The following is a 57,671-nucleotide window of genomic DNA, read 5'->3' as shown; positions in this document are numbered from 1 at the left end:
CCGGTGTTCGGCGCGAAGTCGCCGGTCGAAGCGATGATCGAAGGCGGTATCCCCCGGATGCTTGAGACCCGGCAGTATATCGACGCTCTGCGTGGCGGGCTCTGAGCCGCAGTCTGCGCTGCCGCTGGTGCGTGAGGCGTTCCCCCGCACCATCAGGCTTGTGGCGAGCGCGCGGCTGCGCGAAGCCGTACTCGCGCCGCTGGCCGACGACCCCGACGAGTTGGCGCTGCTCGCCGAGATCGAAGGCGCGACCAGCGGGCGGTTAGTTGCCGAGGAACGCGGGCTTGGCGCACTCAGCCCCGAAGAACTGGTTCATGGCGTGCCTCATGCCCGCTTCATCAATGCCAGCTTCGCCTATGCCAAACCGCGCGAGCCGATGCGCTTCAACCCTGCAGACCGCGGCGCTTGGTATGCGGCGCTGGCGGTTGAAACATGTATTGCCGAAGTCGGGCACCACCTGACTAAGGCACTCGCTGACGCAGGCGACTTCAACGCGGTCGTTGAATATGGCGAAATGCTCGCGAGTATGGCCGGCGTGTTCGTCGACCTGCGCGAGGCAGCGGATCATCCCGCGCTCGATGCCGACCCCGCGACCGGTTATGCTGCTGGCAATGTTCTCGCCGCGCAGGCGCGAGTCGAGGGCCACAATGGCATCATCTACCCCTCGGTCCGCCATGCGGGCGGCACCTGCATCGCCGCACTATGGCCGAATGTCGTGCAGTCGGTGGTGCAAGGCGCGATGGTTCGGCTGACCTGGTCGGGCACGCCGGATTATACCTGGGAGCCGATCTAGCAATCTGCGCCAGCCTGTCCGTTTCTACGCCAAGGGCTGCAAGCCCCAACTCCCCCCTTGCCAACTTCTCCAAAGCTCACCGACGTAAGCGTGAACGATGCGGAGTTGCGCCATGTCGGCTGCCAAAATCCTGTGGGGTCAGATCCTCGCGGTGCTGATCATCATTGTTGCGAGCGTCTGGTCCGCAACCCAATGGACAGCCTCGGCGCTTGGGTTCCAGCCAGAACTCGGTGCGCCCTGGTTCCGACTGTTCGGCCATCCGGTCTATCGCCCCTATGACCTGTTCTGGTGGTGGTTCTCCTATGATGCCTACGCTCCGCAGATTTTCGACACGGGGGGAATGATCGCCACCTTGGGCGGGTTCTTGGCAATCGTGGTGGCCATCGCGATGTCCGTCTGGCGCGGCCGCGAGAACCGCAACGCCAACACCTATGGCACTGCCCGGTGGGCAACCCGCGATGACATCCGCAAAGCCGGATTATTGGCCGACAGCGGGGTTGTGCTCGGACAGTTCCAGAACAACTATCTTCGCCACGACGGGGCTGAACATGTTCTGTGCTTTGCGCCGACACGCTCCGGCAAAGGCGTCGGCCTCGTGATCCCGACCCTGCTGACCTGGTCAGGCTCGGCAATCGTGCATGATATCAAGGGCGAGAACTGGGATGTTACTGCCGGTTTTCGCAGCACGTTCAGCCGCACGCTGCGTTTCGATCCAACCAGTCTTGAATCGTCCGCATACAATCCGCTGCTGGAGGTGCGCCGCGGCCTCAATGAGGTGCGCGACGTGCAGAACATCGCAGACATCCTGGTCGATCCCGAAGGCAGTCTCGAGAAGCGCAACCACTGGGAAAAGACCAGCCACGCGTTGCTGGTTGGGGCCGTCCTTCATGTGCTTTACGCCGGCGCTGACAAATCGCTCGCTGGCGTTGCGGCTTTCCTCTCCAACCCCGACGAGACCATTGAGAACACGCTCTATGCCATGATGGACACCCCGCATCTGGGTGAAGCAGGCCCGCACCCGGTCGTTGCCAGCGCTGCGCGCGAGCTGCTCAACAAGTCTGACAACGAGAGATCAGGCGTGCTGTCGACCGCCATGTCGTTTCTAGGCCTCTATCGCGATCCGGTTATAGCAAAGGTCACCAGCCATTCGGATTGGCGGATCGCCGATCTCACAAGCGGCCGACCGACTTCGCTCTATCTGGTCGTGCCGCCGTCCGACATCAGCCGGACCAAGCCACTGATCCGCCTGATCCTCAATCAGATCGGCCGCCGCCTTACAGAAGAATTCGATCCTGCGACCAAGCGCCAGCGTGTTCTGCTCATGCTGGATGAGTTCCCTGCCCTCGGCCGGCTCGATTTCTTCGAAAGCGCCCTCGCCTTCATGGCGGGCTACGGCCTCAAGGCTTTCCTGATTGCACAGTCCCTGAACCAGATTGAGCGCGCCTACGGGCAAAACAATGCCATCCTCGACAATTGCCATGTTCGCGTTGCCTTCGCGACCAACGATGAGCGCACAGCCAAACGGGTCTCTGAAGCTCTCGGCACGACCACCGAGCAGCGGTCGATGAAAAATTATGCCGGGCACAGGCTCTCACCCTGGCTTGGTCACCTGATGATCTCACGATCTGAAACGGCGCGCGCACTCCTTACGCCGGGCGAAATCTTGCAACTGCCGCAGACCGACGAGGTCGTGCTCTCGTCAGGGGCACCGCCGATCAAGGCGAAGAAGGCCCGCTACTACGCTGATCGGCGGCTGCAGTCTCGAGTGTTGCCCGCACCCGAGAACTGCGGCCAACCCGCCGAGGCGCGCGCAACCGATGACTGGAGTGCTCTGCCCCCTATCGAGCCAGACCCCAAGTCATCTGAAGACGGTAGTCGCAGGATCGATCCTGCCAATGGCGGCTTGCGGCGCGAGCCTGACCTGCCCGAACATGTCGAAGTGGTTGCGCGGCCCAAGTCTCCTGCAGCGGAATTCGACTTTGCCGAATCTGACGGCGCAGACACAGACCAATCAGCCGCAAACAACGACCACATCCGGCGCACTATGGAGCGCGGCGCCCGACAGGCCTCGCTCGACCTCGGCGACGGGATCGAACTGTGAAGCTGAAGCGTACGTTTCGGCTGCCGCCTGATGTGATCGACCAACTTGCCGAATTCGCGATGCGGAGGCGTGTCGGCCAGCCCGATGTCGTGGAGGCCGCTCTTCGGTCATTCATGTCGCCTGACAACCCTGAACAGCTCGAAGCGGCGCTCAGCCGCCGCCTTGACCGCATCGACCGGCGCCTCGGACAACTCGATCAGCAAACCGAGATCACCACAGAGGCGTTGGCATTGTTCGTGCGGTTCTGGCTTACCGCCAATCCGCCCCTGCCCGATAGTGGCCTTGCCGCGGCGCAAGCGCAGGGCAAGGAGCGGTATGAGGGGTTTGTTGAAGCACTCGCGCGCCGATTGGAGGGACGGTCCCGGTTGGGCGATTTTCGACTCTAAAACGACCTCTCCTCCCGCTGATAATTGGGTCGCTCTGCCATTCAGCTAAGCGTTGACGCTGCCAAGCCGTCAACCAAGAGGAGGCGGAAGGGGCATACGAGGCGGAGCGGTGCGCCACATCAGCGCGACTTCTTCTTCCGTCAGGCCGTAGGCACGCTCAACCATGGCCGCGAGGGCGCGTTCGTGGGCGAGCAGTTCGCCGCGCGCGGTGCGGGCGGGTTCGGCGGTTTCGGCAAAGGCATCGCGGAGCTGGCGCAGCTGGGTGGGCGTCAGCGACTGGCGGCGGGGCAAAGCGGCACGGACAGCGGCAATGAAGCCATCGCTGTCGAGGAGGCTGGCTTGGCGGAGGGCGGTATTGACCTGCACATTTGAAAACTCGATCTGAAGCCAATCGGCCAATGACGATTCCGCACGATTTATCGCATCCTGCGATTGCTTTGCCAGAGCTACCAATTCCGCGACACGATCTCGCTGATCATCAGCCAGCGGTGGAATTGGGAAGTTCCTCACGTACGGAATGTCGAGTGCCAACGCCTCGTCCTTCTTGTGCGGGAACTTCTTGAACATGAAGTACCAACCGGTTGGGGCATTCATGCAAACCTGTAGCCAAAGGTCCGTGGTCGGCAATATCAGAGCCGAGTCATTCAGGAGGTTGTCGCCATTATCGGCACAGATTTGCGCGTAGAACGCAATGCGCCGGATGAGTATTTTGGGCTCGTTGAACCGCTCATGATAATCGACGGAGTCTTGAATTTCATACCATTTGTAGGTCCCTGCTTTCCTTCCCGGCCATTCCGCCCCCTTTGTCGGAGGCACCCAGTTCTCCGGCTTGGGTTCCAGCTGAGTGCGGTAGCCTTGCAGATGCCTCAGGACGCTGGGGTATTGTTCAATGTCGACTCCACGCCGAGCAAAGATCATCCACAGCCCTGCCCATTCGGGCGACCAGCGGCCAATATCCTGCCCACGCAGGTAGGGCTTGATGATCTCCGATGCCGCCGGATCGTCACGGACCAGTTGGTCACGCGTCGCAGTATCGATCAGGAAGGCTTCGTTGAAGCCGGTCTTGATCCCGTAAAGCGGGCTGACCCCGGCATATTCGGACAGCGGCACGCCGCGCTCGCGGATTTTGCGCAGCAGCGCGGCGACATCCGGCGGCTCCAGCACCCAGGGCTCTGCTGTCAGGTCTGATCGCGCTGCCCGGTAGGTCGCGGCATCCACCGCCAGCGCCAGCCCTTCACGCGGAACCTCGTCACGCGGGATAACGGCCAGATCGAACTCTTCGGGCACGTCCTCGCCGAGCGGCTTGCGCACGCTGATGACGCAGGGGAAAACATCTGCATCAGGAAACAAATGCTTGGCATGGCCGAAATCGGCGAGGAATTCGATCCAGACATCTTCGGCGAACAGTCGCCGCAGTTCCTCTGCATAGCCAGTCTTAAGCCATTTGTTGGTAACGACATAGCCCATCCGCCCGCCGGGCCGCAGCAGCTTGATCCCCTGTTCATAGAAATAGACATAGAGGTCGGCCGTGCCAGCATAGGTCGAAAAGCTCTTGGCGAGCGCGGGTTTGATCGCGCTGATTTCTTCCTGCCGGACATAGGGCGGATTGCCGATGACGGCATCGAAGCCGCCGGTGCGTGCGTTCGATGAAAGCTCTGCCCAGACACCGGGAAAAGCGATTTCCCAGTTGAAGAAATCTTGCTGCGCCACATGGCCCAGCGCATCACCAATGATCCCGCTGGCCATTGTGCGGCGGCGATCATCGGGCCTGACTTCGGGCATCAGGCTGGCCTGTGCCCCGTCATCGCTATCGCCGTCCATGATCGCTAGATCGCCGCTGGCGATACGGCTCGGGTCGCCGAAGCTGCCTTCGAACACCAGCTTCAATGCTTCGGCCCGATCGAACTTGCGCTCGGCCTCTGCGGCGCGGGTGACGGCGCGGTCGATCCGTTCGATTTCCTTGGCCTTGGCAGCCTTTTTCCTTGTCAGTCTTTTCAGGCATGGCGGCGATGCGTTTATCGCCATCGGCGCGGATTGCTGCTGCTGTCTCGCGCGGACGCTTTACGTTGGTTTCCAGCACGCCCATCAGATCGTCCGCTTTGACCAGCGACAGCAGGGCATTCAGCGGGCGGCTCGATTCCGCGACGGTGCCGAAGAGCTGCTTTGATTGGTGCACTTCGGTCAGGTCGGTATCGGTCAGCCCCTCAATGGTTTCCATATGCCGCACGACATTGGCCAGCGGGGCAAGATGATTGTTGGCGATCAGCGATCCGCGCGCCTGTAACCAATCCATTGTTGGGCGCACCCATCCGCCCAGCACAGAATTGCCGCAGCGCAGATGGTGATCGAGGAAAGACAGCGGTGCGCCGACTGTGAAGCTGTGTAGCCAGAGCGAGACCTTGGCCAGCTCAACCGCCATGCGGTTGAGATCCACGCCGTGGATGCAGCGTTTGAGCACCATGCGCCGGACGATGTGGCGGTCCTCGAGCTGGTCCTCGACAATCGGCCAGCCATGGTCGCGCGCGTTGGCTAGGATGGCTTCACGCAGGCCAGCAATGTTTTGAACCAGCGGCGACGCATAGCTATCGCCCGCAATTTCCTCGGCGTCCCCAATCGCGGTCAGCACTTTGTCCGAGAGCCAATCGACCAGGCTGACCAGAAAATGCCCGCTACCCATTGCGGGATCAACAATCCGCAAAGAGAGCAGCGCCATCGCTGGATCATGCTGGGCGAGTTCCGCGCCTTTCAGCCCTTGTCCGTGGGCCGCCTCAAATGCTGCCCGTTTTTCCGCAACTACCGGGCCGACCGTTTTCTCAATAATCAGCGAAACCAGTGGCTCGGGTGTGTAATAGGACCCGGAACGATGGCGGGCCTGATTGTCGGCTCGCGGCTTGACGCTGCGGGCCTCAAGATCTGGCTCCACGCCATATTCGAGGATGGATTCATAGATTGAACCCAGCTGCTGCACCGAAAGATCGCGATAGTTGATGTAACGCAGTCTCCCGTCTTCGCGGCGGTGCGACAGTGCCAATATGACTTCAGCCAACACGGTGTCGGGCAAGCGGATACGCGAGAGCAGCGGAGATTCCGCCGCATCGAATAGGCCACCATTATAGGGCGGGATGCCAAGGCTGTCGTCGCCCTCGGCAATAGCCCCGAAGATCGTTTCGAGCCGCGACCAGTAGGCGTGGCTCCGCTCCAGGGGCTTGCGACCCTCATTATCCAGTTGCTCGATTTCCTGCCGCAGCCGGGTGAGACAATAAGGCGAATAGGGGCCAGTCTCATCGGGCAGAAGATTGCGGTCTTCGGCATAGAGAATGAACAACAGCCGGTAGAGAAGGAACAGCGCGGAGGAGCGCACTTCCTCTGCATAGGCCGCATTGATCTCGGCAGGTCGATTGGGGTCGGCCAAGGGAATCGCTGCGATCAACTTGGGAAACACGTTCGAGAAGACGGTTTCGGCGAGATCCTTTCGGACACGCTCTTCCCAGCGTTTCGTTTCATCAAGCGCGATTAGATGGAAGCTGCGGCCTTGGTCGGTCGGCAGGAACGCCTCACGCCCGAACGCTAGAACGAACAGGCGGAAGGCGTGTTCGGGGGACATGCCGACGTCAAAAAGTTCGGGTGTGCAACCAGGCAAACCGAACAGCTTGCCAAGGTCGATCTCGAAAAAGTCTTCGGCAACCGAAAGCGCGTTTTGGTAATACAGCCGCCAATTTCGCCCGTTGGTCAAAATGCCCCATGGCATCCGGCCTTCGGTAACCACGCTGGCACGCTGCAGGTAGTGCATGATTTGGGTGGACGGGACACCTTGATCGCCCGTGCCTTGCCGATCGAGCGGTCGCCCCCAGCGCTTGGCCTCCACTAGCGCCGAGCCATGGCGGAACCGCTGCCACGGCTCCAGCCCACTAGCGGTGGCATCGGCATCTGCATCGGGAAACAGCAGCGCATCCGGCACATCTTTGCGCCCGCGGACGGTAAGATTTTGCTGAACCGAAATATGATCCCAGCCCAGCAGCCCAAGTAACGGGTAAATCAACTTCTGCTCGGTATCGGCCTCGGTGGGATTTTTGCGCTTTAGAAGTTCATCGAGCAAATGGCGTGATTGCGCCCACAATTGCGTAATTCGAGCATCATCCAGCGCCTGCCACTGCGGCGTCGCCGTGACCCCTTCCGTCAGCCAATCTGTTGTGAATAAAGCACCTTGATGCACCCGCCGCCTCCCGTCAGCCCGAGCTAGCCAGTTTTGACGGAGGAATGAAGCGATTCCTTGGCGGGGAGGTTCAGGCGTAGATTTCATCGCGCTGCGATGCCTAGCGAATTGTTATTGTCAGACGACATCTCGTATGATTGGCGCTATGCAAAATGCGATTGGGGACATCGACGGCAGGCGCCAACTTTCCTGCCGTACAGCTACCCCTTCATGAGTTATGAAAGCGGCCGTCCGTTCATCTCGAAGTTGGCTAGGGGGCATACGATCGGTAGGTTTCCGTCGCGGATCGTGTGCGTCTGGTCGTCATTGGACAGCTGCCGCTCAACCGCGGTGCTACAGAACGTAAATGCTGAGGCGCGATTATGAGCTTTTCGCCAGTAGAAGTTAATCGCCTTGTTGTACAATGAACTTACAACCGGCATCTCAGAAGGCGACCTTACCGGCAGGAGAAAGTTCTTGAAGCGTAGCATGACTGCCCTCGTAATCGGCAATGCCGATTATCCAGACGGCCACGACTTGATGAACCCGGTGCACGACGCCGACGACTTCGGCGCTAAGCTAAAAGGCTATGGGTTCGAAGCGATCGTTGTGACCGACTGCACTGCGAAGGAAATGGAGAAGAGCCTTAAACTGTTCCGCGCGTCACTCGATAAGCATGATGTCGGTCTGTTCTTTTTTGCCGGACACGGCATGCAGATCGAGGGAAGCAACTATCTGCTAGCGCTTGATACGGACATGGACAGCGAGACCGACGCCAAGCACAGCTCGCTTTCATTGGATAAGGTCGTGGACGTGATGTCGAAGTCAACGGCAGCAACGAAGATTATCATTCTTGATGCGTGCCGCAATAACCCCTGGGAGCGCAAGTGGCAGCGCAGCGCCGCGACCCGCGGCCTCGCCTCTGTCTATGCGCCCAAGGGAACAATTATCGGCTTCGCGACGTCGCCTGGCGAGACCGCAGGCGACGGCGATGGTCGAAACGGAACCTACACGGCCGCACTGCTTGACCACATTGACGCGCCCGACTGTTCTATAGAAACGATGTTCAAGCGCGTTAGAAACACGGTCGCCGCTGCAACCAAGAGCAGGCAAACTTCGTGGGAGCATACATCGCTTGCGGGCGAATTCTACTTCAACATGAGTCTCGGCAAACTTATCACCGAATATGATGGAACGGCACTGGCAGACGGGCTCTTCGTCCTCGACGTCGCGAAGAAGTCGCACAAGATCATAGCGGGACTGAAGACGCACGACTGGTACAGGCAAAACCCCGCATTGGCACTCCTTACGCCCGAGGCGGCCAACAAGATGGCCCCAGACAGCCTTTTCGTGCTCGGTCGCAATATCTATCAGGCCGCATGTGGGACGTCGGCCGCAGCAACATCGTATGTTAACGACTTTGTCGCGAGAACCGCGACCTATGAAGAGGCGAAGCGCAAGGCAATTCTGGACGGCATGCTGTTCGAGATTTTCTTCGACGCTTCGGGAAAGCTTCGAACCAAAATCAAGAGCAAGTTCTTCGACACGGTGTTCGATCTGCAGCGCGTCCCCACCTTCAGGACCAGCTTCGATTTCATTGCTGATGCGTTAATCGCTGCCAATGCCGACTACCATGTTGTCCCCGGTAAGGGCCAGGATCTGGCAGTAACGATTTCGACCATTCAGAAGAAGAGTGGCCCGCGCGTTGACGCGATCTACATCGGCGGTGTCGACGTCCTGAAAGTTAGCGATGACGCGTGGGACACCGACGAAGGCGACCCCATTTACTTTGCAATTGCACCAAACGAACTCGCTGAAAGGTTGTCAGAGGACTTAGCGGTGCCCGCGCGCAATCTCAAATTGACTTACTCGCCAAATTCGGCGGCGAAAGAACCGGTGCTGCGGATTGCGCTAGGCTGGACCGTACGCAAGTAAGCTCGGCATCGCCCAGCCCGCCACGTTCTCATGATGCCAGCACACACCTTGGGCTGAACGCGGACGCCTTACACCAGTTTAATGGTATGCGTGAAAGCAAGCATGAGAATAAGTCCTAAAGATCCCGAATGGACGGCGCCGAAGACCGGATGGGATTGGCGCGACGACAATGTGCTGCTCGCCAGCGCATGGCTCGCAGAGCTTGTCCAGCGTCGAACCTGGCACCAGCGGCTTGAAGCGACCCGCGACCGCTTTCTTGCGGCGAAAGAGAGCTGGGCGCGTGGCAATCCCGTCCCATTCTATGATCCGGCGGATACTGCCGCTTGGTACGTTTTCCAGGCTAATGCTTACGCGGCGGATCGCCTGAACTGGGTGCCGGAAGAAGCGGTTCGCATGGTGCCGACCTTTACCCGGATTGGCGAGGAATTGACCACGCTGCTTTCGATTGGCGGCGCCGAAGACCGGGCCGCCCGGCTGATGAACGCCGATCGGAGCCAGCCCGATGGCGGACTGTTCGAGCTGCTGGTCGCGCTTGCATACCGACGGGACGGTTGGAATACAGTCTTTGTCCCTGAGCGACCCGGAGTCGCCAAGACCCACGACCTCAATGTTAGCAAGGGGCGGCAGCGCTGGGCTGTTGAGTGCAAGCGTATGGACCGTTCGAGTTACGATGCGCGGGAACGTACTCGCGGCCAGGTTCTGGCTCAGCCCGTCCATCGGCTTTCGCTAGAAGCCTATCGGTCAATCTACATGCAGGTCGCGTACGATGCCGAGCTAAGTGCGATCCCTGACGATTACCTTGCCCGGCATGCATCGGACTATCTGAACGGCGTTGGGCCGAATTATTGGCGCGATGGCCATGGCATAGGCACTATCCGCGAAATTGACTGGTCGCTGGCGCATCGCGTTCTTGCCAAGGACGAGGTTTACTACGGTTCGAGCAGAATGATAGAATTGCTTATCGGCCAGTATGACCACGACTTCGCGCATTCAATGGCCGGGAAGTGGCGACCGAGCCTCAGCCGTCCATTCTGGGCGGACATGGTCTATCACGCCAGTGTTATTGGGTGGCGTAATCAATCGCGGGAGGCGATCCGCCAGAAGGCGCGGCATTTCCGATCAACAGTGGCGAAAGCGGCCGCACAGCTTCCCAAGGATCGGCCCGGTGTTGTTCATGTCGGCGTTGAATCCTGGGCGGGTGGCACGGCTGACGGCGTCCGACATTTCCGCAACAAGCTTGAGATGCTCGACTTCGATCCGGGCGATACGCGCCTGCGATGGGTCTACGGCGAGTATGTTGCGCCTGAAGTCACAACACGGTCGGATGAGAGCTGGGCGATCGAGGAAACCTCGGCCTCCTATCGCGTAGGACGTCATGGAACACGCGAGCCGCTACCATATCACATGCTGCTGACTCCCGAGATCAAGATCAATCGCGGCGTCCACTGGGATCCGGCCAGCCAGTATCCGCTCGACCGATCATAGTCGGGAGCCCCGCCTCAGTCTCGCCGCTGACCGAACTGGGCACAGCGGACTACGCCGAGGGATCAGTCGGCAAGCGGCCTACTTGCTTAAGGACGTCCGAGACCTGGCGGCAATACTCGGGGTTGGCGGTCAGGAAATCTTGGATCGAATGCCGAAAGGGTGGCGGGCTGCCGTGGAGCGATCCGTTTTCGTGCAGCCAGTCAACGACCGGCAAGAAGCCGTGGAGTTCGTTGGCCGACTCGTATCGGCCGTTATCGACCGCACTTTCCATACTCAGCCTCGCCCAGACGACGTCACCATAGACCTGGTTTATCGTTGCTCGTGCATCGGCCGGGCAGGTCTTGCCGTCCCAGGTATAGTATCCATGCAGCCCCTTGAGCACGGTGTCGCCTACGCGTACGATGATCTCGAAATAGCCTAGCATTGTTTGCTTATGCGACTGAGCTTGGTGGATTGCATACGCCAGATGCTTTTTGTCGAAGGCGTGCAAATCGACGCTAACGTCGCTACCCGAAAGCCGCTCCAGATACGCGCGCGCCGCCTCATGCCAGACCGGCTCGAACGCGATGAACCCGAGGAAAGCGTCCGTTGCCATCTTCCACGACGTTGCAACGGCAGGCGTGACAGTCGCGCGGTAGCTGTGCCGGTTCGGTCGCTCGCTCCCCCCGAGCGGTGACACGGCCAAGGCCGCGCTCAGGATCCTGGCGTCATCGTTGATGAATTCGAGTTTCGGCCAGTCGCCGACCCGTTCAACGCGATGCAGCGCGTAGCGCTCCTGCAGCGCATGGAGCATTTCCGGGTTTCCGTGGGTCCAGCCGTTGGCAAATTCTGGAAGCTGATCGTGCGGGACGTCGCCAATCCAGCCCTTCGCATCTGCTTCGGGCTCCCAGCCGCGGGCCGCATAGGGGAAGTCCTCCCCGATCCGTTTGCCAATTATCGCCTCGATGCGATCGTGGACTCCGTCCGGCACGCGCCATACACAAATTATCATGGGATAGGGCGATCGTCCCGCTCCCAGCGGCTCCTTGGGTTCGAACAGCAGCAGGGCGAGCCGCACGAACTGCAATCGAGATGCGCGTGACCTGATAAAGGCGACGTAGCGCTCCCGCGGCTCGCTTGTGTCGAACCAAATCAAGTCCATGTCGGGACTGAGCTGCGGGAGGAATCGCAGCGTCTTGAGCGCAATCGGCCGCAGAACTACAGCACCGGCTTCTGACTTGGCCTGCAGCGCCGTGACATCGACGCTGGCCGAATACGCAAAATATGACAGCAGCAGGAGCAGTTCACTCCAATGGGTCGAGACGACGACGCAACGGATCATCTCTCTCGGGACCCTGTCTCGCTCCACGAGAAGGGTAACGTATTTGCTCAGCTCATTCAGTGTGCCGCGAGCGCTGTTGTCGCTGCGCTTAATCTCGACGCAAACGATGTGATCGAACGCATCGCGAGCAAGGATATCGATGCGTCCCCCAGATCCGTTGGCGTTGTCGAGCACGTACTCGGTTTTGAGATGCACAAGCCTAGGCTCAATGAGTTCCATCCGCTCGGCTAGATGGTCTCGAAACTCGTCTTCATTGGAAAAGAGGTTCAATACCGGCTTCGGTGCATTTTTATCCGGCGAGCTGTTCATGACTCGGTTGATAGCCGAGATCGATGTATCGAGGGAGAATGATCGACGTAAACGAGATGAGAGATTCCATTCTGGCGGCTTACGACCTGCCAAACGTCGATGAGCGCTATACCTTCTATTACGATGAGACAAACAACGTCCGAAAGCTGCATCTCACATCGGCCGGGATGAATATCCGCCGACCGGACTGTTTCGTGCTGGGCGGGATCGTTCATCGAGGTTCGCCGCGGCCGATCGCCCTCGCCGAGCTTCATGCAGCGCTGCGCCTCCAGCCATCGGTGAAAGAGATCAAGCTGAAGCATTTAGGCGCCGGCGGTTTCCTCGATCTGCTCGCCTCATCGAAGGTCGAGACGTTACTCGACTGGCTGACGGCGAAAAAGTTTCTGCTGCACTATCAAGTGATCGATCTGCTTTATTGGTCGATCGTCGACATCGTGGATTCGATCGTCACAGAAGTCGGCGAGCCGGTGCTGATGGCGGCGCATTTGCTCCTTAAGGATAGCCTCTATACCGTGCTGTGCGACGATGTAGACGGCACCGCCGAGCTGCTCGGCCGCTACAACTACCCAGATGTCGGACGCGAGCGCCGGTCGGCCTTCATTGCCGAGCTGCGGGACCTGGTCGAGCATCGCGAGCCGCTGCTCGAGCATTTCCCCTTCTATATGTTGAAGGGCTTGTTGCAGGCGTCCAGGGGACTGGAGTCCCTGCCCTATCTGGAAGACGAGACGCCCAACGTCCTTATCGACGGCTTTGGCTCGTTCTTTTTGAATCGGCTTTGTCTCTTCACGAAGGCGCAGCACATCCTCGACGACGAAAAGCAGATCGAGGCATATCTCGAATCGCTCCCCTTGAACGACAACGGCGTTCCGCTCCGCCACTTCCGGTTTGCCAATTCCCAGTCCGAGCCAGGCGTGCAGTTGTCTGACCCTGTAGCAGGACTACTTGGCAAGCTGTTCAGCCATCTCAATCGCACGCCGCTCGACGAACTCGAGGAGGAGATGGCCAACTTAACGAATCAACAGCGGCGCAGTCTCAGGCTTCTGGCTCGATTGCTCGACGCATCAGCCGACGAATGCCCGGCGTTCGCGCAATACGTTATCTCCGCTAAGGATCGCCATCGCGCCAGCTTCGTACTTGAGGGTGAAGCTCTCACTTTTGAGAGATGAAATTGAATCGTTCGCCCACGGGTTTAATCGATTTCGCTGAGTATAGCCTTCCAAGGAGGAACCTCGGCTTCAATGACTTCGATGCAAGGACGGAAATTCCAAAATTAAGTGATAGCACCAAAATTCGGGAGGATATGGCTTTCCAGCCGGTACGGTCCGCACATGCTTCGACCACCTATTCGTTTCCGTGGGCAAATCGGTCACCTCCTCAAGCGCAACTCCCAGCTTCCCGGCGATCGCTTTGAGCGCGTCATTAGGCGTCCCGGCCAGAAGATAGCCCAGCATTGCCCCCGATTCCGAAAACGGCGCGTATCGGCATGTCAGGTATTCGTCAGTCACGTCACGCACGTAAGCGGCCACGCTGCCCGGCGTCTCAAGCACCTTGGCTTCAAGCGGCCACATGATCCGTTCGTCGGCCCGAAGTACGAAGGCCAAGTCGTATTCGGGCGGTTGAGCGGGCGGGGCTCTCATCGTTTCACGCTCGAAGGGGCCGTGCTGGACGTAGAAGGGTTCATCCCCAGTCATCGCGTCTCTCACACGCGGTTCCAAGAGCTGGGTGATGCTTCTCTCCAAGTCCCGCCCGTCAATGGTCGGTTCGGACGTGACAAGATTTTCGTACGCTAGCCAAATGAATGCGAGAAATTGCCGTGCAGGATCTTTAACCCATGATCGTGCCAATTGGACGAAGGCAGGATCGACTGAGCGTGGCAAAGTCCCTGCTGCGGCGACAGACATCATTGAACCGCCTCGGGCCTCTCATCCGCTTCCCGCCCCCATGTAAACAGATCGAGAGCAACCTCGTCTGCGTCTTGCAGCCCGGTGCTACGGGTCCAGAACCGCTTCTGATCGGGCTTGATGATAAACACCGTAGGTATGCCGCTGCTCGCGTCGTAGATGCGAACGAAACGCTGATTGTAGATACCGCCGTCTTTGCCCTTTGAACCAAGATTCAGTTGGTGAAACTCGTTCAGCAGTTCTGCCGAACCAATCCTCTTCACATCGATTGACTCGGCGGATTCACCACCCAGCGTGAAGGCAATCAATCGATACGGCATGCGTTCTTTATCAGATTGAAAAATCGTCGCAGCGATCGGCTTGTCTGCACCGAAGCCCGCCTTCAGCGCCCTTATAAAGAAGCTGCAATAGGATCGGAGGTGCAATTCATCGCCATTGTGATCCGCGTTGGTGCTTTGTCTCCCGATCGACCGCTCACCTTCAAGAAAGTCGCTAAGCGTAAAGCCCATCATGTCCTCGATAAGCACGCGTTCAGCGTCCTTGAGGTTGAACAATTCAAACACGATTGGATCGATCTCCGCATGAGAGCGGACTTCACCGAGTTGGTCGGGAGCGCGCGGCGGCAGGGGCAGGCCGAGAAGCTCCGACTTCGACGGCTTGGGGATGAACACAAACCTGCCGCTCGTAAGTAGAAGAAAATATACAGCCAGATAGCTGTTGAAAACCAAGCAGGCCGCTTCAAGATCACTGCGGCAGGCTGAATGCAGGGAATAGTAGCTTTCGTTGCAGAGAAGTCCGGTTTGACGCGCAGAACGAGTCAACCGGGCATGAAAGCGACCACTCGGCTTATTCCAGCTCTGTTTTACGATAAGCTGCGGCCATGCAAAGGCCGCAACATCCGTAGAAGCACGGGAATCCACTGCTACATTGCCAAACCGAGGAAATCCCTCGACGTCTAAGAACGGAAACGTACTATCAAAGGGAAACATCCTATCGTTAAATATCTGCATATCTTTATACGCAGCGATGGTTTTTTTCCTATCGCCAAACTTCACGCCCTGCCGACTTACCAAGCCATCAATTTTTTCCACGGTCGGAAAAGTATTCAACTTATCGACGAGTTGAAGGTCGCGCCTCGTTCCCCACATCAGCTTTGACCATATCGCGGGATCTTCGATCGCCTCGGCGACTGTCAGCGTTTTGCGGTCTTGCGGCTCGATGACGATTGTGAACTCGTCCAGTAGAGGCACGGTGTGCTTGGGGCTGACGTAGCTTATGACGTCTTCCCGCGATGGCGCGGTTCGCTCAAGGATAGCGACGCAACAAGGCGATACCGATGTCTCTTTGGTATGCGTCTTTCGCTTGAAGACGCTAAACCGCAGCGCGGACAGGTTATAGATCTTCCGCACTCTGTGCTGGGAGAACAGCGCCTTCCGAAATTCTACTGCCGGACCGCTAATGTTGAATAGGAGCGAGTTTGCCGATTGTATCAAGGCAATCCTGCCTTCAGGCTTCGAAAGTACTGCGGCCTTCGCCAGAAACAGGCCGCCAATGTCATTGTTGGCAACCGGCCATTTGTGCGAGGGATCGCTCGCCCAGACCTTGGCGATATCGGTGATAACGCCGTCGCCCCAAGGGGCGTTGCCGATGACCAGATGATAGGACTGTTCATCGTCCTTTGACCGAAAGCCTTCATGGCTCTCATCAAAAAAGTCCGCGCAAATCAGCCTGCGCTGGCGCATCGTCGGAAATATCACTTGGGTCCAATAATGCCTCGGCTCTATCTCATCACACATCGCCAGGTATAGACTGAAACATGCCACGCGAACGGCGTGCGGATCGATATCAACACCGAATATGTTTCGCTCCAGCAAGCGCCGAAGAGTCTCCGCTCGAATTAGCTTGTCCGGATTCGCATTCCTCCACCGATGAACAAGCCGCTGGAAGGCTTTGACCAAAAAGACACCCGATCCGCATGAGGGATCGATGATCTTGAGATCCCATTCAGCACCATCCCACGGAAGAACTTCGTCAAGGACGAAATCGACAAGGTATGGTGGGGTGTAAAAAATGCCGTCGCGCGCAGCACGCTCCGTAACGAACGTCTCATAAATACTACTGATGAATTCGAGCGGGATGACGTCGAAAGCATATTGTGGCCAGAGACACATCTGCCGGGCAGGCATGTCCAGATCGCCCCGGATAAAATCCGCCAAGAGCGAAAGGTGTTTCGGTTTGACGACCTGCTTTTCGGTTGCCCAGCCAACTGCGCGCTCCTCCGCTGTTGCACCCTTACCGGGAAACAAGTCCCCATTGAATTTGGCATTGAGCCAGTCAAACAGGTGATAGGTGTCGGCATAATCGGAAAGCAGCCCGTGGAAAGAGTCATGCACCTTTGCAAGTACACCCTCCCGTTGCAGCCGGTGCAGGCTTGCAACGGTCAGCGCCGGGTTTCCATCCTGATCCTTCCGATCGAACAGGAACTGCACGAAAATAATCCGTGCGAGAAGGTCATGGCAAATATCGTCATTCGTTAGCCCCAGCTGTGAGAGCTGCCCACGAATGTGCCGTAGGTTACCAAGCAGCATCTGGTCGGCGCGACCATCGCGATCAAAGCGAGTCGAGTGTTCGGAAAAGAATGCGCCGGACACCAAGTTAATCCAATGCAGCGCCCGTGCAGCCTGCAACTCAAGGGCATGCGCGCTATCGGCGTGGAGTTCGTCCGCTCGCAGGTCGCGCACCAGGTAATCTTCGAGCGCGCGGTTCGGGTCGGGTGCCTCGCAGCAACTCCATACCCGCAACAGCGATGGCTCGATCGTGACCAGTATGGGGACATGAGAAAAGTTCCAACACAGCCGCTGTAGCTCCCTAAGACTGGCCTCGCTGGGACCGTTCCGGAACTCGGCAACGACAGCCAAAGGTGGTTCGGATGAACGTGCATCAGGATTGGCCATGAGGACCCCGACTCGGGTTTCATCGCCGTCGCACACCCTATGAAGCGCACGACCGATCTTGTTTCGAACTAGCGAAGCGAACACCGACGCGCCCGCTCCGGACGGATGCATAATGGCATCCGGCTCGGGCCAGCCAAGTACTTCATGCGTGCGATCAAGCGACAGAGCAGGACGGTCAGTCACGACAACTCCATCTGCGTTTGCGGATCACCACCGAATTTACCCTTTGTCGCGCTTCCGCGAGACTTTTTCTTGTTCACATCGACGCGATTGAAAACGGGATTGTAGGGGATACCATTGAGGCGAAGCTCAGCAAGGAGCGCCGCGATTATTCCGAGATGCGAGGACACCTCGCCGCGCTTCGAATAATTTGAAACGGAATTTGCCCTCATGCCCAACAGTGCGGCGAAGTCCCGGACGCTCAGACCCGCCTTTCCCAACTCTGATATGAAATCGTCATACGACATTTCGAACTTGGCAATCCTCATGTTTTTATGAGAATGGCACATAAAAAGATGAGTGTCTACCCGGTTCGCCACTCTGAACGAATGGCGAGTTACCGCGTTTGCGCTCCTAAAACCGGACAGTCAGCACAGTCCAACCTAGCGGTCATTTGAGGCTCTAACTACGCTAGCCTTTCTGCCTTTCCGCTACGATACGCCGCCCGCAACTCGCTGTTGCATTCACCCGCTTTGATGTCTCTTTGATCCGTCTCACGAGCGCAGCCGATGATCGGTTGCCTCGCCGACACGAGGCAATTTATGAGCGTGATCCCCATCCCGTCGCAAGCATCGTCGCGCGGAGCGCGTATGCTGCGCACTGCGCTCGGGCCGGAGATCGCCGTCTGGCTTGAAGATGCCTCGGTCATCGAGGTCATGCTCAATCCCGACGGGCGGCTCTGGATCGACCGGCTCGGAGCCGGGATCGCCGATACGGGAAGCGCGATGTGCGCTGCCGATGGCGAACGGATCATCCGCTTGGTGGCGCATCATGTCGGAGCCGAGGTTCATGCCAAGGCACCGCGCGTTTCGGCCGAGCTTCCCGATACGGGCGAGCGCTTCGAAGGTCTGCTGCCGCCGGTGGTGGCTGCGCCGAGCTTCGCGATCCGCAAGCCCGCTGTCGCGGTATTCACGCTCGCTGATTATGTCGCAGCGAAGATCATTTCTCCATGGCAGGCCGACGCGCTGGTTCGCGCCGTTGCGGCCCGAAAGAACATTCTGGTCGCTGGCGGCACGTCGACCGGCAAGACCACCCTCACCAACGCGCTCTTGGCCGAAGTTGCCAAGACCGACGACCGCGTGGTCCTGATCGAAGACACCCGCGAGCTGCAATGCGCCGCGCCCAATCTCGTCTCGCTGCGCACCAAAGACGGCGTGGTCACGCTCTCCGACCTGGTCCGCTCGGCCCTGCGGCTGCGGCCCGACCGAATCCCGATCGGCGAGGTGCGCGGTGCCGAAGCGCTCGACCTGCTCAAGGCCTGGGGCACCGGCCATCCCGGCGGCGTCGGCACGATCCACGCAGGATCCGCGCTTGGGGTCCTGCGGCGCATGGAGCAGCTGATCCAGGAAAGCGTCGTCACTGTGCCGCGCGCCCTGATCGCCGAGACCATCGACGTCATCGCTGTCCTTGTCCGCGACGGGACCGGACGGCGCCTTGCCGAACTCGCCGAGGTCACCGGCCTCGATGCCCACAGCGACTACACCATCCGCCCCATCACACCCCCAGCCACAGGAGTTTCATCGTGATCCAGACCCTATCGCGCGCCCGTGCCCGCCTCTCCGCTGCCATGCTCGGCAGCTTTGTTGCTCTTTCCATCGCGGGCCCTGCTCACGCGGCGGGTTCGTCGATGCCGTGGGAAGCGCCGCTCCAGTCGATCCTTGAATCCATCCAGGGGCCTGTCGCCAAGATCGTTGCGGTCATGATCATCATTGCGACTGGCCTGGCACTCGCTTTCGGCGACACCTCGGGCGGGGCGCGACGGATGATCCAGATTGTGTTCGGCCTGTCGATCGCCTTTGCCGCCTCCTCCTTCTTCCTGTCGTTCTTCTCGTTCGGCGGCGGGGCTCTCGTCTGATGGAGACCATGCCGCCGGAAGCCGTGCCGGGCTTTGTCGTACCGGTTCACCGCGCGCTGACCGAGCATATCCTGCTCGGCGGCGCACCGCGCGGGCTGGCGATCGCCAATGCGACGCTGGCCGCTGCGATTGGGCTGGGCCTGCGCCTGTGGATCGCCGGCGTGGTGATCTTTGCGCTCGGGCACATGGTCTCGGTCTGGGCGGCGCGGCGCGATCCGCAATTCGTCGATGTCGCGCGGCGGCATCTGCGCTTTCCCACTTTCCTGAGGGTCTGAGCCCATGCTCTCGCTTCGCGAATACCGGAACAAGGCCGACCGGCTTGCCGACTTCCTGCCCTGGGCCGCGCTGGTCGCACCCGGCGTGGTGCTCAACAAGGACGGCAGCTTCCAGCGCTCGGCCCGCTTTCGCGGTCCCGATCTCGACAGCGCGACGCCCGCAGAGCTGATCGCTACGACCGCGCGCCTGAACAGCGCGCTGCGGCGACTGGGTTCAGGCTGGGCCATTTTCGTTGAGGCGGTGCGCCGCCCGGCGCTGGATTACCCCGATAGCGACTTTCCCGATCCGGCCTCGGCGCTGGTCGAGCGCGAGCGCGCAGCGCAATTTGCCGAGGAAGGCGCCCATTTCGAGAGCCGCTATTTCCTGACCCTGTTGTGGATGCCGCCCGCCGAAGATGCGGCCCGCACCGAAAGCTGGCTCTACGAGGGCAAGGCCGAAAAGGGCATCAATCCCAAAGAACTGCTCGACCTCTTCGTCGACCGCACCGAGCGCCTGCTGCGTCTGATCGATGGCTTTGTGCCCGAGGTGGCATGGCTCGACGACGGTGAGACGCTGACCTACCTGCACAGCTGCGTCTCCACCCGCAGTCACCGCGTCCGCGTTCCCGAGATCCCGATGCATCTGGACGCGCTGCTGGCCGATGAGCCGCTGACCGGCGGGCTCGAGCCGCGCCTCGGTCGCGCGCATCTGCGCACGCTGACCGTGGTCGGCTTTCCCAGCAGCACCTTCCCGGGTCTGCTCGACGAGCTCAACCGGCTCGCCTTCGCCTATCGCTGGTCGACCCGCGCAGTGATGCTCGACAAGACCGATGCCACCAAACTGACCGCCAAGATCCGGCGGCAATGGTTCGCCAAGCGCAAGTCGGTCGCAAGCATCCTCAAGGAGGTGATGACCAACGAGGCTTCGACGCTGCTCGACAGCGATGCCTCGAACAAGGCCGCCGATGCCGATGCTGCGCTGCAGGAGCTCGGATCGGATTTTGTCGGCCAAGCCTATGTCACCGCCACCGTCACCGTCTGGGACGAGGATCCGGCGCTGGCAGCGGAGAAGCTGCGTCTGGTCGAGAAGGTCATCCAGGGCCGCGACTTCACCGTGATCGTCGAAGGCATGAACGCGGTAGAGGCCTGGCTCGGATCGCTTCCCGGCCATGTCTACGCCAATGTCCGGACACCGCCGATCTCCACGCTCAACCTCGCCCACATGATCCCCCTGTCGGCTGTGTGGGCCGGGCCGGAACGGGACGAACACTTCAACGCCGCCCCATTATTCTATGCGCGGACCGAAGGCTCGACCCCGTTCCGGTTTTCGCTTCATGTCGGCGATGTCGGGCATACGCTGATCGTCGGGCCGACCGGGGCAGGCAAGTCGGTGCTACTCGCGCTGATGGCGCTGCAGCTTCAGCGTTATGATCGCGCCCAGGTCTTTGCCTTCGACTTCGGCGGATCGATCCGTGCAGCGGCGCTGGCCTGCGGTGGGGACTGGCAGGACCTCGGCAACTCGTTGACGGGTTCCGGCCTGGCTGAGGACAGCAATGGCACGGTGCTCTTGCAACCGCTGGCGCGGATCGACGAACCGGCAGAGCGCAACTGGGCGGCCGAATGGCTTCAGGCGATCCTCACTGCCGAAGGCGTGACTATCGATCCCGCGACCAAGGAGCATCTCTGGTCGGCGCTGACTTCCCTCGCCACCGCTCCGATTGCCGAGCGCACGCTTACCGGGCTCGCTGTGCTCCTGCAGTCACAAGCATTGAAACAGGCCCTGACACCCTATTGCATTGGCGGGCCGTTCGGACGGCTGCTTGATGCCGAGAGCGAACATCTGGGGGAAGCCAGCTTTCAGGCCTTCGAGACCGAAGGGCTGACCGGCTCGGCCGCAGCCCCTGCCGTGCTCTCCTACCTGTTCCACCGCATCGAAGGCCGGCTCGACGGCTCGCCGACAATGATCATCATCGACGAGGGCTGGCTTGTCCTCGACAGCCCCGCCTTTGCCGCACAACTGCGCGAATGGCTCAAAACGCTGCGCAAGAAGAATGCGAGCGTGGTGTTTGCAACCCAGAGCCTCGCCGACATCGAAAGCTCGGCGATCGCTCCTGCCATCATCGAGAGCTGCCCTACCCGCATCTTCCTCCCCAACGAACGCGCGATTGAGCCGCAGATATTGGCAATCTATCGCCGCTTTGGCCTCAACGACCGGCAGATTGAGATCATCGCGCGGGCGGCGCCCAAGCGCGATTATTACTGCCAGTCGGCGCGCGGCAACCGATTGTTCGAACTTGGCCTTGGCGAGGTCGCGCTCGCCTTCACCGCCACCTCATCAAAGGCCGACCAGCTCGCGATCGATGCGATCACGGGCGTGCACGGCTGCGCTGACTTTGCTGCGCGCTGGCTGCGCCATCGCGGCCTCGCCTGGGCAGCCGAGCTGCTGCCCGCCCCCTCGCCCCTTCTCAAGCCCGGTCCGCGGTCGGACCAATCCCAGGAGTAGTGCCCATGAAAGCCCGTAAATTCGTCTCGATGCTTGCTGCCAGTGCCGCGGTTCTCTCGGTCAGCGTCGGCGCCATGCTGCCGACCGCTGCCAGGGCACAGATTGGCGGCGTGGTGTTCGACCCGCGCAACTATGCCCAGAACATCCTGACCGCCGCGCGCACGCTCGAGCAGATCAACAACCAGATCCGGCAGCTCCAGAACCAGGCGACCTCGCTCGTCAACGAAGCGCGCAACCTGCAATCGCTGCCACTGACCGTGCTCGAACCGCTGCAAGCGCAGATCCGGCAGACCCAGGCCTTGCTCGGACAGGCGCAGCGCGTGGCTTATGATGTTCGTCAGATCGAACGCGAGTTCCAGAACAACTATCGCGCGGGCGCGATGACGGGGCCGCAGCGCATGCTGGTCCAGGGCGCCGAAGCCCGGTGGCAGAACAGCCTCGGCGCCTTCGAGGATGCCCTACGGGTTCAGGCCGGCGTGGTCGGCAATATCGACGGCACGCGCGGCGCCATCGACAGCCTCGTTGGCTCAAGCCAGTCGGCAACCGGCGCGCTTCAGGCCGCGCAGGCTGGCAATCAGCTGCTGGCGGTGCAGGCGCAGCAGCTCGCGGACCTGACCGCTACGGTCGCCTCGCTCGCGCGGGCACAATCGCTCGACGCCGCTGCACAAGCGGCCGCCAAGGCGCAGGCCCGCGAACAGCTTCGCCGCTTCCTCGGCGATCGCCGGCCCTATGTCCCGGGCAATGCCCGGCTGTTCGGGAACTGAGGCGATGGACAGCAAGCTCTTTGCGCGGATTGGGGCCGGCGCCTTCGTCGCCATTGCCATCACCATGGCCGTGCTCGAACTGCGCGAAGAGCCTGCGCCGCCGCCACGCGATGTCATCGCTGCGGCACATGAAGCCGGAGACGATGCAAAGGCCACCCTCGCCTATTGCGCAGCGCTCGGCCTTGAGGCGGCATCGGTCGATATCTGCACCGCAGCCTGGGCAGCCGAACGCCGCCGGTTCCTGGGGCAGGCCGAGCGTGATGCGGCGGTCGTGCCCCCTGTGACTGACAACAGCGGGGATGCCGCCCTCGATATGACGGGGGATCGCTAACATGGGTGGCACCGCCGTCGTCGACCGCTTCCTCGACATCTTCTCGCGCTACATCGACAGCGGGTTCGGCCTTTTGGGCGGCGAGGTCGCCTTCATCGCAACCACGCTCATCGTCATTGATGTCACACTGGCAGCGCTGTTCTGGTCATGGGGCGAGCAGGGCGACATTCTTGCCCGCCTGGTCAAGAAGACGCTCTTTGTCGGCATCTTTGCCTACATCATCGGCAACTGGAACAGCCTCGCGCGCATCGTGTTCGAAAGTTTCGCCGGGCTTGGCCTCAAGGCCAGTGGCACCGGGTTTACAGCGGCCGAACTGCTGCAGCCGGGCCGGGTCGCGCAAGTGGGGCTCGATGCCGCCTATCCTTTGCTGGAGTCGATCTCCGAACTGCTCGGCTTTGTCAGCTTCTTCGAGAATTTCCTGCAGATCGTGATCCTGCTGGTCGCTTGGGCGATCGTCATCATCGCCTTCTTCATCCTGTCGATCCAGCTGTTCATCACCCTCATCGAGTTCAAGCTGGCAACGCTCTGCGGCTTCGTGCTGATCCCGTTCGGGCTGTTCGGCAAGACCGCCTTCATGGCCGAGCGCGTGCTTGGCCATGTCGTCTCGTCGGGCATCAAGGTGCTGGTGCTTGCGGTGATCGTTGGCATCGGCTCGACCATCTTTTCCGAGTTCACTACCGCTATCGCGGGCGAACCCACGATTGAAGACGCGCTGTCGATCGTGCTGGCAAGCTTGGCGCTGCTCGGCCTCGGCATTTTTGGCCCCGGGATCGCTAATGGCATCGTCTCGGGCGGGCCGCAGCTTGGCGCAGGCGCCGCAGCCGGCACCGCGCTGCTCGCGGGCGGCGCTGCCGCCGGTGCCGTTGCCGGAGCAAAACTGGCGGGCGGCGCGGTGGCCAGTGCTGCCTCCAATGTCGCGCAAGGCACGTCGCGCGCTGCAGGCGGCGCGACCATGGCCTACGCTCTCGGCTCTGCAGGCAAGTCGGGCGGCGCAGCGGTCGCAGGCGGCGCGCGTGCCGTCGGCGAATATGCTGCCAGCGCTGCAACATCGCCGCTGCGCAAGGCCGGTGACGGCGTGAAGCAATCCTTCCGCGAAGGCAGCCGCGACGCCATCACCAAGACCGGCGGCAGCATCACACCCGGACCTAACACGCCGCCGCCCCCGTCGCCCGCAGCTGCCGATCAGGGCCAGCCTGCCTGGGCCAAGGCGATGAAGGACCGGCAGACGATCTCCCATGGCGCGAGCATCGCCGCGCACACGCTCAAATCGGGCGACAGCCACGGCGGCGGCGCCTCGGTCGACACCTCAGAAAAGGACTGACACACATGTTCCGACGACCCTCGATCCGCTATGGCAAGACCCCCGAACCAGAAACGCCCTACCACCGCGCAGCGCAGGTATGGGACGAGCGCATCGGCTCGGCGCGGGTGCAGGCGCGAAGCTGGCGCTATGCCTTTTTCGGCGCGCTCGGCCTGTCCGCTTGTCTCACTGCGGGGATCGTCTGGCAAGGCTCTCAGGGTTCGATCATTCCCTGGGTGGTGCAGGTCGACAAGCTTGGCGAAGCACAGGCTGTCGCCCCTGCGGTCAGCGACTTTGACCCAAGCGACCCGCAGATCGCATTCCACCTGGCACGCTTCATCGAGCAGGTGCGCAGCATTCCCGACGATCCGATCATTGTCCGCCAGAACTGGCTGCGCGCCTATGACTTTGTCACCGATCGCGGCGCATTGGTGCTCAACGATTATGCCCGGACCAACGATCCCTTCGCGGCTGTAGGCCGCGAACAGGTCGGGATAGATGTCACCAGCGTCATCCGCGCCTCGCCGATCAGCTTCCGCGTTGCCTGGGTCGAACGCCGCTACCGCGATGGCAGCCTCGCCGAGACCAGTCGCTGGACCGCGATCCTGACGATCACCGTTCAGACCCCGCGCACCCCCGATGCCCTGCGCAAGAATCCGCTCGGCATCTTCGTCAATGCCATCAACTGGTCAAAGGAACTTGGCTCATGATCTCGCCCATTCCCGGTCGCCTTGCAGTGACCCTCTTTTCCGTCCTGCTTGGAACAACTGCCTGTCCGGCTTCAGCACAGATGGTGTCAGCAGAGTTGGCGCCAGTGGTCGTCGAGGCGGCGACCACCGCAACAATGCAGACGCAATCCGAACCGCGGCGAGTCCCCTCCCGCGCCGCGCGCCGCTCCCAGCCATCTGCCCCCAGGGACCGGGTGGGAGCGGCAAACGCCGCCGCGCGCGTGCAGCCCGAGGGCGAGCAGTTCATCAACGCGATCCAGAACTATGCCTGGGCTCCCGGCGCGCTCTATCAGGTCTATGCCGCGCCGGGACAGGTGACCGACATTGCGCTGCAGGAAGGCGAGCAGCTGGTTGGCGCCGGACCTGTCGCTGCGGGCGATACCGTGCGCTGGCTGATCGGCGACACCGTAAGCGGGCGCGGGGCCAATGCGCGGGTCCACATTCTGGTCAAGCCGGTCCGCTCCGACATCACCACCAACCTTGTCATCAACACCGACCGCCGCACCTATCACATCGAGCTGCGTGCCAATCCGTCGGTCTACATGGCGTCGGTCTCCTGGACCTATCCGCAGGACGAGTTGATCGCCTTGCAACAGGCGCAGGAAGCCGAGGCGCGCGCGGCACCAATTGCTGCCAGTATTCCGGTCGAGGCGCTCAATTTTGGCTATCGCCTGTTGGGCGATCGGCCCTCCTGGCGACCGGTGCGCGTGTTCGATGACGGGCGGCAGACCTTTATCGAGTTTCCCGAAAGCGTGGAGCAAGGTCAGATGCCGCCGCTGTTCGGGCTTGGCGAGGGCAATCAGGCCGAGCTCCTCAACTACCGCGTGTCCGGCCGCTTTATGATCGTCGACCGGCTGCTCGAGCGCGCCGAACTGCGCCTTGGCGACCGCCGTTCGCAGCAGCGCGTCGAGATCCGCAAGGAACGCCGGAGGTCGCCGTCATGAGCGACGAAGCTGCTCCAACGCCAGAAGAGGCGGTCAAGCTGCGCGGCGATCCGCCGCGCGTCATGCGGCTGTCGCGCAAGGCCATCGGCATCGCGTCGGCTTGCGGCTTTGCCCTTGTCGGCGGTGCGCTGATCTATGCCCTGCAGCCCGCGAGCCAGGCCGAGCGCGAGGAGCTGCTCAACACCGAAGGCGCGGCGCAGCCCGACGCATTGGCCGATGCCCCTCGCGACTATGGTGATGTCCCCAAGCTGGGCCCGCCCCTGCCCGGCGATCTCGGCGCGCCGATCCTGGCGGCACAACAGCGCGGGGATGTCGCCGAGCTTCCGCCGATCGGCGCTGCGCCGCCCACTGGCCCTGCGCCAACGCCTGCGCAAACGGCAGCCGAGACGGAACGCCAGCGGCTGCTGCAGGAACGCAGCGCCGCTCGCGAAAGCCGCCTGTTCTTTGGTGGCGGTGCGGGAGCAGCTGCTGTCGGTGACGGATCGGAAGTTGCCGATGCCGGCGGTGGGCCGCCGGTGCCCCAGCTCGCTGCCGAGGCGCCGCGCCCTGCTTTTGCCGACCGCCCCGCCGAGCGCCGGACGGTATCAGCCAGTCGGATCGAGCCGCCAGCGGGCACCCATGTCTTGCAGGCGGGCAGCATCATTCCTGCAGCACTCATCACCGGGATCCGCTCTGATCTTCCAGGTCAGGTCACCGCGCAGGTGACCGAACCTGTCCATGACAGCGTCACCGGCCGCATCCTGCTCATCCCCCAAGGGTCTCGGCTGATCGGCGACTATAATGCCGACGTGTCCTTCGGACAGCGCCGGGTGCAGCTCGCATGGAACCGGCTGATCCTGCCCGATGGCCGGTCGATCGTGCTCGAACGCCAACCCGGCGGCGACCCATCCGGCTTTGCCGGGCTGCAGGACGGCGTGGACTTTCATTGGGGCGGCGTTCTGCGGGCCGCGCTGGTCTCGACCCTGCTGGGTGTTGGCGGCGAGCTTGGCGCGGGCAATGACGACAATCTCACCCGCGCGCTGCGCCGAGGCTCGCAGGACAGCATCGGCCGCGCGGGCGAACAGGTCGTCAGCCGCGAGCTCGATGTGCGGCCAACATTGACGATCCGTCCGGGTTTTCCCGTGCGCGTACTCGTGACCCGTGATCTGATATTGGGAGACGAGTCATGACCCGATTGAAATTGGCCGACCTGGCCGACGAAAAGCCGGTCAAGGTAACCATCGAGCTCTCGTCCCGACTTCACCGCGAACTGCTCTCCTATGGCTTGGCGATCAACGGCGGCGATACCAAAGATGCTCCCACACCCGAGCGGCTGATCCCGCCGATGATCGAGCGCTTCATCGCGACCGACCGGTCCTTCGCCAGATTGCGGCGCTCGGGTCAGGCCGGGTAGCGTTCGCTGAGCAGTTCAAAGAACCGCTTCAGCGTTGGGTTGTCGTTATCCTCGCGCCAGTAGAACGCATAGTCGAGCCGCGCAGGGCCGCCCTGATCCATGATCTCGAGGAACGTCAGTTCCGGCCATTGCACCCCGATCGAGGCTTCGGTGGCAAGCGTGACGTACCGCCCGAACGGGACCGTGCTCAGAACACTTTCGAGGCTTGTGTCTTGCACGATCAGGTGGGCACGATAGCCCTGATCTGACAATCGACGCTTCAGATTGCGGGCCATGGCGGGCCCCACGCCTTGGCTGGGCAGCACGAGAACCTGTCGGCGCAAATCACTCCAGTGAATCCGGTCTGATGTGGCCAATTGATGGTCTTTCGGCAACGCAACAAGCAATCGCTCCGACCATGCCGAGCGCCGCGAGATGCCGGCGTCGTGCGCGTCCGATGGCATCAGCGCGACGTCGATGATCCGGGCCTTCAGATCGCTGAGCATCCGCTCGGGATCGGCTTCGATCCCGTCAAACTGAATATCGGGGTGACGCCGCATATATTCGCCAATGGTCGCGCGCATATTGCCGGCCATCAGGGACGCAGAAAAGCCGACCGCGATCCTGCCTTCCTCGCCATAGCTGACCGCGCGGGCTGTCGTCTGAAGATTGTCGATATCGGTGAGAATGCGCCGGGCAACACTGAGGAACGCCTTGCCTTGTTCGGTCGGTATTGCGCCGCGCGTGCTGCGTTCGAAGAGCTTGATCCCGAGGCGCGCTTCCAGGGCGGCTATTCGTCTGCTCAAGGTCGATTGCTTGATGCGCATTGCTTCGGCGGCGCGTGAGAAATTCTGGGCATCGGCGGTGGCTACCGCAAATCTGAGCTGACGCACTTCGATCATAAGGCTTTGCGACCCTTATCTTTATCCCCGTGCTTCGCGCTATCACCAAAAGCCCGAAGCCCCTAGGTTCCTTTATCCAAGCTACATCGAGCGACGAACAACCGCTGCGCGATGCTATGGCGCGGCCCGATTGAATTATGGGAGCACAACGCAACCGCTTATGTTACATCAGGCCATTACTTCACAATTTCATACGGATCTTCATTTGTTGAGACGAGCGACTAGGCGAACACCTATGTTCGCGTTTCGCCACAATTTTTTTTCAACATTTACATTATATGCCTCCGCCAAAATGAATAAAACAACACGTTAGCCGCAAGAGATTTATCTGTGCGGAGATCAAGCGCCTCATTCTTCGGCGCTCGCCTGATATGCCGCCGGGTTAACGCCGAAACGCGTGGTAAAGGCACGCGAAAAACTGCTTGGGCTCGCATAGCCCACGCCGCGCGCGACTTGCTCGACGGATGCGCGGCTACGCAGCAACCGGTCTGCCGCAGCGAGCAAGCGCAGTTCGCGCAGCACTGTGGCGGGAGGGTGTCCGAACGACGCCTGGAACCGCTTAATGAAGGCCGACCGACTTAAGCATGCCAGCTGCGCCAGGGACATCACACTGTGTGCCGCACCGGGCTCATGCACCATGGCGCTGAAGGCACGCATCACCTGCTCATCGCTAACCAGATCAAGCGCACCAAGCCAACTCTGCTGTTCGGCGAGCCCGCGGCGCAACAGTATCACCAAAACCTGGCGCAGCATCGCTGCGGCCATAGTCCGGCCGCCCGTGTTGTTCCCACTGAGTTCGGTGCGGATCAATGGCATCAGACTGCCGACACTATCTTTGCCGGAATGCTCCACCACCGGTGCATCAAGCGCACCGAATAAGTCGCGATCGCCAGCCTGTATTGCACGGAAATGGCCGCAGACGATCTTCAGCGCTGGCTCGTCACTTCCTGCCTGCCAGCGCTTCAGTGTGGGTTGTCCAAGGTCGATGGTTACCGCGACCACACCTCCACAACCTGTCCGTGCCTCTGGAGTAGACCGCGCCTGGATGCGGTAAGGGGTGTCCCGCGGGGTAACAAGCAGCGTTTCCGGGCCGAAGGGAACAGGCGCGCCCGACCCTAACACCAGTTCACCTTCGCCATGCAACACATAGTGAAGACCTGATGCCGGGGTGGCTGAAAAGGCCAACGCCCAAGCGGGGGCAATGAAGCATTCGGAAAAAGCGATCGGCTCGACACGCAGTTGATCGAACAGCGCATCAAGGTCGATTCGCGACAAGAGACGTTTGGACAAGAGAAAGAGCCCTTCTGCACAAATATTTGATCTACATGGCTTTCATCATGAAGAGACAAGCATTGCGTTAGCGAATGCCTACGTCAACAGGGAGATATCTCATGCACATTCCGAAGGGTTCGCTGCTGTTTGCAGCCTCGGCGCTTTTGTTGGCCGGGTGTAGCGAGGCGACCGAAACGAGAGCGGAAAATAGCGGCGCTGACGCCGCAGGCACCTTGCGCGTACCTGCCGATTATCGTGATACCTATCAATATCTCGGCACTTGGGCTGTGGCGGCCGATGGCACACCCGGATCAAAGGAGATGCATATCGTCTATGCCTCGCCCGGTGCTGCAGCCGGGCATCGCGCTACCGGCACGTTCGCGGACGGCACGACGCTAGTAAAAGAGGTGTTCGAGGCGACGACGGGACCAATGACAACGGGCACTGTCAGCCATACGAAAGCCTTGAAAGGCTGGTTCGTTATGGTGAAGGACAGCAAGAACAGCCATCCCGACAACAAGTTGTGGGGCGACGGCTGGGGCTGGGCATGGTTTGATCAGGGCGCCCCGACCAAGACGAAATCGACCGATTACAAGACCGATTGTCTGACTTGCCACTTGCCAGCCAATGCGACTGACTCGATTTATGTCGATGGCTATCCGGTGCTCAAGAAATAAGCGGAGCGGTGCCTCTGTTGGGATCCGCACACCGCCTCGCCTTGCGACAAGCGGGCCCGCTTTCACGGGCTCAACGCTGTTGGCTGATTCTGCAAAGGTCAGAATAGTGAGGAATTGAGTTCCGTACCCGTAATTTTTCTGCCGACTAAATCATGGCGCTGAGGGCGTTGGGCTATGGCTCAGGTCGTGGAGCGCCAAACTCCAGACGTGGCAAACCCTGCATGCCGTGATCGGGGCATGCAGGGTGGCATTGTTGATAACAACTCTTGTGTCCTTGATAGACGTGCTCAGGCAGCGGCGTTCTTTCGGCCTGATTGGTTGGCTCGCGAGGTACAGGTAACCACCGCGATCACGCCAGCTGCCATAACCGGGTAGTAGATCGAAGCCAGAGCGGTGAAGCCAAGCAAGAATGGCGCGGCAATGAAGGCTACTCCTGCGGCAAGATCGAGCAACAAGTGTGCATCGAACGACACCAGCTTGACCGCACCGAATGCATAGTCAGTGAGCAGGCTGTAGGCAATCAAGCCCGCCCCACCGGCAACAGAGAGCCAAAGCTCAATACCCTCAAAGCCGAGCAGGAATGGCAGCGCAATAAGGGCGGCAGCGGCGACATAGTCAAGCACGCCATGCAGCGCAGGGGTAAGGAATTGCAGTTTCATGGCAAGGGTTCCCTATGGAAGTGGTTGAGGAGCGGGCCGATGTCCTGCACCGGCCCGCACGCATTATGATCAGGCCGCAACCGCCACATCGACGACCGGGAAATCGATCTTGGTCTGGGCGACGTTGTTCATGAAGTTGGTCAGAACATTGTGCGCGACGTTACCGACGATTTCGACGATGCGGGCGTCGTCGAGGCCAGCAAGGCGGGCTGCTGACAGATCGCTGTCGGTCACGTGACCGCGTGTTTCAACGATGCGCAAGGCAAGCGTCGCGATCGCATCGTCGAGGGGATCTTGGCCCTTGCCCAGACGGGCGGCGCGGATAGCCTCTGGCGAAAGGCCGGCACCTTTCCCGAGCAGCGTGTGCGCCGACAGACAATAGTGGCAGCTGTTGTACTGGGCGACGGCAAGCGCAACGATTTCGCGCTGTGCAGCGGTCAGCACACCACTTCCCAGTGCATCTGCGAAGGCGAGGTTGCCATTCAACACGGCAGGAGCATGAGCGAAGGTCGCAAAAAGGTTCGGGACCATGCCAATCTTCGCCTTAACAGCGCCGAGGGTGGCCTGGACGCCGGTGTCGGCAGTGGCGAGTTCTACGGGGTTGATGCGGGGCATTTGCGTTTCCTCTGTTGGTCAGTGCGGGCTTGCACAACGCCTCTATCGGCTGTTATCGGTGCAGATTGGTGCCAACTTCATTGCAGATCGTTCACATGGACATCTTTGCCGCTCTCTTTGCCCACACTGCCCCGAGCGCCCGGACATTCTTTACCGGCAACTTGTGTACGACCGCGCAATTTGCCGATTGCGGCTACCTCCACCTTCTCAAGAGCGGCGCGTTGACGCTGAGCCGATCTGGCGAGGCCGATCTCATTCTGAACGAACCAACGCTGCTCTTCTTCCCGCGCGGACAGGCGCATCGGTTCACTGGCGCTGCGGAAGGCGGGGCTGATCTGGTCTGCGCGAAGGTCGATCTGGGCGGCGATAATGGCAACCCGATTGGCGAAGGACTGCCCGACCTTGTCATCCTGCCGCTGGCCGAGAACCCGACGCTGGGGCCCGCCTGCGATCTTCTGCTTGTCGAAGGATTTGGCGACAATAATGGGCGTCAGGCCGCCATCGACCATTTGTTCGACTATCTCTTGATCCTGGTAGTGCGTCATGTTGTCGCCAGTGGCCTGGTGAATGATGGTGTGCTGGGCGGCCTTGCCGATCCGCGATTGGCCAAGGCGCTGACGGCGATGCACGAACAGCCAAGGCATTCGTGGACTCTTGATGATCTGGCAGAGGTGGCCGGCATGTCGCGCACCCGTTTTGCCACGCATTTTCGCGCCTGCGTTGGGCGGACGCCGATCGACTATCTGACCCGGTGGCGAATGACGATTGCGCGTGACCTTCTTGCCGCAGGCAAGCCGGTCAAGACCGTGGCCGACAGCGTCGGATATGATAGTGCCGCAGCCTTCTCACGGGTGTTCGCTCGCGTCACGGGCGAAGCACCGCGCCAAGTGAAGCAGAGATTAAGGTAACATGATCAGTTGGTAGACATGGATGCGGCAGTGAACGCGTGACCGCCTGGACATGGATCGCGCGGCGGCATGGCTGAATGCTGGGCTAGGATGCAAGCTGCGGTACCCAACACCAGCATTGCGCGCGCGTTCGATTGAGCGAGCACCTTCCGCCTTGGCCGATCAGTATCGCTGATAGGACCGCATGCCGGAAAGACGGATCGAACTAGGACATAAATGGGGATCATTGGATATGGCGCTCAGACGGGACGGAGGCGCGTTATGACCCCGAATGGTGCATCGCTGGGCTCGAAAACATTGCTGTGCGTCCCAATCAGGGCACATTGCACTGTGCGTTGACGCCGTGAACCTAGCCAACCGGCTTTGCCAAATCCAACTCAACAGCCGGTACCTGCTCCATCGTCGCCTTCCTGTCTGACTTATTCGCAGAAGATCCCGTAAAGTGGAGACCCCTCCACCACATTAAATGGGCCCTTTTCCGACCGCTTGTCACTTGCCCATTGGCGGTCGCCTCACTTTGAAAGCCACGGCAACTATGGACGGTAGACACGACTGCATTGGTATGACCTGTTCGATAGCCTCGCGGACGCGGCACCCTGCTGGAAATGAACCCGTCGCCCGACAGCAAACCTGTTTGATCGCCTGCTATCACCGCCGACACACCGGAATGATGCAGCCGTCTTGGTCAACCCAGCGCCAATAACACCGATCCCAGTCATCGCCACTAATTGGAACGACCCGCCAGCCCAGCCCTTCCGCATGGGTAGCCCGCCACCGAACCGAGAAGCCCTCGTTCGCCAAATTGCCCCACGAGGGGATCCAAGCGCCTACCAATGGCCTGGCGGTCGCCTAAAACACTGACAAGCCTACTCGTGTGGGACAGTGCCTATTCGCATTCCAATTGCATCGCGCAACATTGGCAGGACGTTGTGCTCGAACCATGGGTTACGTTTCATCCAGCCCATACTGCGCCATGATGGATGCGGAAGCGGAAAGTAGTGCGGCAGGTACTGGTGAAATTTACCAACACGTTCAGTCAGCGAATGTTTTTTGGCCTCGACCAAGTAACGCTGCTGTGCATAGCTGCCAACGAGCAGCGTCAATCGCGCGGGTGGAAGCACGGCCATGACGCGATCATGCCACATTGGTGCACATTCGAGGTGCGGCGGCAAATCGCCACTGTTGCCGGTGCCGGGATAGCAAAAGCCCATCGGCACAAGTGCGACCTGCACGGGATCGTAAAAAATATCGGGCGTAAGCCCCGTCCACTCGCGCAGCCGCTCGCCGCTTGCGTCATCCCAGGCAATGCCGCTCTCATGGACGCGCGCGCCGGGCGCCTGACCGATGATGACAATTGTGGAGGTTACGCTGAACTGAACGATCGGGCGCGGTCCGGCTGGCAGATGCTCAGCGCACAGGGTGCACGCTTGAATGTCTTCCAGCAAGCAATCGGATGATCTCATAACAGGCGTCCCGCTACCTCCGATCCACGGACGAGTTTGCGGCAAGATAAGCAATAATGTCGCGCCGTTGCGCGGCGTCGGAGACAGTCGAAAACATTTTCGAGCCTGGCGCCATTTTTTGAGGTCCCTGCAGCCATAAATCGATCCGCGCCGGCGTCCAAACGCCAGTCAATTTCTTGAGTGCCGGAGAATAAGCATAGCCTGGTACCGTTGCGATCCGACGTCCAATGAGACCACGGTGCGCCGGGCCGATACGGTTTGCCTCGATGGAATGGCATCCGCCACATTTTGCTTGATAAAGCGCCTGGCCATTTGCGAGATTGGCCACCGCTTGCGCCGGCGCGGCGGTGGGGACAAACACCAGTCCGGCCCCGGCCAGGATCGCGCAAACCGCGACCCCGGCCTCGATGCGTTTGCGATTTGCCATATCAGCCAAACAGATACGCAGATTTGGGCATCGCGCCGCCCGCCGCGTTGTTGAGAATGGCCCAGTGAACCGCTTCGTCTGTGCTGAGTTGCGCGAAGAGATGTGCCAGCTTGTGGTCCTGCAACGCAGCGATCTGGCCGACATAGGCGTTCGTCGCGCCCTGTTCGAGGCCGGCAGCAAACTTAATGACATCGCCTTCGGACTTGAGCGCGCCGATGTTAAGTGCCGAAATATACTCGGCATCGGTCTTGGGTTCGACAGGCTTTGCACCAGCCGTCGCGATCAGCTTGGCAAGTGAATCGCGGTGCCCCTCGTGATGGCCGAGGAAAACCAGTGCAACGTCGAGCACGCCCTTGCTGAGCAGCCCGCTTCCACCGGCAATGCGATAGGCAGCGATACCTTCATGTTCAAGTGCAAGAGCACCCTGCATCACGCCAACATCTGAGCTGTCGGTATCGCCGCGGCGCGCAATCTTGCGTGGCGCGGCCAGCAACGGTGCGTCAAGGGTGGCGAGCCCAAGCCCAGCAGCGGCAATTCCAGCTGAACGGAACAGGGCACGGCGGGACTGGATGGCAACTTCATTTTCATTGGACATGAGATTTCCCTCTGTTGGAGTAGTAAATTACCCTCGCGCTGTGCGCCGGGATTCAAGTCGAAACGGAGCCAATCGGGTCGCCCGAGATCAGGCCTGGGTGTAGTATTTTTCTGAGACGATCTTGCCGTCCTGCCAGGTGCGCACGAGCGTTTCGTGCCAGATGATCGGGCTGCCATCACCGGCCGTCATCTTGAACGTCCATTCGCTCGCCGAGAAATTGTCCCCGACGGCCTGGCCGTGCAACGTCGCGCTTTCGAAGCTCTTCAGGCTCGCGAAAAAGCCTTCAAGATGTGCGCGCTCTGCGTCCTTCGACGTGCGGCTTGCGCCATCGGGTTCGATGAATACGCAATTGTCGGCATAGTACTGGTCGATCGACTCAAGGATTCTGCCCTGAGCGGTGAGCGCGTTTGATGCGCTTTCGGCAGCTTCTATTGGATTGGTCATTGGCTTTTCCTTCGGATTGAATGTGATTGAAGACTGAGTTGGGCCGGTTCGCTGGGGGCGGCGAACCGGCCCGTTCGGGTCGCCTAAACAAACAAGGCGCTCCGCGAACGCATCAGCGGGAGATCATTTTCGGTCCCCGCGATATGGTTGAAGTAGTTCGTGAAAATGCTGAGTGTGATGTTCGCGACAGTCTCGACACCGGCCTCATGATCGAAACCGGCGTGGTGAGCGTTGCGAGTTGAGCTGCCGTTGTCTGGCCACGTAGGCGAACGACTTCGCATGTGACGCCCGACAGAGCGGCGGTCTTGGGATATGACGATCTGCCAATCAAATTCCTGGCCATTTCGTCGGACGAAAGACCTGCTCCCTTGCCGCGTCCCGTATGCACCGAAGCGCAATAATCGCACACATTGGCACCGGCGACAGCGAGCGCAATCTGCTTGCGGTTCACATTTGACAGGCTTCGTGCGGCGAGTGCTCCGGCAACTCCAAGATAACTACTGCGCCCGGCCGGTGATTGCGCCATGGTGGCAAGAATATTGGGCAAGCCGCCGGTCTGTTTCTTGACCGCATTTAGCAGGTCTTGGGTTTTCGACGGCGCAGACGCGGCATCAGTCTGGGGAATGGTCTCCACGACGAATCTCCGTGCAGTTCCTGGCGAAGGGTTAGCAAGTCCGTCGACGCTTGATTGCGCGTCGGTGGGAGGTAACGCAATGCGGTGGTGTCATTTTGCGACTTCTGGTCAATTCGTTGGGATGACCTGCAACGTTTCGCGAATAGTCTTGTGGACTTAACGAGCGCCGGTGCTAAGCAACCAGCATGACCGATGTACTCAGCGACGTGCTCGACACAGTAGCACTGAAAGCCACAATTTTCTTTCGCACCGATTTTTACCCGGCGTTTAATATCGCCGTCCCTAGCTACAGGCGTGCAGCGCGCTTTCACCTAGTGGTACAAGGGACGTGCTACGTCACCCTCGCCGATGGGACGCGCACAAAGTTGCGAGCTGGCGATCTTGCCCTTGTTCCCGGCGGCGCTGGCCATTTGCTGTCGAGCAGCGAAACCGTTGAAGGGCAACCGCTTGGCGATGTCATACAGCAAGCAGGCTTCACCGGCTCGGGGCCGTTCATCGTCGGGAGCGGCGAAGCCGGCGAATCCTGCCAAATGGTATGCGGCCATTTCTCCTTTGCCGATGGTGCAGACCACCCGTTGCTACGTTCGATACCGGACTTGTTGCATGTTACCGCAGCGGACCGTGCATCACGGCCAATGCTTGACGACGTTCTGCGCCTGCTTGTGCGCCGCATGTTTGAGGGCGAACCGGGAGCCACAGCTAGCGTCAGCCGCCTGTCCGAGGTGCTGTTCATCGAGGCGATACACGCCGGCATCGCGCAGGCGCCCGAAATCAGCCGTTTGATTTCCGCTGTCTACGACCCTCAGATCGGCAAGGCACTCAGCCTCATTCACGGTGATGTCGCCCATGGATGGACTGTCGAAAGCCTAGCGGCGGCCGTGGGGATGTCGCGCAGCCGCTTTGCCGAGCGCTTTCGCGAGCTGGTTGGCAGTGGCCCGATGGCCTATATAGTGGACTGGAGGCTTCAGCGTGCGCTCAACCTACTCGCGGAAAGCAATGTCCCGATAAAGACGGTTGCCAATCGCGTTGGCTATCGCTCGGCTGCCGCTTTCACGCGCGCGTTTTCAGAGCGCTTCGGCTGTTCGCCCAAAGAGCGAAGGATGAGCAGCAACGCAGCGTAGAAGTGGCGAAGCCATCGCGGTCGACCGCATAAACTAATGCTTGCTCTTGCTTAATCAACTCGTCGAGCCTGTTCATGACTTTTAGAATATTGATGTATTTTCCCGAATTCAAACTATTGATAGGCGATCTAATCAGCCGGTGACGAAAGATACGGCAAATGCTGCATCTGAGCAATAGGGTGGTGCATGGGCGTCAGACCTGAATACGCCTAGGGTCCCGCATCCTCGAGCAATTCCAGTCGCCGCGTGAAGTTATCAGGCTCCCCGTCATGCAACTCGAGAAAGCGATTGGCCTCTTTGACAATCCGCGCCTCAACCACCGCTTCGCGCTCGATTTTTGCCTGGGCGTGGAGCCACTCGGTGACTTCCAGCCAATCCCAGAGAGGACTGTTGGAGGTGACGCGCGCAACCGGATTGGGGAAGCCCGAGCCACGTTCCGCCTTGGTGTAAAGCGAGATCGCCTGACGGGTGAGGCCAGAACGCTCGGCAATGTCACTGAGGTTCACCAGATAATCCGGCTCGACCCGTTCGATCTTGGCACCCGTTTTGAGCATATCCTTATAAGCGGTTGCGAAAGCTTTGGAAAATGACACAGCTTTACGGGCGAACTCGGCGATGATCACGCCCTTCTGGAACGAAAGCGTCGCGTCGTCGCAACCGGCCTCGAAGAAGCGGTCTTCGTAGCCGTCCGCCTCGGGATCGAGGCCGGAGGCGACAATGGTAAACTCATGCGTCTTCATCTCACTCACTCCGCTTGCCCGTGCGGGCACCGCGCCACATCCCGTCGTATAGCCTTGGCATGGTTCTCCGCATTGCGCGGCGTGCTCCACACCGAGACCATGCAACCGTCCCGGTCAGCCCAAGCGCAGTAGAGCCGCCCCCAGGCGTGGCCACTGATCGGAACGACCCGCCAGCCCAGCGTTTCCGCATGGGCAACAGCCGCTTCAATCTCCTTGTTCGGATGGCGTGGCCTAGCCATTCAACCGACTTCCTTATCGTCTATCTGTTGACAAATGTCAACGGTATTTGCGGTACCGCTTTTGTTGCACTGCCGTGCTGCTCCGCTACGTTCGTCACGGGCCGAGAGGCGAAGCAAGCCATGCTCTGGAATCAGACCCTGCGTCTCATTGGCCTATGTCGACAGGAGGGACCGCAACTTCGCGTCCCAAGCATCGAGAGCGGTGCGCTTCTCATCGTCATATCTGTAGCGGTTGTAGATCCCCGCGACCCCTGCCCTTGTTCCGCTGATATGGTTGAGCACGCTTTCTGTAACTTCGACGGGAACCCGCAGCGACTGAAGATGGGTTGCGCCGGTCCTGCGAATATCGTGCAACCGCCAGTTCGGAACCTCCACCTGGTCGGGGTCTCCACCTTCTTCGATCTGCTTCGCTTTCAGATAGGCGACCATGTCCTTGTGGAGCGCTGCTCGCCCCTTGAAGAAGCCCGATACGGGGGTCGTGCCTGTGGTGGTGAACACGAGGCCCTTCCGCTTCGGACCCAGCAGCTGCAGCTCTGCGAGCGCGAGGCTCGTCAGCGGTATGACGTGCTCCTGATCATTCTTTGCGCGATCGGCCGGCAAGGTCCAACGACGTGCATCGAGGTCGATTTCGGACCAGTCCATCTCGGCAACTTCCTGGCGCCGTTGCATGGTCAGGATCAGCATCCGCACAAAAGGCCCCCACGGCCATCCGGAATTCTCGGTCGCCCTCCACAAGGCGACGATCTCCTCGTCACTCAGCACCCGGCGGCGCGACGGGACGGCCTTTGGCGCTTTCATCCCGGCCAACGGCGAGACATCGATATCCTGCCGGTCGGTCGCCCAATTGAACAACTTGCGCAGGAGCGAGTGGATCTCCTTGCGCCGCGCCGGGCGATCGGAATACTCGTCCAACACCTTCACGATATCGGCGCGGGTGATCTCATGGACGGGTCGGTTGCCCCAGCGTGGAATAAAAACGTTGTTGATCGTGCATTGCGCCGAACCCCACGTCCCCCGCCAGTTCGGCTTGAGATAGAGCTCCACGAACCTCTCGCTGTAGGTCCGAAAGTTCAACGTCTCTTTTTTCCGCTTTGCTTCACGCTTGGCTTCGACCGGATCGATCCCCTGATAGACCTGGACCAGCAGCCGCTCGGCTTCCTTGCGCGCAGTGGCAGGCGTCCATGGACTGCCGACAGGCCCGATGGTCTTGCGGCGGGCTGGCCCGCCATCGACCCGATACTGGAACACAAAGGACTGTGCTCCTCTTGGCGTGATGCGAAGTCCGAAGCCCTTCAGCCGGGGGTCCCACACGTAAATGTCGCGGTGCGGGTCCGGTTTGACTGACTGGATTGTTCGCAGTGTGATTGACTGATTCGGCATGATCTGGCGCTCGTCCACGTAATCGCCACGTAATCAGATGTCGGGATTACGCTGGCGTAGCGAAGGGTAATCCACGGCGGATTTATTCCAACCGTTTCAAGCCTTTGAGCGTAGTCTGGCGTAGTATTGGAAAGGAACGAAAAGGGCACAAAGCTCCGCTCTTAATCAGCGGGTCCTAGGTTCGAGCCCTAGTGCGTCCACCACCTTTTAAGCATCGGTATGTCGACGGTTCTTCCGGCCGCGGAGGCCCACATATTTGTGTCCGGGTGAGAATTGTTCCGGGCCATGCGCGGCAAACCAGCCGCTCGATGCCGCGCCGAAGAGTGGGCCGGCAGCGCGTCGTTTCGGGGCGCAAAGCCCGTAATCGGGCTTGGCGGACGGACCCGAGCCGGGCGTCTCCGGCTGCCCGAAGATCGCGCGTTATTCGCGCACTTCGTCGGCCATCTTGAACCACACCATTTCGGCCTGCCAGCCATTTGCGGCGGCCGCCTTCGCGAACTGCGCCTGCCATTGCGGGCCGTGATTGCCATCCATCAACCCTTCGGAAAACCCGCCCTTGCCGGTCAGCAACAGAATGCCCGACCAGCCGCTATGATCGGCATCGATCTGCAAGCGGTAACGATCGCCACCCAGGTCGGCGATCGGCGTTCCGGTCTTTTCCAGACCCGTAAAGGTCGCGCGATTGGGGATGATCGTCGAAATCGCGCCGCTTGGCTCGATGCCGTAGAGCGCGAAGTCGAGGCCCGGGTTGGCGAGATCGAGACTGACGACCGCGCGCCCGCCAACTTTACCGGCATAGGCGCTGTCCGGGGGCAGCACGCTCATCTCGAACTTGCGCTGCGGGACCGACAGCCGCGCGCCGTCGGTCGAACGGATCGCGCGGAACGCATCGATGGCGGTGCATTCGGAGCCGCTGATCGGCGCGACCTCCGAAAAATCGGTGGCCGCCACGCGCCCGCCGCTCGCCTCGACCGCGCGGAACACCCGGGACTCGGCCTCGGCCGGCAGCCCGGCGACGCCGGCCAGCGCCAGCGACACGCCGCCCGTGCCCGCCGTCACCCGGGTCACGTCGAGCCAGGTGCAGCCGATCGACGGCAGCGCCGCCGCCACCGCGCGCCGGGCGGCCTCTTCAGGTGCCGCCGCAACCGGGGTGCCGGAGGCATCCGGTGCCTTCACCGGCGGATCAACGGGCCCGCCGCCGCTCAGCGCCAGCCACGCTGCCAGCGCGACGACGCCCACCCCCGCTGCCGCCGCGCCGATGATCAGCGGACGCCGCGACGCGGTGCCGGAGCCCGCAGGCCCCGGCGGGGCTGATCGTGCGGGCTTGGGCGTCGCCGCCGGCTTGGGCTTGCGACCGGCGGGCGGCGTCGCAACGGGCTGGCCGAGCGCGGCAATGACGGCGTCCATCGAGCGCAGGCGATCCGCCGGGTCGGCGACCAGCATCTGGTCGAGCACCGGGCGGATCGTATCGGGCGCCCCGCTCGTGTCGACGCCCTTGCGCCGGCGATCGATCGCCTCGACGAAATTGCTTCCCATGTCGACGTTGCGACCGAGCGCCACCGCGAGGATCACGAGACCCAGGCTGTAGACATCGCTCCACGGCCCGACCTGGCGGTCGAAATCGCCAAGCTGTTCGGGCGCCACATAGCCGAGCTTGCCGGCAAAGCCGTCGCCGATGATCGTCTTCGATCCCGGGTCGAGATCCTTGGCGATGCCGAAGTCGATGATCCGCGCACGGTCGAGCCGGCCATCCTCAAGCAGCACATTGTCGGGCGAGATGTCACGGTGAATCGCCCCCAGCGCATGCGCCGCCTCTAGCCCCGAGGCGAGCCGGCGGGTCAGGTCGATCAGCCCCTCGGGCGTCGGCGACAATTTGCCCAGCACATCGGACAGGTTGCTGCCGTCGATGAATTCGGTGACGATGTAGAAGACGTTGAGCTGCGGTTCCTGGGCAAGCACGCGGTACTGGACCAGGGCGGGGTGCGACAGCCGGGTCAGCGTGCGCGCTTCCTTGCGGAACATCGCCTGGACATTGGGGTCGTTGGCGAGCGCGGGCAGGATCACCTTGATCGCAACCCGCTCGTCGCTGTTTACGTTCACGCCCTCGAACACCTCGCCCATGCCGCCGCGTGCGATGAAGCGGCGCACCTCGAAGATATGGTTGAGCACGTCGCCGATCTGGATGCCGACGCCGTCGGCGCGCGCCGCCATGGTCGGTGGCGCGGGTGACGCGGCCGCCTGCGGCGCGATCACGGTCCGGTCGGGGGCCGGGGCGGGCGGCTCGGATGTTGCGCCCGTCGAAGGCCGGATGATCGTCCGGTCGCTTTCGGGCGATTCCCGATCGTCGTTCGGCGTGGTCATGGCACGGCCCGCGACAATTCGGAGCCGAAGCGGATCAGCGTCGATTCGCTCGCGGTGACCAGCACGAGCGTGACATTGTCGGGTGCACCCAGCGCGTGACAGCGATCGACCAGCGCCCGCGTCGCATCGCGGGCCTCGTGGCGGGCGAGGATGGCGTCGATTTCCGCATCCGCGACGACGCCGTGCAGGCCGTCGCTGCACAACAGGAACTGGTCGTCGGGCAGCAGCGTGTCGGTGATCGCATCGATGGTCAGCGGTTCGCCGATGCCGACCGCGCGGGTGATCACGTTGCGCAGCGGATGCGTGGCCGCCGCCGCCGCGTCGAGCACCCCGCGATCGATCAGTTCCTGCACCTGGCTATGGTCGCGGGTCAGCTGATGCAGCTGACCATCGCGGCGGAGATAGGCGCGGCTGTCGCCGACCCAGAGCACGGTGAAGCGTCGTTCGCGAATGATCAGCGCGACGACCGTCGTGCCCATCTGGGCGCCGCGCGCGGCCGATTCGATCACGATCGCCCGGTTCGCCTGCTGAACCGCCTCTGCGGTCGCCGATACCATCGCGTCCGCATCCTCATGCCGGGGCAGCGCGTCGAGCGCGTCGATCAACGTCGCCGCCGCCCAGTCGCCGCGGGCCATCCCACCCATCCCGTCGGCGACCGCCCACAGGCCGATCGTATCCGACGCGCAGTAGCGATCCTCATTGACCTCGCGGACCAGCCCCGTGTCGGTCAGTGCCTGCCATTCGGTCTTGAGCGGTATCATCCGCACGTCCCCTGCCGCGCCCCGCCCTGCTTTAGCCCGCCTTTGCCGCTCGCCGCAATCGCAAGGCACATTGCGCAACGCCGGGCGCAGCGACATAGATGCGACGGCGGGCGGCGACCGGGGGGACGAGATGGCCGATGCGATCAGCGATTCCTATGATCCGCGGACATGGATCAGCGACTGGTGCGCCTATACCGGCGTCGCCGGTAGCCCGGACAGGAAGGCACCGGCCGACCGGCGCGCGGGCGATTGGCACCAGCGCATCGCCGGCCTGCCCGCCGGCATCGCCGCCGCCGCGCTGATCCTGACCGCCGGCGCGATCACGGCCTGGCAATCGCGGCCCGGCGATGGTGACGCCAGCTTGGCATCGCCATCGCAAGCGCGGGGGCCGGCACAGACGCGGCGCACGCTGGTGCTGTCGGGCGCGGGCGACCTCATGGCTGCGCTGCGTGCCTCGGGCATCGCGCCCGCCAGCGCCGCGGCAGCCGCCCTCGCCGCCCGCCCCGGCCTGAAGCCCGATGGCGAGATCCGCGCCGTGATCACGCTGACCGAAACCCCCGACGGCTTTCGCCTCGACCGGCTGGAAGCGTCGAACGACGACAGCTCGGGCGTCGTGGTGACGCCTGGCGATGCGGGACGATTCATCGCCTCCCGCGTCGCGGCGCAGTTCAGCAGCCGGATCGTCGCGCGACGCGGCACGATGGATGCCGACAGCTTCTATTCCTCTGCGGTCGCCGCCGGAGTGATCGACAGCGTCATTCCCGAATTCGCCCGCGCGCTCGCCTTTGATTTCGACTTTCAGCGCGAGGTGCGTGCCGGCGACGCCTTCGAGGCCGCCTTCGCGCAGCAGGTGAACGCAGCCGGCGAAGCGGTCGGGCCGCCGACGCTCCTCTACGCGTCGATCACGACCGAGACCAAGTCGAGCGCGGTCTATCGCTTCGCGCCCGACGGTGGCGCCGCCGAATGGTTCGACGGCAGCGGGCGCAGCATCGTGCGCGCACTGATGCGCACGCCCGTCGACGGCGCGCGGGTATCGTCCAATTTCGGGTTTCGCACGCACCCCATCCTGGGTTTCCGCAAGCTTCACCGCGGCACCGATTTCGCCGCGCCGACGGGCACGCCGATCTTCGCTTCGGGCGACGGCGTGATCGAATTCGCCGCGCCGAAGGGACCGAACGGCAATTTCGTGCGCATCCGCCACACGAACGGCTGGGAAACGCTGTACCTGCACATGAACCGCTTTGCGCCGGGCATCAGCGCGGGGGTGCATGTGTCGCAAGGCCAGCAGATCGGCGAAGTCGGCACGACCGGCCGTTCGACCGGACCGCATCTGCATTACGAAGTGCATATCGACGGCGAACCGGTCGATCCGCTGAGCATCGAGACCGAGGCCGGGCGGACGCTGGAGGGCCAGGCGCTGATCGCATTCGCGCGCGAACGCGACCGCATCGACGTCAGCCGGGCCGCCCAGTCCAACTGAGCGGCGTCATAGTCAGTGTGCCGTCACCGCATCGGTGGCGCGCCGGCCGGGCCGCCGCCAGCCCAGCGTCGCCACGAGCAGCGCCACGAGCACAAACGTCATGCCGATACTGGCGTTCAGGCCCTCGTCTGACCCGCCCCAGCGCGCCACCCCGATCAGGTCGAGGTCGACCAGCGCGCCGAAGCTGCCGACGCCGGGATTGGGGCTCAACCCGGCGATGATCGCCTCGCCCCAGTTCCAGCCGAAATGGGCAAGCGCGGGCAGGATGATGCCGCCCGATCGATCCGCGAGCACGCCGAACCACAATCCGCCGATCAGCAGGTTGACGATTCCCGTCGCACTCACCCCGCCGCCGGCAAGATGGAGCAGCGCAAAGGCGATACTCGTCGCGACAAGCCCCGCCGCGTCGCCCCAGCCGCGCTGGAGCACGGGCTGCAGCCAGCCGCGGAAATAAAACTCCTCCGCACTCGCCTGGATCAGGATCACGCCCGTGCCCGCCAGCAACGCAGCCCCACCCGCATCGCTGCCGCCAGCCATGACCGCGCCCGCCAGCCATGACAGGCCGATGGCCAGCATGACCCCACCAACGCCCAAGATTACGCCGCTTGCCGCCATCCGCCCCGGCTGGGTGCCGATCAATTGGCGTCCAGGATCGGGCCTGAGCGCCATCGCACCCCAGGCGATGGCCGCCAACACGCCGAACAGCAGCAGCGTGAACACGCCCTCCTGAACCGCCGGGCTGATCCCTTCCAGCCCCGCGGCAAGCCCGGCATAGGCCGCCTGGGCGCCGATCACGACACCGGCCGCAGCCACAATCGCGACGACCAGCGTGACCGCCGCCTCGATCCCCGGCGACGCGCTATCCGCCGGCATCAGCGCCGCGCGGCCGTCGTGACCGGAGCGGCCGCCGGGGTCAGCATCGTCTTGCTGCCGTCGCCGACGAGGAAATAGGCGCCCCAGAAATAGGGATGCGACGTTGCCGCATCCGCGATCAGCCGGCGCTGCGCCGCCTGCAACGCCGCACCGATCGTCGCCGTCCGGCCGGTGCCATAGAAGGTCGCGATGAACCGATCGGTATCCGTCGACGCCGGGACCTGCCAATAGGTTGCGAGCACCGCGCGCGCATTGGCCGTGATGAAGGCGCGCACCAGCCCGTCCAGCGTCGCACCCGATTCGTCCTGCCCGGCCAGCCGCCCGCCAATCCCCGAAACCCCGCTCGCGGTTTCGCACGCGGACAGCACGACCAGGTTCGCGTCAAGCCGCAGCAACGCGACTTCGGGCAGGCTCAGCAGCCCGTCGGAGGGAAAGCCGCCGTCGGGCTGCGGGGGGGCCAGCGTCGTGACCAGCGACGGCGGGACGCGGGTGCAGTCCCCAACCTTGGTTTCGGGAAGCCCGTGCGTTGCGAAATGCAACACCTGATAGGACTGAAAATCGCCTCGCTCGCCCTGTTCGACGAGCGCGCGATCGGTGAAGGCGGCGCGCGTGATTTCCGGGGCGCCCGCCACCCCGAGCGCGGCGGCGGCGATGCCGATCTCGTCCGCGCTGACCGGACGGTTTCCGTTCATCAGTTCGGCCAGCTCGCCATAGGCAATGTCGCAGCCGCTGCCGAAGGGCACGCGAGTCTGTGCGACGGCCGCCAGCAGCGACGCGGGCGCATTCTCGCCAAAGCCGATAAAGGGGTTTCGCGCGGCCGACGGTGCAAGGCGCCGCGTGATCAGGAACGATCGCGGCGACAGCGCGCTCGACAGCTCCGCCTGCGCACCCAGAAACGCGACGTCGCTATAGTCGTTGGCGTCGGTCGCGCGGCGTTCGGCATAACGCTGCACGCTGTCCAGCCGCGTCACCAGCACCCCCACCGGCAGGTTGGCGAGCGGACCCGACGGATCGACGACGATCGCGCTGGCGTTCACCAGCGCGGCTTCGGCCGGCCCTGCGATCAGCTTGAACAGTGCATAGGAGGCCCCGACATCGAAGAACGGAAGCGTGCGCGACCCGTCGCGGATCGACGTCCGCACGCGCTGGGCGATCGCATCGACGGTCGCCGCGGGGGCCGGCAGGGCGTGCAGGAACGCGTCGTCCTGTCCGATGATCAGCGCATAGGCGCGGCTGCGCAGCCGGGTCACCTTCAGATAATATTCGCCCGGACGAAGCTCCGCGCGCAGCTCGGCGAGCGTGACCGGCTGGTCGTCGACCGCCTGGAAGCGCGAGTCCGCCGCCAGCGCGATATTGGCGGCTAGCAACGCGGCCTCCGCGCGCTGGCGTTCGGCCTCCAGCGCGGCGCGGCGTGCGGTATCGGCGGGGTCGACCGCCGAAATCTCGTAGCGCAGACGAATGATGTCGCGTTCCGCGGCGGAACGGTCGCGCGCCCGGGCCCCGATCGGTCCGTCGGCGGTCACGATCGCCTGGAGCTGCGCGACCTGGCGCGCGATCGCGGGCTCGCCGACCGATTGGACGGCAGCGAAAAACCGTTGCGCCAATGCCGGCGACGGTTCCTTCATGTTCAGCCGCACGAGCAGGTCGAGATAGGTTTCCATACCCGGCCGCGCCACGCCGCCCCCGCCCGTGCGCCCCAGCGCATCGACCGCGGTATCGAATTCGGCGAGCAGCGCCGCATCGCTCACCCCGGGAAGACGGGTCATCAGCGCCGCGCGCTCCAGCAACGTGTCCGCGACCAGCGATCCGCCGGCCGCGAGGTCGAAGGTCTCGTCCGCCACCGGGTCACCCGCGTCGAGCAGACAGGTCCGGCCGGCCGGCCGCTCGCCACCGCGCAGGATCGCGAGCGCGCAGTCGAAATGGCCGATCGCGCCCGCCAGGTCGTTCTCGCGCGCGGCGACCCGGCCATATTGCCGCTCGAGCCGCGACTTGAGCGCCGCCACCCCTTCGGGGCTCACATTGCGCTGGAGTTCGGTGACATAAGGCACGCTGTCGTCGAGCGCGGCGCGGGCACGCATCGTGTCGCCGGTCGCCAGATAGGCGACGCTTTGCGCCCAGTTGCGCTGGGCCTCGACGAGCAGCCGCGACAATTGCGCCGCATCGGTCGACGTTACCGACGCCGCGGCACCCGCGACGGGTCGGTTCAGGTTGCTCAGCACCGCCGGGTCCTTGAGCGGCGCGTCGCTGTCGTCGCGGCTCGCCAGCGTCTCGATCGCTTGTGACCATGCGCGGCGGTTGATGTCGTCGAGCCCACGATAGGTCGCGTATTTCGAGTTCAGGAACGCGAGGCGATCGAAATCCTCTGCACCCGACAGTAACTGGCTGGCACGCGAAAAATGGTCTGTCGCGGCATCGAACTGACTGATGTTGGAATCCGCCAATCCGGCCTCGAGCAGCATTTCCGCGCGGGTCAGCGGCGGCGTGGTCGCCGGCAGCCGGCTGAGCGCGTCGTTGAGCAGGCGCGAGGCCTCGATGAACAGCCCGCGATGGTTGAGGCGAATGCCGGCCTGCAGCACGCCGCCGGTATCGAGCGATGCGGCGGCCAGCGCCCGTTGTTGCTCGATCGCGGGCAGCGGCGGCAGATCGTCGATCGCGATCGTCGCGGGGGCGGGCGCGTCGGCCGGCGTTTGCGGGATCGCGCGGTCGATTACGGCCCGGAGCGTCGCCTCCATCGGGCCGAGCGTGGTGGGCAGGGCCTCACCAACGAAAAAGCGCCCCCGGCTCGCGAAGGCCACGCGGATCATCTCGCCGCCGGTCGCGGGGTCGAGACACCGGCGCGCCTCGACCTCGCCGACATGCCGCAGGCCCGACGCCGGGCGGCGCATTGCCGCGCCGCACTGCGCCAGCTCCGCCGCCTCGGGCGGGTCGAGATGGATGCGGATGCTGGCCTGGCGGCGGCTCGCGGCGACGCCGCGACAGGTGATCCCGTAAGTCGTGTCGAACAGCGTCCGCGCGGCGGGATCATTCCAGCTGCGCGTCGCCGTGCACGGCTCACCGTTCGAATCGCGCCCCGCCGGAAAGCTGTCGGGCAGCCCGGCCTGCGCGGATGCGGGCGTGGGCATCATCAGGGCGGACGGCGCGATGGCAAGGATCGCGAGACGGCGGATCATGGCTGGGGCTCCGCGGGACAGGCCTGGCTTCCGGGCGGACATTCGGGCGGTGGCGCGGGCTCCGCGGTTGCCCCGCCGGGCGCGATGTCGAGCCCGACGATGTCGGCGAAAAGCGATTCGTTGTTCGATCCGACCAGCGGGTCGAACAGCAGGGTCAGCGCCGCGCTGCTCCCGAAAATTTCGGTATTGTTCTCGACGCGCAGCAGCTGCGGCTGCGCCAGCGAGGCAGACAGGCACCCGCCCCCGGCCGAGCCGATCAGACAGCCATTGGCGCGCGCGCCGCCGCGATCGACCAGCGAATCGAGGCTGATGCTTTCCGCCCCCAGCAGCGAGGTCGCCCGTCCGGAAACGCCGTTGATTGCGCCGAAAAAGGCGAAGCTGTTGGGCGTCACGCCCGCGGTCGCGCCGATCTGGAGCGTGGTGACACCGCTCAATCCGGTCAGGTCGATGCCCGATGTCAGCCCCGGCAGCCCCGTATTCTGGAACAGCGCGAAGTCGGCATAGCGGACCGCCAGCGTCCCGGCGCGGACCAGCACGGTGTCGACATAAGGCGCTTCGCCGGCCAGCGTCGCGATGTAGAGCGACGAGTTGGATCGCGCGACGAGCTGGTCATTGACCTCCTGCGTCGTCGGCGTGGCGGTGCTCCCGGGTGCCAGGCCCAGCAGCATCTGGAAATCGCGGTCATAGCCGACGCCGATGCGGCCGCCGGCCAGCAGCACGCGCCCGCCCTCCGCCACGATCCGTCCGCCCCCGCTGGGGCGCGGCGCGACGCGGATCACCGACGCGATGCCGGTATCGGTGCCGTCGCCACCCAGCTGCAACGTCCGCGCCGATGCGCCGCCGGTCACCTCGAGCCGCCCGAGCACGTCGATCCGCCCGCGGTTCCACAACGACACCGCTGCACTGCCCGCCGTCGCGCCAAAAGTCGCGTCGCCGACGATCAGGTCACGCCCGCCCGCGTCCACGCGGAGCGTCGCGGCATCGATCCGTGCGATCTCCTCGTTGGTCAGCGCATAGAGCGGCGCGGCGGCCGCGTTGAACTCCGCGGCATTGCCCTCCGGCACGCCGCCGATGCGGACGCGGTTCGCCGTGCCGCGATTGATCAGCCGCACCTCGCTGGCGGTGATCGCCTGGCCGATCGCGATGTCGCTCGAACCGATCGAAACCAGCCGCCCGGGTGCGCGGATCGCGTCGAAGCGCAGTTCGCCCGCGGTTTCGATCGTCACGTCGCCCGCCGCCGTCACGCTGCCCACGCGCAGTTGCGGCGACGACAGCGAAACGCCGCCAGCGCTGCTGGTCAGCGTGCCGATGGTCAGCGCGGCCGGCTGCTGCGTGCGGCCGACGGCAAAGCCATCGACGAGGCTGAGCGTGTCGATAGTCACCGTCCCGGTCGTGTCCAGCCCGGCCGCGCCGCCACTGGCGTTGAGCGAGGTCAGGCTGCGCGCCGCGACCGTGCCCAGCGTCAGCGGCGCACCCGGGCCAAGCGCGAGCCGGATGTTCGACTGGCGGGCCGGTCCACCCAGCAGGGTCGTGCCGCCCAGCGCGATCGCCGCCGCCGATCGCAGCGTCATGTCGCCCCCGCCCGCGCCGTCGCTGTCCGCGATCAGCCGAGCACCCGCATCCGCGCTGATCCCGCCCGACAACGCGGTGATGTCGATCGCCCCGGCCGCCGACTTCGTGCCGCCGCCCAGGGCAACGGTCGCGCCGCTCAGCGTCAGGCTGCCGCCCAGGGTCACGTCGCCGGTAACCGAAAGCGCCTGAGTGGTGGTCAGCGCGACATCGCGACCCGCGTCGAACCCGGCCAAGGTCAGCGCACCGCCCGCCGTCACGCGAAGGCTGCCGGTCGCGGCGTTGGCCCGAAGCGTTGCGCCGCGCCCGGCCGCAGCACCGGTGACGGCGCCGCCTGCCGTGACCTCGACATTCCCGCCGACGCTTCGCAGCGTGTCGATCCGGGCGTCGGTGGTCGAAGTGACGATCGCATCGGCCGTCGAGCCCGGCGCCGCCGCCGCCTGCAGCGCGCCGGCAATCGTCAGGCTTCCGGTCGTTCCCGCCTTGGCAAGGCGCAGCTGGTTGCCGACCCGCCCGCCCGCGAGCAGCAAGGCACCGTTGGACGCCGCGATATCGGCATCGTTCGCAATATCCAGGGTACCGCCATTGACCGAAGCCCCGCGCAGGAACAGGTCGCGCGCGGCGATACCGCCGATCCCGATCGCGTCGGCAGCATTGATCGTCAGTCCGGCCGGGCCGGTGATCGTCACATTGCCCAGCCTGACCGCGCCGGCGGTCGAGGTCAGCGTCAGGCCGTCAGTTAGGACCACCGGGCCACCGAAGACGATATCGCCGCCATTGACCAGCGTGCCGTCCCCGATCCGGCGCACCGACACGGCACCCAGCGCCAGCGCCGCACCCGCGTCGCCGCGCTGCAGGAGAAGGTCGCCGGCGCGCCCGCCGCTCTCGATCGCGGTGGTGGCGGCGAAATCGATGCGCGTCGCAGCGTTCAGGCGAACCGGCTCGCCAACGACCCCGTCCGCATTCGAACGCAGGGTCAGGCTGCCGACGCCGCGGATCGCGCCAGCCGTCGTGTCGACGCGGACCTGCCCGCCGGCCTGCTGAATCGCCACGCCCTCATTGCCCAGCGTCACGTCGCTCCCGCGCAGCGTCAGGTCGCCGCCCGCCGTCGCATTTCCGCGCAGAGTCACGCCGGCCGCCGCTTCGAGGGCCAGGTTGCCCCCCGCCACGGCCGACCCGATCGCCAAGCCGCCACCGAGCGCGGTCGCGCGCACGGTGCCGTTGGTCGACTCGAGCACGTCTGCGACGACGGCGTCGCCGGTGATCGTCACCGCACTTGCCCCCGCAAGTTCGTCTGCATCGATCCGCCCGCCGGCCGCGATGTCCAGCGTCGTCCCGCTGCGGACGCCGCCGCCGTCGATCGCGCCCGCGGCCACCAGCCGCGCATCGGCGTCGACGATGATCGTATTGCCGATGATCAGGTCCGCCGCCGAGTCGAGCGACAGGCGCGCGAACTGGCCGGATCCGATCGCCAGTGCGCCGTCGGTCGTGACCAGCGACCCGCTGCCCGCCGTCGCCGATGCCCGATCGAGCGTCAGGCTGGCCGAATTGGTCGACAGTCCCGCCGCACCCGACAATTCGGTCGCGTCGATCGTGGTCGCGAATGCGCTCAGCGATCCGGTGCCGACGACCGACCCGCCGACGATCGCGTCGCCCGCGATCAGCGTGGTCGTCCCGTTCGAGGTCAGCGTGCCGGTAATGCGAAGGTCGTTCGCGGCGCTCAGCACGGCATCGGTCACCGTCCCGCCGGCGATGACCAGGTCGCCGACCTGCGCGGTGAGCAACGCGTCGCTGCCACCGATCGTACCGAGATCGAGCGTGCGCGCCACCGCCTCGATCGTTCCCGCGGACTGCAGGCGCGTCGTCCGCACGTCGCCACCCGGTGCCGTGATGATCACGGTCGTCGTCCCGTCGACCGCCCCGAGCGTCGCGGAACCCGCCAGGTCCAGATCGACGGCGCCGCGACCGGTGATGTCGGTCCCCGGACCACCGCCCGCCCCCGCAATGCTGCCCGCGACGATCGCAACGTCGTTGCCGGCCACTGTCGCGATCTCCAGCGCGCCGGGCACGACGATCGACACGTCACCGCCCGCGGCGATCGAGCCCAATTGCGTCGTACCCCGCGACGGCCGCACGGTCACATTCCCACCCGCGTCGATCGCCACCGCGTTGCCGGGTGCGCCGATTGCGCCATTGGTCAGCAGGGTGACGTCGCCCGCCGCCCCCGACGCGTTCAGGCTGCCGCCCAGGGTCACGTCGACCACGCCGCCCGTCGCCGGACCCGCGGCAAAGGCAACGCGGCCGCCGGGCACGCTGGTCGGCCCCGCCGCCAGGATCACGCCGCGATCGCTGGCGGTCGCGGTCGTCGCGGTCACCAGCGACTGGATGTCGAGGATCGATTCGGTCACCGTCGCCTGCGTCGCGGCGGCGAAAAGCACGTTGCGGCCCGCGATCGTGCCGCGCGCGACCATGGGCGCGTTCAGCGCCGTGCCGCGCTGGATCGTCAGCGACAGCGGGCTGCCGGGCTGGAACACCAGATTGACGTCGCTCGCGCTGACGATCGCAACATCGCCGCTGGCCGACAGCGTCCCGCGCGTATCGATCGCCGCCGCGATCAGCGCGACCGCCCCCGTGGTCAGCGTCGACGCGGCCGTGATGCGTGCCCCGGCATCGACCTGAATCGAGCCGCTTCCACCAGTGAAGTCGAACCCGTCGGTGCCGAAGAATTCCGTATCGCTGAGCGCCAGGGTGCTCGCCACGAGCGCACCAACCGAAACGTTCGCGTTCGGACCGAACAGGATGCCGGTCGGGTTGATCAGGAAGACCGAGACGTTCGGATCGGAATTGAGCGCGCCCAGGATCTGGCTGATCGCGGGCGCGCTGCCCGGCGCGGCCGCGGCTGCGGCTGGCGCGGCAAAGGTGGAAAAGGATTCGCTGAAGTTGGGAGACGGTGTCGGCGTGGGGGCGGGTGTCGCCACCACCCGGTTGAGCACCGCGATCGGATTGGTGCCGGCGATGCCGTCGGCGCGCCCGTCGCGGAAGGTGGCGGTGCTCCCCTCGGGCACGCTGAAGCCCGCCCATTCGATGACCGTGTTGCGCGCGCGCAGGTCGACCTGCAGCGTCGCCGGCGTCGGGTTCGCAATGATGGCGATGTCGCCGCCGCTCGCGGTGTTCCGGATCGCGTCGCCGGGCGTGGGCAGCGCCTGCGCGAATGCCGGTACGCTCGCCGACAGCAGCCACCCGGCCAGTGCCGTCGTGCGCAGCCATGCCGCGCGATCGGTACGCATCGCGAACTCAACGGACATAGGGACTGAACCTTGCGGTGAGAGAGACGAGCAAGCGCGCCGGCGGCGGTTCGGGATCAAACGAAAGCGCCCGGTCGCGCGGCACGGCGTACAATATGTCGAGCGACAGCAGCCCGGGCAGCTGGACGTTCACGCCGCCCCCGAACGAGGTGAGCGTCCGTTCCGCCTCCGTCGTGCCGCTGTCGAGGTTCCACAGCCACACGGCGTCGGCAAAGGCGAGCAGGCGGATCGCGACCGGGAGGTCGAGCGGCAGGCGCGCCTGGATTTCACCGCGCACCGCGGCGGCGCGGTCGCCCGCATTCGATCCGGGATCGTAACCGCGCCCGATCGCCAGATTGCCGATCGTGAACTCTTCCAGATTGAGAAGCGGGTGGTTCGCCCACTGCCCGCGCGCGCTGCCCAGCACCGAGAAGATCGGGCCGGCCGCGATCTCCGCATTCGCCGCGCCGCGCACCACGGTCGCCTGCGGGTCGCCCTCGAACCGCGACAGGCTCGCGCCGTCGGCCCGGATTTCCCCGGGACGCGACGCGCCGAGAATCGCGACGCCCTTGCGCACCTCGACGCTGGTCGCGAGGTTGAACAGCGTGCCGCCGAGGGGGTCGGGCACGCGGTAGCTGCTGTCCAGGCGTGCGTAGATGATGCGCAGCTTGTCGGTATTGAGTGGCGACACGGTCGGTCCGCCGAACACGCGCGTGCGCTGGTCGAGCCATTCCGCCCCCAGCCCGATCGCCGCGTTCGCGCGCACCGAACGCAGCAGCGGCCGGGTCACGTCGACGCCGACGATCAGCGATTCGGATCGCAGGTCGAGCGTATCGAGGTCGGGGCGCGACCAGGCATAGGTTCCCCGCAGCCCGATGGTCGTCCCTGCCCCATCGATTCCAGTCGTGTAGCCGAGCTGGACCAGCTGCTGCGAATCGAAATCGAGCGAGCTCGACGCGACCGCGTAGAGCACGTCGCTGCCGGTGAGCACGCCGTAAAGCTCGCCGCGCAGGTACCCGGTTTCCCGCCCCAGCTGGCGCGCGCCGTAATTCTGGACGTTGCCATAGACAGCAAAGGCGCTGCTCTGGATCAGCAGATCGCCGATCACCTCGCCCGGCCCGGTGCCCGCCGGCCGCAGCGAGAGCTGGATGTCGAGCCCCGGCGCGTCGCCGGTCAGTAGCAGCAGCCGCTCGATATCGGCTTCACGCAGCGGATCGAGCGCCCGGATTCGGGCGATCTGGCGCTCCAGCAACGCCCGGTGCGGACCCGGTTCGCCGCGCACCCGAACTTCGCTGATCCGGGCGAGCACGACCGCCAGCTGCAGCTCGCCAGTCGCCACCTCCTGCGGCGGGATCTGGACCGACGCGATATAGCCGCCGCGCCGCAGCTGGGCATTGGCACGATCGCGGATGATACAGACATTGCTGATCGGCTGGTTGCCAGTGGCGGGCAGATCGACCTGATCGAGCAGCTGCTGGATTTCGGCCGGTATCGCGGGTCGACCGACGGGCATGAAGCGCACGCGGTTGATATCGACGCGCAGCGGCGAATCGAGCAACGGACAGGCCGGGCTGTCGATGCTCTCGCGCGCATCCACCCGCGCACGCGACGGCGCACGTTCGGGCACCGGCACCTGGAGCTGGTCGCGCGTCGGCACCGACGATTGCGGAACGGGAACCGTCGTCTGGGCCAGCGCCGGGGACGCAAGCCACAAGCTGAACAGCGCCGCCATTCGACACGCGTTCATCATTCCCCCTGTTCAGCGTGGGTGACACCCGATTTCGACCATGGCGCGCGAGCCCCATCTGCTCATGGTCGATTGCTGGGCCGGACAGTGATCCTGTCCGCTCCCCGGGTCAACCCGAAACGCGCGCGTTTTGCGGCGTAACGCGTGCCGCGCCTCACCGTGTCGGTGCCGGTCTTCCGCCTTTGCGGGCGCGATCGACCGGTCCGCCCTTGCGCCTGGCGGGGGTCAACATCACTTTCCCATTCCGGAAGCCGCGATTGATCGTTAAGCGACCCCATCCGCCCGCGCCTTGTGCATTCAACCGATACCTGCCCACGACCTGGAACCCGACAATGACCGAACTCGCCACCATGGAAGCCCTGGCCGAAGCCAAGGGGCTGTTCCTCCAGAAGGTCACCTGGGTGCACCATTGGACGCCCGGACTGTTCAGCTTCCGGGTCGAGCGGCCGCAAAGCTTTCGCTTCACGTCGGGCGAGTTCGTGATGATCGGTCTGGCGGGCACCGACGGGCGGCCGCTGCTGCGCGCCTATTCGATCGTCAGCCCGGCGTGGGAGGATCACCTCGAATTCTTTTCGGTCAAGGTCGCCGACGGCGCACTGACCTCGCGCCTCCAGCACCTTCAGGTCGGTGACCATATCCTGATGGGGCGCAAGACCACCGGCACGCTCGTCGCCGACGCGCTGGAACCCGGCAAGCACCTGATGATGATCGGCACGGGCACCGGCCTTGCACCGTTCATGTCGATCCTGCGCGATCCCGAAACGCATGAACGTTTCGGCCACATCGTCGTCGCGCACACCGTGCGCCAGAAGGAGGAACTCGCCTACAGCGAATTCCTGGGCGAGGAGATCAAGAATGACGAGATCTTCGGCGAGATGCTGCGCGACCGCTTCACCTATTACCCGACCGTCACGCGCGGCGCGTTCCACACCCAGGGCCGCATCACCGACCGCATCCGCGACGGCCGGTTCGGCGCGGACATGGGCTTGAGCGAGGCCGAACATGCCGAGGCGCGCTGGATGATCTGCGGGTCGATCGCCTTCAATGCGGAGATGATCGGACTGCTGGAGGGCATGGGACTGCGCGAAGGGACGCGCAGCAACCCCGGCCAGTTCGTGGTCGAGCGCGCGTTCGTCGGCTGATCCGCGAACGCGCGCGCCGGTCCCGGCGCCGCCGGGTCAGAAGTTGACCCGGCCGATCAAGCCGAAATAGCGATCCGCCTCGCGCGGGATGATGTAGCGGAAGCTGCCGCCCGGCCCGCCCGAGGTGATTGCGCTCGCGAAGCTCTGGTCGAACAGGTTCTTGACCTGGAACGTGACGCGAAAGCGGTCCTTGGCATCGATGATCGACGCGGCGAGGTCGACCAGCGCATATTCCTCGATCGTCGTAACCGCGCGCACGGCGGCGCTGGCGTCGAATTGCGACAGCTGCTCGGTCTGCCACGCCGCCTGGCCATTGACGCCGATATCGATCGCGCCGCCGGTGCGGATGCGCCAGTCGCCCGCCACCGATGCCTTCCAGTCGGGCGCATAGGCGAGGCTGGTGCCGTCGGGGACGACGTTGACGACATTGCCGCTGGTCGGAACGCGGAAGCGGTCGACGCGCGCATCGGTATAGGCGACGCCGCCGGAGACGCTGACGTCGCGCGCCGGGCTCCAGAGGAAGTCGAGCTCGCCGCCGCGTGTCGAAATCGTGCCGGCATTGGTGAAGCGGGTGACCACCACCCCTTCGACCAGATCGGGGTTGTTCGCCTGGAAATTCTCGTATTTCGCGTAATAGGCGGCGAGGTTGATGACCAGGCGACCGCCGAACAGGCTGTTCTTCAGGCCGATTTCGTAGCTGTCGGCGGTCTCGGGCTCGATGACGTTGGTGCCGGTCGCGCCAAGGTTGAAGAACACGTTGAACGCCGGGCCCTTGTAGCCGCGCGAATAGGTCGCGTAGGCGACCGATTCGGGCACGATGTCGAACTGGACCCCGGCGCGGCCCGACACGTCGTTGTTCGTCGTCTTGCCGTTGAACGGGCCGAAACTGGCGGCGATGCCGGGACCGGTCAGCGGCGACACACGGCGGTGGAACACCTCGAGCTGGTCATAGGTATAGCGAAACCCGCCGATCAGCCGCAGCCGCTCGGTCAGGTTCAGCGTCGCCTGGCCGAACAGCGCCAGGTTGCTGAAGGTCGATCCGAACGTTGCCGATCCGTTCGGCCGGGTGATGACCGTACCCGGCGCGGTGCACGGCGTCAGCGTGGTGGGCGCGGGCGTGCGCGTGCAGGAGATGACGTTGCGGGTAAAGGTCCGTTCGGTCTCCGCATTCGAATAGAAGAAGCCGAGCGTGTAATCGATCGTCTCGCCGCCCGGCGACGCCAGCCGGACTTCCTGGGTGAATGTCTCGCCCGTCTGCGGACCGATGTCGTGCAGCTGGGGGACGCCGACATAGGCCTGGTCCAGCCAGTCGCCGTCGCGAATCTCCTCATTGTCGTACCGCCGCCAAGCGGTGATCGAGGTGACGGTGAGCCCGCCGAGCGTCGCGTCGACCTGAAGCGAGGCGCCATAGCTTTCCTCGTTGGTCGCCGTGACCAGGTTCTGATTGACCTCGCGCGTCTCATCGCCGCGCGGTGTCGGCAACACGTTGGCGGGATTGAGCAGTGCGCCCGCAGCGCCGGTCGGCGCGGTCCCGATCAGCTCGGCGCAGCAATCATCCTTG

The 57,671-nt window shown here is 63.3% G+C and carries 47 protein-coding genes (2 of these 47 cut by a window edge); 23 read left to right on the top strand and 24 right to left on the bottom strand.

What is annotated here, in order from left to right; all coding sequences use genetic code 11:
* From GO308_RS04455 to GO308_RS04440, 4 genes are all read left to right on the top strand, one after another.
* Positions 1–105, top strand: partial view of an antitoxin Xre-like helix-turn-helix domain-containing protein gene (locus GO308_RS04455; RefSeq protein WP_197426237.1) — the 3' end only. The gene continues 363 nt to the left of window position 1, outside the view; 105 of the gene's 468 nt are visible here — the last part of the coding sequence; the start codon falls outside the window, past its left edge; its stop codon occupies positions 103–105.
* Positions 92–793: an RES family NAD+ phosphorylase gene (locus GO308_RS18705; RefSeq protein WP_066531899.1), complete on the top strand. Its 702-nt coding sequence runs from the start codon at positions 92–94 to the stop codon at positions 791–793. Before GO308_RS04455 ends, GO308_RS18705 begins: the two co-directional genes overlap by 14 nt.
* A gap of 112 nt (positions 794–905) precedes the next feature.
* On the top strand, positions 906–2,894 hold the full coding sequence (locus tag GO308_RS04445) for a conjugal transfer protein TraG (RefSeq protein ID WP_066531901.1): 1,989 nt from the start codon (positions 906–908) through the stop codon (positions 2,892–2,894).
* A complete protein-coding gene (locus GO308_RS04440) occupies positions 2,891–3,280 on the top strand; it encodes a CopG family transcriptional regulator (protein WP_066531904.1) in 390 nt (129 codons plus the stop codon). The genes GO308_RS04445 and GO308_RS04440 overlap by 4 nt, the downstream gene beginning before the upstream one ends.
* 69 nt (positions 3,281–3,349) lie before the next feature.
* Here GO308_RS04440 and GO308_RS04435 read toward each other — a convergent pair whose 3' ends face one another.
* Both GO308_RS04435 and GO308_RS18700 read right to left on the bottom strand, forming a co-directional pair.
* The gene (locus GO308_RS04435) at positions 3,350–5,026 is read right to left on the bottom strand and encodes an Eco57I restriction-modification methylase domain-containing protein (protein WP_240885198.1); all 1,677 of its coding nucleotides are present in this window, start codon (positions 5,024–5,026) and stop codon (positions 3,350–3,352) included.
* A 61-nt stretch (positions 5,027–5,087) separates the two neighbouring features.
* Positions 5,088–7,493, bottom strand: coding sequence for a hypothetical protein (locus GO308_RS18700; RefSeq protein WP_240884049.1), 2,406 nt, complete (start codon positions 7,491–7,493; stop codon positions 5,088–5,090).
* A 468-nt stretch (positions 7,494–7,961) separates the two neighbouring features.
* On the opposite strand from GO308_RS18700, the gene GO308_RS04425 reads away from it, so the two are divergent.
* Both GO308_RS04425 and GO308_RS04420 read left to right on the top strand, forming a co-directional pair.
* On the top strand, positions 7,962–9,407 hold the full coding sequence (locus tag GO308_RS04425; protein WP_082745539.1) for a caspase family protein: 1,446 nt from the start codon (positions 7,962–7,964) through the stop codon (positions 9,405–9,407).
* A gap of 102 nt (positions 9,408–9,509) precedes the next feature.
* Positions 9,510–10,892: a hypothetical protein gene (locus GO308_RS04420; RefSeq protein WP_143146567.1), complete on the top strand. Its 1,383-nt coding sequence runs from the start codon at positions 9,510–9,512 to the stop codon at positions 10,890–10,892.
* Between the two features lie 49 nt (positions 10,893–10,941).
* Here the strand turns inward: GO308_RS04420 and GO308_RS04415 are convergent, their stop codons facing one another.
* Entirely contained in the window at positions 10,942–12,522 is a 1,581-nt protein-coding gene (locus GO308_RS04415; protein WP_240884047.1) for an endonuclease NucS domain-containing protein, read from the bottom strand.
* 38 nt (positions 12,523–12,560) lie between these two features.
* On the opposite strand from GO308_RS04415, the gene GO308_RS04410 reads away from it, so the two are divergent.
* Positions 12,561–13,688 carry a DUF3800 domain-containing protein gene (locus tag GO308_RS04410; RefSeq protein WP_072378584.1) on the top strand — a complete coding sequence of 376 codons (1,128 nt, stop codon included), beginning with the start codon at positions 12,561–12,563 and terminating at the stop codon, positions 13,686–13,688.
* Between the two features lie 69 nt (positions 13,689–13,757).
* Here the strand turns inward: GO308_RS04410 and GO308_RS04405 are convergent, their stop codons facing one another.
* The 3 genes from GO308_RS04405 to GO308_RS04395 are packed head-to-tail and all read right to left on the bottom strand — an operon-like array spanning position 13,758 to position 17,844.
* On the bottom strand, positions 13,758–14,423 hold the full coding sequence (locus GO308_RS04405) for a hypothetical protein (protein WP_240884045.1): 666 nt from the start codon (positions 14,421–14,423) through the stop codon (positions 13,758–13,760).
* The gene (locus GO308_RS04400; RefSeq protein ID WP_240884042.1) at positions 14,423–17,560 is read right to left on the bottom strand and encodes an N-6 DNA methylase; all 3,138 of its coding nucleotides are present in this window, start codon (positions 17,558–17,560) and stop codon (positions 14,423–14,425) included. Before GO308_RS04400 ends, GO308_RS04405 begins: the two co-directional genes overlap by 1 nt.
* A complete protein-coding gene (locus GO308_RS04395) occupies positions 17,557–17,844 on the bottom strand; it encodes a DNA-binding protein (RefSeq protein WP_072379958.1) in 288 nt (95 codons plus the stop codon). Before GO308_RS04395 ends, GO308_RS04400 begins: the two co-directional genes overlap by 4 nt.
* 294 nt (positions 17,845–18,138) lie before the next feature.
* On the opposite strand from GO308_RS04395, the gene trbB reads away from it, so the two are divergent.
* The 11 genes from trbB (at position 18,139) to GO308_RS04340 (ending at position 27,668) form a co-directional block, all read left to right on the top strand.
* Complete coding sequence (gene trbB, locus GO308_RS04390; protein ID WP_072379960.1) at positions 18,139–19,122, top strand: P-type conjugative transfer ATPase TrbB; 984 nt, start codon at positions 18,139–18,141, stop codon at positions 19,120–19,122.
* Positions 19,119–19,451 carry a TrbC/VirB2 family protein gene (locus GO308_RS04385; RefSeq protein WP_066528292.1) on the top strand — a complete coding sequence of 111 codons (333 nt, stop codon included), beginning with the start codon at positions 19,119–19,121 and terminating at the stop codon, positions 19,449–19,451. The genes trbB and GO308_RS04385 overlap by 4 nt, the downstream gene beginning before the upstream one ends.
* Positions 19,451–19,726: a VirB3 family type IV secretion system protein gene (locus tag GO308_RS04380; RefSeq protein ID WP_066528291.1), complete on the top strand. Its 276-nt coding sequence runs from the start codon at positions 19,451–19,453 to the stop codon at positions 19,724–19,726. The genes GO308_RS04385 and GO308_RS04380 overlap by 1 nt, the downstream gene beginning before the upstream one ends.
* 4 nt (positions 19,727–19,730) lie before the next feature.
* Positions 19,731–22,208, top strand: a complete 2,478-nt coding sequence (gene trbE / locus GO308_RS04375; protein ID WP_066528290.1) for a conjugal transfer protein TrbE — start codon at positions 19,731–19,733, stop codon at positions 22,206–22,208.
* 5 nt (positions 22,209–22,213) lie between these two features.
* A complete protein-coding gene (trbJ, locus tag GO308_RS04370; RefSeq protein WP_156442296.1) occupies positions 22,214–22,972 on the top strand; it encodes a P-type conjugative transfer protein TrbJ in 759 nt (252 codons plus the stop codon).
* Positions 22,973–22,976: 4 nt separating this feature from the next.
* A complete protein-coding gene (trbK-alt, locus tag GO308_RS04365) occupies positions 22,977–23,303 on the top strand; it encodes a putative entry exclusion protein TrbK-alt (protein WP_066528285.1) in 327 nt (108 codons plus the stop codon).
* Position 23,304: 1 nt separating this feature from the next.
* Positions 23,305–24,624 carry a P-type conjugative transfer protein TrbL gene (gene trbL / locus GO308_RS04360; protein ID WP_066528283.1) on the top strand — a complete coding sequence of 440 codons (1,320 nt, stop codon included), beginning with the start codon at positions 23,305–23,307 and terminating at the stop codon, positions 24,622–24,624.
* A gap of 5 nt (positions 24,625–24,629) precedes the next feature.
* Complete coding sequence (trbF, locus tag GO308_RS04355) at positions 24,630–25,313, top strand: conjugal transfer protein TrbF (protein ID WP_066528281.1); 684 nt, start codon at positions 24,630–24,632, stop codon at positions 25,311–25,313.
* Between the two features lie 134 nt (positions 25,314–25,447).
* The gene (gene trbG / locus GO308_RS04350; protein WP_231726656.1) at positions 25,448–26,275 is read left to right on the top strand and encodes a P-type conjugative transfer protein TrbG; all 828 of its coding nucleotides are present in this window, start codon (positions 25,448–25,450) and stop codon (positions 26,273–26,275) included.
* Positions 26,272–27,444, top strand: a complete 1,173-nt coding sequence (locus tag GO308_RS04345; RefSeq protein ID WP_066528280.1) for a TrbI/VirB10 family protein — start codon at positions 26,272–26,274, stop codon at positions 27,442–27,444. The genes trbG and GO308_RS04345 overlap by 4 nt, the downstream gene beginning before the upstream one ends.
* On the top strand, positions 27,441–27,668 hold the full coding sequence (locus GO308_RS04340; RefSeq protein WP_066528277.1) for a DUF2274 domain-containing protein: 228 nt from the start codon (positions 27,441–27,443) through the stop codon (positions 27,666–27,668). Before GO308_RS04345 ends, GO308_RS04340 begins: the two co-directional genes overlap by 4 nt.
* Here the strand turns inward: GO308_RS04340 and GO308_RS04335 are convergent.
* Both GO308_RS04335 and GO308_RS04330 read right to left on the bottom strand, forming a co-directional pair.
* Positions 27,656–28,549 (bottom strand): LysR family transcriptional regulator, encoded by an 894-nt coding sequence (locus tag GO308_RS04335; protein WP_240884041.1) that lies wholly within the window; start codon positions 28,547–28,549, stop codon positions 27,656–27,658. The genes GO308_RS04340 and GO308_RS04335 overlap by 13 nt on opposite strands.
* A gap of 348 nt (positions 28,550–28,897) precedes the next feature.
* A complete protein-coding gene (locus GO308_RS04330; RefSeq protein ID WP_082731125.1) occupies positions 28,898–29,839 on the bottom strand; it encodes a helix-turn-helix domain-containing protein in 942 nt (313 codons plus the stop codon).
* 101 nt (positions 29,840–29,940) lie between these two features.
* Here GO308_RS04330 and GO308_RS04325 point away from each other — a divergent pair, with 101 nt between their 5' ends.
* Positions 29,941–30,498, top strand: coding sequence for a cytochrome P460 family protein (locus tag GO308_RS04325; protein ID WP_066528270.1), 558 nt, complete (start codon positions 29,941–29,943; stop codon positions 30,496–30,498).
* A gap of 287 nt (positions 30,499–30,785) precedes the next feature.
* On the opposite strand, the gene GO308_RS04320 is transcribed toward GO308_RS04325, so the two are convergent.
* Both GO308_RS04320 and GO308_RS04315 read right to left on the bottom strand, forming a co-directional pair.
* Positions 30,786–31,157, bottom strand: a complete 372-nt coding sequence (locus tag GO308_RS04320; RefSeq protein ID WP_072378596.1) for a hypothetical protein — start codon at positions 31,155–31,157, stop codon at positions 30,786–30,788.
* A gap of 69 nt (positions 31,158–31,226) precedes the next feature.
* Positions 31,227–31,772 carry a carboxymuconolactone decarboxylase family protein gene (locus tag GO308_RS04315; protein ID WP_072378598.1) on the bottom strand — a complete coding sequence of 182 codons (546 nt, stop codon included), beginning with the start codon at positions 31,770–31,772 and terminating at the stop codon, positions 31,227–31,229.
* 95 nt (positions 31,773–31,867) lie between these two features.
* Here GO308_RS04315 and GO308_RS04310 point away from each other — a divergent pair, with 95 nt between their 5' ends.
* Complete coding sequence (locus GO308_RS04310; RefSeq protein ID WP_058456591.1) at positions 31,868–32,680, top strand: AraC family transcriptional regulator; 813 nt, start codon at positions 31,868–31,870, stop codon at positions 32,678–32,680.
* 866 nt (positions 32,681–33,546) lie between these two features.
* Here the strand turns inward: GO308_RS04310 and GO308_RS04305 are convergent.
* From GO308_RS04305 to GO308_RS04285, 5 genes are all read right to left on the bottom strand, one after another.
* Entirely contained in the window at positions 33,547–34,125 is a 579-nt protein-coding gene (locus tag GO308_RS04305) for a uracil-DNA glycosylase family protein (RefSeq protein ID WP_346768993.1), read from the bottom strand.
* Between the two features lie 31 nt (positions 34,126–34,156).
* Positions 34,157–34,570 (bottom strand): c-type cytochrome, encoded by a 414-nt coding sequence (locus GO308_RS04300; RefSeq protein WP_147159410.1) that lies wholly within the window; start codon positions 34,568–34,570, stop codon positions 34,157–34,159.
* 1 nt (position 34,571) lies between these two features.
* Positions 34,572–35,165 (bottom strand): ferritin-like domain-containing protein, encoded by a 594-nt coding sequence (locus tag GO308_RS04295; protein ID WP_240884038.1) that lies wholly within the window; start codon positions 35,163–35,165, stop codon positions 34,572–34,574.
* 87 nt (positions 35,166–35,252) lie between these two features.
* The gene (locus GO308_RS04290; RefSeq protein WP_066649008.1) at positions 35,253–35,609 is read right to left on the bottom strand and encodes a nuclear transport factor 2 family protein; all 357 of its coding nucleotides are present in this window, start codon (positions 35,607–35,609) and stop codon (positions 35,253–35,255) included.
* A 112-nt stretch (positions 35,610–35,721) separates the two neighbouring features.
* Positions 35,722–36,243 (bottom strand): carboxymuconolactone decarboxylase family protein, encoded by a 522-nt coding sequence (locus GO308_RS04285; RefSeq protein WP_240884036.1) that lies wholly within the window; start codon positions 36,241–36,243, stop codon positions 35,722–35,724.
* A gap of 185 nt (positions 36,244–36,428) precedes the next feature.
* Here GO308_RS04285 and GO308_RS04280 point away from each other — a divergent pair, with 185 nt between their 5' ends.
* A complete protein-coding gene (locus GO308_RS04280; RefSeq protein WP_240884034.1) occupies positions 36,429–37,364 on the top strand; it encodes an AraC family transcriptional regulator in 936 nt (311 codons plus the stop codon).
* Between the two features lie 209 nt (positions 37,365–37,573).
* Here GO308_RS04280 and GO308_RS04275 read toward each other — a convergent pair whose 3' ends face one another.
* The 4 genes from GO308_RS04275 to GO308_RS04260 form a co-directional block, all read right to left on the bottom strand.
* Complete coding sequence (locus GO308_RS04275) at positions 37,574–38,104, bottom strand: hypothetical protein (protein ID WP_240884032.1); 531 nt, start codon at positions 38,102–38,104, stop codon at positions 37,574–37,576.
* A 392-nt stretch (positions 38,105–38,496) separates the two neighbouring features.
* Positions 38,497–39,741: an integrase arm-type DNA-binding domain-containing protein gene (locus GO308_RS04270; protein ID WP_240884030.1), complete on the bottom strand. Its 1,245-nt coding sequence runs from the start codon at positions 39,739–39,741 to the stop codon at positions 38,497–38,499.
* Between the two features lie 402 nt (positions 39,742–40,143).
* A complete protein-coding gene (locus tag GO308_RS04265; RefSeq protein WP_240884028.1) occupies positions 40,144–42,084 on the bottom strand; it encodes a serine/threonine-protein kinase in 1,941 nt (646 codons plus the stop codon).
* Positions 42,081–42,845: a protein phosphatase 2C domain-containing protein gene (locus GO308_RS04260; RefSeq protein ID WP_066481715.1), complete on the bottom strand. Its 765-nt coding sequence runs from the start codon at positions 42,843–42,845 to the stop codon at positions 42,081–42,083. Before GO308_RS04260 ends, GO308_RS04265 begins: the two co-directional genes overlap by 4 nt.
* Positions 42,846–42,975: 130 nt before the next feature.
* Here GO308_RS04260 and GO308_RS04255 point away from each other — a divergent pair, with 130 nt between their 5' ends.
* Positions 42,976–44,325, top strand: coding sequence for a M23 family metallopeptidase (locus GO308_RS04255; protein ID WP_240884026.1), 1,350 nt, complete (start codon positions 42,976–42,978; stop codon positions 44,323–44,325).
* 12 nt (positions 44,326–44,337) lie between these two features.
* On the opposite strand, the gene GO308_RS04250 is transcribed toward GO308_RS04255, so the two are convergent.
* From GO308_RS04250 to GO308_RS04235, 4 genes are read right to left on the bottom strand one after another with little or no spacing between them, the layout of a single operon-like run.
* Entirely contained in the window at positions 44,338–45,198 is an 861-nt protein-coding gene (locus GO308_RS04250) for a CPBP family intramembrane glutamic endopeptidase (RefSeq protein WP_240884024.1), read from the bottom strand.
* Positions 45,198–48,368, bottom strand: a complete 3,171-nt coding sequence (locus tag GO308_RS04245) for a CHAT domain-containing protein (protein WP_240884023.1) — start codon at positions 48,366–48,368, stop codon at positions 45,198–45,200. The genes GO308_RS04250 and GO308_RS04245 overlap by 1 nt, the downstream gene beginning before the upstream one ends.
* Positions 48,365–53,242, bottom strand: coding sequence for a filamentous hemagglutinin N-terminal domain-containing protein (locus GO308_RS04240; RefSeq protein WP_240884021.1), 4,878 nt, complete (start codon positions 53,240–53,242; stop codon positions 48,365–48,367). Before GO308_RS04240 ends, GO308_RS04245 begins: the two co-directional genes overlap by 4 nt.
* Positions 53,232–54,953: a ShlB/FhaC/HecB family hemolysin secretion/activation protein gene (locus GO308_RS04235; protein WP_240884019.1), complete on the bottom strand. Its 1,722-nt coding sequence runs from the start codon at positions 54,951–54,953 to the stop codon at positions 53,232–53,234. Before GO308_RS04235 ends, GO308_RS04240 begins: the two co-directional genes overlap by 11 nt.
* Positions 54,954–55,300: 347 nt before the next feature.
* Between GO308_RS04235 and GO308_RS04230 the strand changes: the two genes are divergently transcribed.
* Positions 55,301–56,110, top strand: coding sequence for a ferredoxin--NADP reductase (locus tag GO308_RS04230; protein ID WP_066481738.1), 810 nt, complete (start codon positions 55,301–55,303; stop codon positions 56,108–56,110).
* Between the two features lie 36 nt (positions 56,111–56,146).
* Here the strand turns inward: GO308_RS04230 and GO308_RS04225 are convergent, their stop codons facing one another.
* Positions 56,147–57,671: the 3' portion of a TonB-dependent receptor gene (locus tag GO308_RS04225; protein WP_240884018.1), read on the bottom strand. It continues 776 nt past the right edge of the window; 1,525 of the gene's 2,301 nt are visible here — the last part of the coding sequence; its start codon lies beyond the right edge, outside the window; the stop codon is at positions 56,147–56,149.

Origin of the sequence: Sphingomonas sp. SFZ2018-12, from assembly GCF_022496715.1 — a bacterium.
Classification (GTDB): domain Bacteria; phylum Pseudomonadota; class Alphaproteobacteria; order Sphingomonadales; family Sphingomonadaceae; genus Sphingomonas.
The sequence above is the reverse complement of the archived record's forward strand: the minus strand, read 5'-3'. Positions and strand labels throughout refer to the sequence as shown.

Excerpts from the sequence above, each read along its gene's own strand:
- GO308_RS04425 (WP_082745539.1), top strand. The coding sequence starts at position 7,962 with ATGACTGCCCTCGTAATCGGCAATGCCGATTATCCAGACGGCCACGAC.
- GO308_RS04275 (WP_240884032.1), bottom strand. The coding sequence starts at position 38,104 with ATGAAGACGCATGAGTTTACCATTGTCGCCTCCGGCCTCGATCCCGAG.
- GO308_RS04230 (WP_066481738.1), top strand. The coding sequence starts at position 55,301 with ATGACCGAACTCGCCACCATGGAAGCCCTGGCCGAAGCCAAGGGGCTG.
- GO308_RS04405 (WP_240884045.1), bottom strand. The coding sequence starts at position 14,423 with ATGTCTGTCGCCGCAGCAGGGACTTTGCCACGCTCAGTCGATCCTGCC.
- GO308_RS04325 (WP_066528270.1), top strand. The coding sequence starts at position 29,941 with ATGCACATTCCGAAGGGTTCGCTGCTGTTTGCAGCCTCGGCGCTTTTG.
- GO308_RS04320 (WP_072378596.1), bottom strand. The coding sequence starts at position 31,157 with ATGAAACTGCAATTCCTTACCCCTGCGCTGCATGGCGTGCTTGACTAT.
- trbK-alt (WP_066528285.1), top strand. The coding sequence starts at position 22,977 with ATGGACAGCAAGCTCTTTGCGCGGATTGGGGCCGGCGCCTTCGTCGCC.
- GO308_RS04340 (WP_066528277.1), top strand. The coding sequence starts at position 27,441 with ATGACCCGATTGAAATTGGCCGACCTGGCCGACGAAAAGCCGGTCAAG.
- GO308_RS04395 (WP_072379958.1), bottom strand. The coding sequence starts at position 17,844 with ATGTCGTATGACGATTTCATATCAGAGTTGGGAAAGGCGGGTCTGAGC.
- trbL (WP_066528283.1), top strand. The coding sequence starts at position 23,305 with ATGGGTGGCACCGCCGTCGTCGACCGCTTCCTCGACATCTTCTCGCGC.
- GO308_RS04235 (WP_240884019.1), bottom strand. The coding sequence starts at position 54,953 with ATGGCGGCGCTGTTCAGCTTGTGGCTTGCGTCCCCGGCGCTGGCCCAG.
- GO308_RS04380 (WP_066528291.1), top strand. The coding sequence starts at position 19,451 with ATGGAGACCATGCCGCCGGAAGCCGTGCCGGGCTTTGTCGTACCGGTT.
- GO308_RS04260 (WP_066481715.1), bottom strand. The coding sequence starts at position 42,845 with ATGATACCGCTCAAGACCGAATGGCAGGCACTGACCGACACGGGGCTG.
- GO308_RS04435 (WP_240885198.1), bottom strand. The coding sequence starts at position 5,026 with ATGGCCAGCGGGATCATTGGTGATGCGCTGGGCCATGTGGCGCAGCAA.
- GO308_RS04265 (WP_240884028.1), bottom strand. The coding sequence starts at position 42,084 with ATGACCACGCCGAACGACGATCGGGAATCGCCCGAAAGCGACCGGACG.
- trbF (WP_066528281.1), top strand. The coding sequence starts at position 24,630 with ATGTTCCGACGACCCTCGATCCGCTATGGCAAGACCCCCGAACCAGAA.
- trbE (WP_066528290.1), top strand. The coding sequence starts at position 19,731 with ATGCTCTCGCTTCGCGAATACCGGAACAAGGCCGACCGGCTTGCCGAC.
- GO308_RS04445 (WP_066531901.1), top strand. The coding sequence starts at position 906 with ATGTCGGCTGCCAAAATCCTGTGGGGTCAGATCCTCGCGGTGCTGATC.
- trbJ (WP_156442296.1), top strand. The coding sequence starts at position 22,214 with ATGAAAGCCCGTAAATTCGTCTCGATGCTTGCTGCCAGTGCCGCGGTT.
- GO308_RS04310 (WP_058456591.1), top strand. The coding sequence starts at position 31,868 with ATGGACATCTTTGCCGCTCTCTTTGCCCACACTGCCCCGAGCGCCCGG.
- GO308_RS04280 (WP_240884034.1), top strand. The coding sequence starts at position 36,429 with ATGACCGATGTACTCAGCGACGTGCTCGACACAGTAGCACTGAAAGCC.
- GO308_RS04290 (WP_066649008.1), bottom strand. The coding sequence starts at position 35,609 with ATGACCAATCCAATAGAAGCTGCCGAAAGCGCATCAAACGCGCTCACC.
- GO308_RS04245 (WP_240884023.1), bottom strand. The coding sequence starts at position 48,368 with ATGATCCGCCGTCTCGCGATCCTTGCCATCGCGCCGTCCGCCCTGATG.
- trbB (WP_072379960.1), top strand. The coding sequence starts at position 18,139 with ATGAGCGTGATCCCCATCCCGTCGCAAGCATCGTCGCGCGGAGCGCGT.
- GO308_RS04295 (WP_240884038.1), bottom strand. The coding sequence starts at position 35,165 with ATGTCCAATGAAAATGAAGTTGCCATCCAGTCCCGCCGTGCCCTGTTC.
- GO308_RS04335 (WP_240884041.1), bottom strand. The coding sequence starts at position 28,549 with ATGATCGAAGTGCGTCAGCTCAGATTTGCGGTAGCCACCGCCGATGCC.
- trbG (WP_231726656.1), top strand. The coding sequence starts at position 25,448 with ATGCAGACGCAATCCGAACCGCGGCGAGTCCCCTCCCGCGCCGCGCGC.
- GO308_RS04255 (WP_240884026.1), top strand. The coding sequence starts at position 42,976 with ATGGCCGATGCGATCAGCGATTCCTATGATCCGCGGACATGGATCAGC.
- GO308_RS04345 (WP_066528280.1), top strand. The coding sequence starts at position 26,272 with ATGAGCGACGAAGCTGCTCCAACGCCAGAAGAGGCGGTCAAGCTGCGC.
- GO308_RS04315 (WP_072378598.1), bottom strand. The coding sequence starts at position 31,772 with ATGCCCCGCATCAACCCCGTAGAACTCGCCACTGCCGACACCGGCGTC.
- GO308_RS04410 (WP_072378584.1), top strand. The coding sequence starts at position 12,561 with ATGATCGACGTAAACGAGATGAGAGATTCCATTCTGGCGGCTTACGAC.
- GO308_RS04300 (WP_147159410.1), bottom strand. The coding sequence starts at position 34,570 with ATGGCAAATCGCAAACGCATCGAGGCCGGGGTCGCGGTTTGCGCGATC.
- GO308_RS04420 (WP_143146567.1), top strand. The coding sequence starts at position 9,510 with ATGAGAATAAGTCCTAAAGATCCCGAATGGACGGCGCCGAAGACCGGA.
- GO308_RS04415 (WP_240884047.1), bottom strand. The coding sequence starts at position 12,522 with ATGAACAGCTCGCCGGATAAAAATGCACCGAAGCCGGTATTGAACCTC.
- GO308_RS04240 (WP_240884021.1), bottom strand. The coding sequence starts at position 53,242 with ATGTCCGTTGAGTTCGCGATGCGTACCGATCGCGCGGCATGGCTGCGC.
- GO308_RS04250 (WP_240884024.1), bottom strand. The coding sequence starts at position 45,198 with ATGCCGGCGGATAGCGCGTCGCCGGGGATCGAGGCGGCGGTCACGCTG.